Source organism: Xenorhabdus lircayensis (assembly GCF_016306625.1).
In the GTDB taxonomy this organism is placed as follows: domain Bacteria; phylum Pseudomonadota; class Gammaproteobacteria; order Enterobacterales; family Enterobacteriaceae; genus Xenorhabdus; species Xenorhabdus lircayensis.
Genome location: NZ_JACOII010000028.1, coordinates 1 through 57,671, shown reverse-complemented (window position 1 = coordinate 57,671; position 57,671 = coordinate 1). Strand labels below are relative to the sequence as shown.

Sequence of the window (57,671 nt, the reverse complement as noted above, 5' to 3'; positions counted from 1 at the left end):
TAATTAATAAAAGCATGGTTATGCGATGACTGTTTTGCCAAGGCATGGGCAATAAGTTTATCTAAGTTACGTATCACAATGCGAAAACTGTTACCCACTAGCTGACCAATCTTTATATTTTCTTCAAAGCAGCCAACTTCATGCAATGCGAGCCATTTGCCTGATGTCATATCCAAGCGAGCATTGATGGCACTGATATCTACATCCTGTGATAAGGATCGAATAGATATTCTCTGACTTGTTACGCCATCTTCATCTTTTAATCCGGCATACCCAATATGGCTTTCTGGTATTGCCAATATATTGGCAATATTTGTAATTGCTTCAGAGGTTGTCATCCCTTCTTTGCGTAATTGGAAATGCCAAATCTGTTTTTCTATCGAGGGCTTATAGAATTTTGGAACTTCCTCAACGAGAAAATCTGTAGGCACTTTTTTGAGACAATATTGAACATCCTTGTTGATAAAGGTATCGGGCGAGTATTTGAAAGAAGAAGTGCTGAGTTCTATATTATTCATTGAAATATTTCCAATTCGCAGGGCATGGTTTTCAATGGTCAAGATAAGACTCATTGCTTTTGTATGATCAATATGCCAAAACGTTATGCGTAAATATGATTAACTTTCTTTAGGAAAGTAATCATCAAGGCTTCCTTCTCGCCAAATATCCGTTGTGGCACAGTGCAAACCGCCTCCAAAAGGATAGGCATTTCGGAAAGGCACAGGAATGACTTCAAATCCCAATTTATCCAACTGTTCCATTTGATGAATTTCACTTTCTTCTACACATACTGTTTTCTCATCAAGTGACAGCATATTCATTGAGAGCCATACACTCGAATAACATAATGGGGGTGATTGATGATGTGCGGGAGATGCTGCTTCGATAATTTGCCAGTCATTACGAATAAATAGTTGCCTGAATTCAGGTAGTAAGGGTCTGACAGGATTATTTAAAACTAAACCGGGACGCAAAGGTAACAGGGTACAGTCAATATGGCTTGGGAAGGGATCTCCGGGAAAATTGATAGGATGAATGCGATAATCAGGAAAATGACGCTGCAACCAATCAATACCTTTCATGTTTGTCGTAAAACCATGTTGTACCAAAAGATCTTTCCCACATCGGACAATATCCGCAGCCTCAAAAATTGGCTCTTCTTCTGTCGTGACAAATTCTTTTTTCGTTACCCATTCTTTTCGGGTTTCCATACTGATTTCTTCAGATAAATAACCATGCCGGTAACTGGCATCTGATAGCCGGGGACGGGGGGCTGATTCATGTCGCATGGCTGTATCTTCTTTCATATAAGCAGAAATCAAAGGTCGGTAGCACAAATACTCAAAGAAGCGAGATCTGAAACTCATTGTTGCTTCGAGGATTTCTCGGCCAACAGTAATGAGTACATCCCTTGGCGGTTGGCAACCGAACATGGTGCCTTGAGTAAAATCTGGAGTTTGTACAGAAGAGTTGAAATTCAGTGGTGTTGGACGATCAACACGAATTCCACGCGAAATCAGTATGGAAGATAATCCATCCAATTGTTCATTGGCTGCATCAATTGATCCTTGGCTTCTTGGGCCATAACGACCACGCATATCTGAATTTTCTGGAATACGGGCCATAAATGCGGGTTCTGGAGGGGGAATACATGCATTATCTGCACGACCAACAATAACATGTCGTAATTTTCCCCATTCTGTATGGCATTCAACATGGGTAGGGAAATTGTTTGATTTTTGGTTATTGTTGGCATTAATAGAGTCAGTCACAATATTCTCCTTTAATATACTTTTTCATATTTCGAATTGCTGCTTTGTTGGTGGCGTTGACTACATTTATGTCACATTGTTATTTATGTGACTTAGAGCCTATCCCATTCGGTTATTTTATTTGTTATTTTGAACCTGTGCTGTGCTCAAAATCCTCACGTACTAATCCTCAATGAACTAATCCTCAATGAACTACTCCTCAATGAACTACGTGTACGCTCCAGTTTCTGTGCTCAGTCTGTGTTCAAACTGCTTGCAACAATAAACGCTTGCTGGGATAGGCTTTTAGGATTCGTTTACTGCTGTAACGCTTAAATTGAAATCTATTGGATATAGTTATTATAAAAAATAACAATGTAATATTATTAGTCTGATATATGTAGGTAATTTCGTGAAATAATATTTCTATTCAACTAAAAGTAAAACCTTATTGCGATCAAAAATGGTATCTCTCAGCATTAAAATCAATTCGAATTTTATTTTGCATGATTAATTAAAAGTTAAATCGATAGATAATTTTTATTGGTTTTATGTAAATTAGAATAACTTTAATTTAACAATAGGTCGATTTTGTATGAAATCATATGCTTGACACCTCAGTATGGATTATATAACCTCACATTTCATGATTGTTAAATCTTTGATGTTTAGAGGTGGAATTATTATGATTTTATCAAAAAAAATAAATCATTTTTTGAGTGTTGCGGAATGCGGATCTTTTAAAAATGCCTCTAAAAATATTCATATAAGTCCGCCTGCTCTCTGTAAAAGTATTGCTGATATAGAAGATAAATTGGGGTTTAAGCTATTTAATCGTTCTAATACAGGGGTAACTCTGACGGAAGAAGGGATAATTTTATATAAATATTTATTACCGATCCGTGATGACGTCGAGAATATTAAATCAAGTTTTCCAACCACATTAATAAAAAAAGAAATTAAAGTAGGAACGGATGGTTATAATCAATCGTTTAAAAAATTAATAAGTAAAATAATTGAAAATGGCCAAATTGATCTATTCAGCGAAAGGTATCATTTCGATGAGCATCGTAGTAAACTCCTTTCAGGAGAACTGGATCTTTTTATTTCCACTCATCCTCCAGTAGAAGATGAATTAGAACGAATTTCCTGTAAAGTACATGATCGTGAAACTGAAGTATTTATTGTTTCAAAAAAATTATTTGATAAAAATAACTCATTGGTTGATATGATTCGTAATGAAAAAATGATACTCCACTCTGGAATAACAAAACATCCATTTTTTGATGAGTTATTAAAATATAGAAAAGAACATGAAATTAACACTCAATTGCTGGTTTTTCCTGATATTAGCCATATTATAGATTTTGTCTGTTTTGGTATCGGCTATTCAGTAATTAATAATGCGATATTAGATTCAAGTTACCTAAAGAACACTGGCGTGAAGGTTATTCCTAATACATTGTTTTCATCTGTATCATCCAGTTATATTTATTATTTAAAGAGAAAAGAATTAGAATTGAGTAATTATATTAATTGCTTTAATTAATGTTTCTATGATATGTGAGCTGTTTAAATTGTATTTAGTGAGAAAAATATAAAGAAAACCTTTTTACAATGATAATATTGAACAATTGTGTAGTGCGTCCCACTTTAAAGTGATAATAAAGTTTATTATCACTTAATGTTATGAACAGTGTGGAAAAGGAATAACAATGCGTAAAGTCATTTTAGGATTCAGTGCGATTGTGCTCGCTTTTGGCCTAAACGGTGTGGTGCAGGCAAAAGTATTTATGCCTGAGCAAGTTGGCTCAGGGGTAACTTCAGCAGATTTAGCCCAGCGTCAGGCTGTACATTGGGTTTCGGTGGAACAGATTGAAAAAAGTCTGAAAGGACAACCGCCAATGGCGGTTGGATTTGATATTGATGATACGGTAATGTTTTCTAGCCCGGGGTTTTATCGAGGAAAATTGGAATATTCATCTAACGATGAAAGCTATCTGAAAAATCCCAAGTTCTGGGAAAAAATGAATAATGAATGGGATAAATTCAGTATGCCGAAAAAAATCGGTATTGAATTAGTTCAGATGCATTTGAAGCGGGGTGATGATATTTATTTTATTACAGGGCGTACAGAAACCAAAACAGAAGCTGTTACTCAGTATGTACAAGAAGGTTTGCATATTCCGGCGGATAAAATGCATGCTGTCATTTTTGCAGGTGATGAGCCAAATAAAAATGACAAAGTTAGCTGGATGAAAAATCATAAATTGAAGATCTACTATGGTGATGCAGATGCTGATATTGCCGCAGCCCGCGAGTTGAGTATCCGTGGCATCCGCATTCTGAGAGCATCCAATTCTTCTTATCAGCCTCTACCTAAAGCGGGTAGATTTGGAGAAGAAGTAGTCATTAAATCTGAGTATTAATCTGAAATTTCAATAAAATTTACTCTGATTAAGGCACTAAAGGTGCCTTTTTCTTTTTTGAAGACGGTGTTATCTAATTTATTATAGTGAACATTTTATTTTGGTTAGTGTGATTGAGTATGATTGGATAGTCCTTCTATCTTAAGAGGTAATTATGTATATAATTACTACTATTCTTTTCTGATAAAATAGGCCTGCTGATAATTAGAATAAGTCATTGGACAGCTGCATACATAATAAGGTGAGGTGAACTCTTATGGCGAAGAACACGGCCAGACTACTGAAAATTTCTTTTATCTGTAGCGCATTAGCGGTATCAGAGGGAACCTTTGCAAATCAACAAAATGGATTAACTGAAAGTGATGTACAACAATTGTCAGAAGGGCAAAAAAAAGAAGACTCAGTTGTCTCATCCGATAAGACTATTCCTATATCTCCAGTGATCTCTATTGATGAAAATAGAAAACAGTTACAAAATTGGTTACCACAACAAGTAAAACTGATATTTATTGATCGTTTAGTAACGTTATATACTGCCAATAAAATGAAACCGCTATGGCCGGATAAAAAAGCTATTCAACAGTTTGAGAATCAATTAATTGAAATGTCATTGGCTGGGTTTCAACCCCAATTTGAAAAATGGCTGATACAACTTCATTCTCCTGAGTTAAGTGATATGGGGCGTGATGTTATTTTATCTGATGCTATGTTAGGTTATCTCCATTTTATCAATGATGTTAAGAAAAAAGGGGATTCATGGTTATATAATAAGGCCCCCTATAAGATTGACTTACCTTCATCTCATTTAATTGATAAATGGCAACAGCATATCAATAATCATAATTCTCTCGCTTATATTACAACCTTGTCACCCAATCATCTTATGTATGAAAATATGCGTAAGGAAATGTTGAGTCAATTGGCTGATAAGCAGCCATGGGTTGATTTTTCGTTGAAAGGTACGCTAAAACCCGGGCAAAGTAGTGAAAGTGTGATTGCATTAAGAAAAATATTGGCGCGTTCAGGTACGTTGGATTACTCAGCTGTCAAATCTGATAATAAGATTTACGGTAAAGAATTAGTGGCTGCTATAAAACGTTTTCAAGCTTTGCATGGACTATCCGCTGATGGCGTTATCGGCCAATCCACGAAAGCATGGTTAAATACGACACCGCAAACTCGTGCTCGCATAATGGCATTAAATATACAGCGATTACGGATTATTCCCGGAGGTATTTCTACGGGTATTTTGGTTAATATTCCTAATTACTCACTTTTTTATTATTTGGATGGGAAAGAAGTATTAAGCTCAAAAGTCGTCGTTGGACGGCCCAGCCGCAAAACGCCTATTATGAGCAGTGAATTGAATAATGTAGTCATCAATCCACCGTGGAATGTGCCCACTAGTATGACTAGAAAGGATATTGCACCAAGAGCAATGCGTGATCCAAGTTATTTTCGTACTCGTGGTTATACGGTTTTTTCCAGTTGGAGCAATGATGCCAAAGTTATCGATCCTTCATCGATTAATTGGGGGGCAGTAATACCGAGTAGTTTCCCTTATCGTATACGCCAGGCACCAGGTCCAACTAATTCATTGGGGCGTTTCAAATTTAATATGCCAAACTCAGAAGCGATTTATTTACATGATACGCCAAATCAGGCTTCCTTTAGCCAGGAAATGAGGGCGGTCAGTTCAGGTTGTGTGCGTGTCAATAAGGCGTCTGAATTGGCAGATATGTTACTGGGAGATGCTGGCTGGAATAAAAATAAAGTTAGCAATTCATTGAAAACATGGACAACAAAATATGTAAATATCCCCCAAAAAATTCCTGTCTTCCTCTATTATCAAACAGCTTGGGTTGATGAAGGAGGAGTACCACAGTATCGTGCCGATATTTATGGTTATGATATGAATGCCAGACAACAATCGGATCTCTTATCCAAAATTTTGATAGCTAGAAATGATTTATAATTTTCGTAATTACGATAATTCATGAAGGAATAAATTTGCTATCAATATCCATGTTATGAACGGTGAAGGAAATAATGTTTTCTTAAAGAGCTTATTTTTTCCTGCAATTGATAGATTTTTTATGATTTAGATGAAAAATAACTGTTAGTAACATATCATTATTAAAATTTCATCTATATTTAATATGACTTGCATTATGTTAGGTTGATCACAATTATGGACTGGCTAAGTTTACAGTAATATACAAAAATAATTGAAACTACTTTTTGTTTGTTGATGTCTTATTAGTCGATTAAACTCGATTATTAATGTAGTTTATCAATTATTAATACATCATAGAATAGCAGGGCATATATCCATGAATGATATTGACCACGATCGCCGAAAGTGGCTTGGCGTAAGTGTGGCCACGTTGGGGTTAAGTTTATTGCCTCAACATGCGTTGGCCACATTGACAACTCCACGTCCCCGAATTTTGCGTTTTGATAATTTGCATACGGGAGAAACACTCAAAGCTGAGTTTTTTGATGGTCGCCGTTATAACAAATCAGAATTAGCTCGCCTGAATCATTTATTTCGCGATTTTCGCCAAAATAAGATCAAAACTATTGACCCAAAGTTGTTTGATCAAATTTATTTATTACAGATGATGATGGGAATAAATAAGTCTGTTCAATTAGTTTCTGGCTATCGTTCATTGACGACAAATAATATGTTGCGTCAAGCCAGTGGCGGGGTAGCAAAACACAGTTATCATACTCGTGGGCAAGCGATGGATTTCCATATAGATGGTACTCAACTTGCACATATCCGTAAGGCTGCGCTGAAAATGCGAACCGGAGGGGTAGGGTTTTATCCAAAAAGTAATTTTATTCATATTGATACAGGCCCGGTCAGGACGTGGTAATCTTATACCCTTTATCTTTCAAGTTGCTGCTTTGTTGGTTGTACTCACTCACTTCGGTCACATAGTTATCTATGCTCCCGGGGATTCGTTCCCTTACCGCCTCGCTGCAACTTGAGATCTATTGGGTATAACTTAATAGTTAGTTTTGATTGTGGAGTTAAACAATATAATGAAATACCACATTATCCCCGTCACGATGGCGATGCAAAATTGTACATTGATTTGGTGTGAAGATACTCAGGAAACCGCGGTTGTTGATCCTGGAGGTAATGCCGAACAACTTATTGCTGAAATAGAACGTCGTGAGCTGAAAGTAACACAAATTTTGCTGACACATGGTCACTACGATCATGTTGGTGCTACCGTTGAAGTTTCCAAGCATTTTGACGTTCCTGTTTATGGGCCACATAAAGCAGATGCTTTTTGGGTCGAAGGACTGGAAATTCAATGCCAAATGTTTGGTGTTGAACCATGCCCATCTTTCACCCCGGATCGTTGGTTAGATGAAGGAGATACGCTGCAAATTGGCAATATTGAGTTATCCGTTCTGCATTGTCCGGGGCACACACCAGGGCATATTGTTCTTGCTAACCACGCCGATAAATTAATCTCAATGGGAGATGTGCTGTTTAAGGGCAGTATTGGCCGCACTGATTTCCCCGGTGGAAATTATGATGAACTGATTCAATCCATTAAGGAAAAAGTACTGCCTTTGGGTGATGAGTATCAATTCATTCCTGGTCATGGGCCGATGTCAACATTGGGACACGAACGGAAAACCAATCCATTCCTGCAAGATTGATTGGAAACGTTTTTCTTGTGCAATGAGTTTTGTTTGTGCAATGAATTGTATGAGAAAGATAAAAGCCGCTAAAATGCGGCTTTTTGGGGAATAAATATCAAGTACTCAGATAAAACTAGAGTATTGCAACGATAGCTTCACACAGAGGAACCATATTCTCCAGTGTTAAGCCCGCTACGTTGATGCGCCCAGAGCTGACCGCGTAAATACCATATTCATCACGCAGACGATCAACTTGTTCTTTAGTCAAGCCGCTGAATGAGAACATGCCATTCTGAGAGATAATAAAGCTGAAATCTTGCTTCGCACCTTTTTCTTGTAAGGTGTTAACAAACAGTTGGCGCATACGTTGGATACGTTCACGCATTGTTGCCAATTCCTGAACCCATTCCGCTTTCAGATCGTCGTTAGACAGAATTGTCGTAACAACAGAAGCCCCGTGTGCTGGTGGGTTAGAGTAGTTGGTACGAACAATGGATTTAGCTTGGCTGAATGCTTTTTCTGCGGTATTGCTGTCTGTCGCAACGATGGTGCAAGCACCAACACGTTCATTGTATAGACCAAAGTTTTTGGAATAAGAGCTAGCAACGATCAGTTCATTGTGGTTTTTGGCAAAAATACGCAGACCTTCTGCGTCTTCATCCAATCCTTTGGCAAACCCTTGGTATGCGAAATCAAACACAGGCAGCCAGCCGTTTGCAGCGGATAAATCTGCCAGTTTCTGCCACTGTTCAGCCGTTGGATCAATACCAGTCGGGTTATGGCAGCAACCGTGCAACAGAACAACGTCACCCGCTTGTGCTTCAGACAGGCTTGCTAACATGCCCTCAAAATCCAACGCATGTTTTTCTGCATTATAATATTTGTATTCGCAGATCTCTAAACCAGCACTGGCGAAAACACCTTTATGGTTTGGCCATGTTGGATTGCTGATCCAAACACGTTTGGCATTGGTTTGTTTAGCAATAAAGTCAGCGGCAGTGCGCAGTGCGCCGGTTCCGCCTGGGCTTTGTACAGTACGGGCGCGCTTGTCAGTTACAATGGGACTGGTTTTGCCGAAAAGCAGTTCTTGAGTGACGTAGCCAAATTCAGGTAGCCCACTAATTGCCAGATAATTTTTGGTGGTTTCATTTTCCAGCAGGAATTTTTCTGCTTTTTTAACGGTGGTCAGAACAGGGGTTTTACCAGTTTCGTCTTTGTAGACTCCGATACCCAAATTGATTTTATTTTCACGAGGATCAGCTTTAAAGCTATCGGCTAAACCAAGAATGGGGTCGGCAGGCGCTGCTGTGATTTTTTCAAACATTTTTTTGATTCCAAGACTCGGAGAGTTAAGCCCAAAATAAGTTATACACCGCTCAGGGTAACGCTAAGGAACTCATTTGCCAACCACTTGTAGCAAAAAGAATAAAATCTTGTGAAGTAGTTTACGGAGTGAAGAAAAGAGCCTGAAAAAACAGTGAGGTAAAACGTAAAAAGCAGCACCGAAGTGCTGCTTTTCTGAGATAAATTTGTTAGCTTTTTGCTAAACAGTTTATCAGCAGTGATTAGAACTGATAAGTCAGACCAACGCCGAATACGTTGCGAGCGTTGACGCCCAGATCGTTGTCTTTCTTCAGCAGGTTGATTTTGTAATCAACATAAGTAGACAGGTTTTTGTTGAAGTAGTAGTAAGTACCTACAGAAACATATTTAACCAGATCTGCATTGATTCTATTTTCGCCTAAAGTTTTATCACCAAGGTTTTTACCTTTAGATTGGACGTAAGCCAGAGATGGTTTCAGGCCTAAATCAGAGAACAGGTATTGTGCAGTCAGTTCGATGTTCTGAGTTTTGTTTGCGATATCAGTCACTTTGACGTTGTTAATCACCCCTGAAGCAGGGGTCATATTACGGGTTTCGCCGTACATTGCTGCCAGGTATACGTTGTTAGCATCGTATTTAGCACCCAGGTTCCATGCTTCTGCACGTTTGCCGTAAGCTTCAGAAGTCCACTGATCTTTTGTACGATTAGAGTTAGCGTAAGAACCACCAACAGTGATACCGTAACCTACGTTATAAGTAGTGGACAAGCCGTAGCCATCGCCATTCGCTGTAGCGCCTTTACGTTCATTTTTGGTGCGCTCGCTGTTTTGACCTTGATATTGCAGGGCAAAGTTCAGGCCGTCAACCAGACCGAAGAAGTCGGTGTTACGGTAAGTCAGCAGGCCAGTAGAGCGACCAGTCATAAAGTTATCAGTATGAGCCATGGAGTCGCCACCAAAGATTGGCAGTACATCAGTCCATGCGTTGACATCATAGTTTACGCCATAGTTACGGCCGTAATCCAGTGAACCGTAGTTAGCGAATTTCAAGCCAGCGAAAGCCAGACGAGTTGCGGTATCTTGTTTACCTTCTTCTTTATGGGCTTTCATGTTGTATTCCCAACGACCGAAACCAGTCAGTTGGTCAGTGATCTGAGTTTCACCTTTGATGCCCAGACGTGCGTAAGAGTCATCACCATCTTCGCCACTTCTTTTGTCTGCGATCTGATGACGAACATCTACTTTACCGTACAGATCCAGTTTGTTGCCGTCTTTGTTAAAGATTTCAGCTGCGTTTGCTGTACCAGCAACCAGCAGAGCTGGGATTACCACTGCAAGAATATTACGCTTCATTATTATTACCCTCATTGGTGTTATCTAGACACCTGCCACTGCCAGAAATAGAACACTAAAAATTTTGGAACTATTTGTGAGTATCGAGTGTCTTATTAGTCGGCGACCAGTGTTCCATTGGCAATGAATTTTATCTACCCTCAAAATGCTACAAAAGTGCAAAATCAGTAACAAAGTGAAAATAGATGTTTCAAAATGTAAATATCAGGGAACTTTTTTCGTGCGGTTTTCGCTATAAAATAAAAAAAGCCAACTTTCGCTGGCTTTTCGGAGGATTGATTTTTGCTCGTTTATTGAGCTGACTCATTAGAAACTTGCGTTTCTTGGTGTCCGTGGGAATGGGATAACGTCACGAACGTTTGATACGCCAGTAACATATGCCACCAGACGTTCAAAGCCCAAACCGAAACCAGAATGAGGAACGGTGCCGTAACGGCGCAGATCACGATACCACCAGTAATCCTCTTTATTCAGGCCCATCTCTTCTAGACGCTTATCCAGCATATCCAGACGTTCTTCACGCTGAGAGCCGCCGATGATTTCACCGATACCCGGAGCCAGTACATCCATCGCAGCAACAGTTTTGCCATCTTCGTTCATGCGCATATAGAAAGATTTGATGTCTTTTGGATAGTTCTTCATGATCACTGGCGCTTCGAAATGTTTTTCTGCCAGATAACGCTCATGCTCTGATGCCAAATCAACTCCCCAGAAAACGGGATTCTCAAATTTCTGCCCACAATTTTCCAGAATTTCTATCGCATCGGTGTAATCCAACTGAATGAAATCTGAATCGACAAATTTTTCCAGACGAGTGATAACTTCGCTATCGACGCGTTCTGCAAAGAATGCCAGATCATCAGCACGCTCTTCCAATGCGGCCTTGAAGACATATTTCAGCATTTCTTCGGAAAGTTTGGCGATATCATTCAGGTCGGCAAAAGCCACTTCGGGTTCCACCATCCAAAACTCTGCCAAGTGGCGGCTGGTATTGGAATTCTCTGCACGGAAAGTTGGCCCGAAGGTGTAAATTTTGCTCAATGCACAAGCATAGGCTTCACCGTTCAACTGACCCGATACTGTCAAGAAAGCTTCACGACCGAAGAAATCTTCGCTGAAATCCACTTCGCCTTTATCTGTACGTGGCAAGTTTTGCAGATCCAAAGTGGAAACGCGGAACATTTCGCCAGCACCTTCAGTATCCGATGCGGTGATCAGTGGCGTTGATACCCAGAAGTAGCCTTTTTCATGGAAGAAACGATGCAGAGCTTGTGACAGTGTATGACGAACACGGGCAACTGCGCCGATCAAATTGGTGCGTGGGCGAAGATGCGCCACTTCACGCAGATATTCGATACTGTGGCGTTTAGCAGCCATTGGGTAAGTATCTGGATCATCAACCATGCCAACTACAACGACTTTGGTGGCTTGCAGTTCAAAACTCTGGCCTTTACCTTGGGATTTCACCACCGTACCGGTGATTTCCACAGAACAACCCGTGGTTAAATTCAGTACTTCGTCCTGATAATTAGGTAAATTACTATTAACGACGGCCTGTAATGGATTAAAGCAGGAACCGTCATGGACGGCGAGGAACGAGATACCAGCTTTAGAATCTCTCCTTGTACGTATCCAACCGCGAACGGTGACTTCGCTGTCAACCGGAACACGGCCTTGCAGTACATCGACTACAGGCGCTACGCTCATAAATTTCTCTCTTCTTTATATATAGTGAATTAGATAACTAGATAGATTTACCATAAATACCCCTCATTGGGGGCAGATCTTCTATCTTACTTGTCATCTCTCAGGAAACAAGAAGAAATTGCGGGTCTTAGCGAGGAAATAAAGGGAAAAGTGGCTTTTTATTTGCGTAACCAGCATAAAGCTGGTTACGCAAGGAACAATCAGTAATATTATACTGCTTTTTCGATATAGGGAATGTCAAACGCCCGACGTAACCTATCGACAAACTCATCATCTTCACAGATGGTTTTTCCGGGGCTGTCAGAGAGTTTCGCTACCGGTTTGCCGTTACATTCGACGAGTTTGATAACGATATTTAGTGGTTTTACCCCCGGAATATTGCAAGTCAGCCGTGTACCAATACCGAAAATTACATTGATTCTCTGATGGAAATGACGATACAGCGCCAATGCTTTTTGCAAATCCAGACTGTCAGAAAACACCAGTGTTTTCGTCATTGGGTCGATACCCAGTGATTGGTAGTGGGCTATGGCTTTTTCACCCCATTCAATAGGATCACCAGAATCATGGCGCAGGCCTTGGTACGCTGTGGCAAATGGCTTATCAAAATCTCGCAGGAAAGCATCCATGGTGATGCAGTCTGTTAAGGCGATGCCTAACTGATTTGGATACTCATTCAGCCACGTTTGCAGAGCTGCCCGCTGACTATTGGCGAGTTCTGGGCTAATTTGCTGATGTGCTTGAAACCATTCATGAGCTTGTGTGCCGAGAGGAGGAAGATCAAGCTGCTCTGCCAGTTGATAATTACTGGTTCCGATCAAATAAGGGAAGTTATTTTTCAGTTCATTGATAATGGCGTATTGCACTTCGTGTGAAAAACGGCGGCGAGTACCAAAATCCATTAACTTAAAACCGGATAGATCGATATTTTCTTCCGCAGCGTCTTTATGAAACAGCTCAATGAGTTTTCTAAGCTGAGTAACGGCGGCTTCTGGAGTTATTTCAGGTGAGTGATGGCGATGAACCAATTCGCTAATTAGGGCAAGCAAAGGCACTTCCCACAGGATAACCTCATGCCATAAACCGGAAATGCGGATGGTTAATTGCCCTTCATGGGTAACAGAAACTTCTACTTGTTTAGGATTAAAGCGGAATGTTTTGCACCAGTTCAGGTAATCCTCTTTAAAGAACGGGAGACGAGAGAGATAAACGGCTTCGCGTTCTGTTAATGCTAAATCAGCCATCATGTCAATTTGATGGCGTAACGTCTCGGCGTATTCTCCGAGCAGCTCATCACCACGGCAACGAAATTCTGCAACGACAGGAATATTGTTGTAATGGTGGTACACTGCTTGCTGCATATGAAATTTATAAGCATCAGTATCCAGCAGTGATTTGATAATCGGGGTAGCGTCTAAAGTCATGGCGCGTCAGGCATCCTCGCGGAGCGTATTCGTGTCTGCTAAATCGATAAAGTCGGGAGAGTATACCGTGATTCTTGGGTTATTGAAGCCACATAGCTGCATATATTTTCCCGAATCTAAAGATTAAGGTTAATCCATTTATAGATAATATCATGTTAAATGAGATATGAGATGACAATTAGCACGAAAGTACTAATATGCTGACTACATCATTTATACCTTTATTTAATAAGTTATTAACATCCAAAAAAGAGACTTAATGATTGAAAGGGGAGTCTCTCTGTGGAAGCGTCAGCGATTGGAATGTTTCTATGGAAACACAGTATGCTAGGCGCCTTATAGCTAAGGTTATACAGATGTTATTAACTATACCGATTAAAACATGCCTGCTAAAAGTAATGGAAAAGGTTCCCTATGACACAACAGCGACTCGTTAAACACCGTTTGGATTATAAAGCACCAGATTACACAATTACCGACATTGATCTCGATTTTGAGCTGGATGCTAATAAAACGACGGTGACAGCAATCAGTCAGGTAAAACGTCTGGCTAATGACGTTACTCCACTGGTTCTGGATGGAGAAAATCTCACTTTAATAAGCATCTATATAGATGATAAATCGTGGGAACATTATCAGGAACAAGATGGAAAGTTACTGATTGAACAATTGCCAGCCCAGTTTACTTTGAAGATTGTGAATGAAATTAACCCATCGGCAAATACAGCGCTTGAGGGGCTGTATTTGTCTGGAGACGCCTTATGCACCCAGTGTGAGGCTGAAGGATTCCGTCACATCACTTATTACTTGGATCGTCCAGATGTCTTGGCTTGCTTTACTACTCGCATTACAGCGGATAAATCCAAATACCCATTCTTGCTCTCTAATGGTAACCGCATTGATCAGGGCGAATTAGAGGATGGTCGCCATTGGGTGAAATGGCAGGATCCATTCCCAAAACCCGCTTATTTATTCGCATTGGTTGCAGGTGATTTCGATGTTCTGCGTGACATTTTTGTGACTCGCAGTGGTCGTGAGGTTGCACTGGAACTGTTTGTTGACCGGGGTAACTTGGATCGTTCTGACTGGGCCATGACATCGCTGAAAAATTCGATGAAATGGGATGAAACTCGCTTTGGTTTGGAGTATGACCTTGATATCTATATGATCGTTGCCGTTGATTTCTTCAATATGGGGGCGATGGAGAACAAGGGACTGAACGTCTTCAACTCCAAATATGTACTGGCAAAAACGGAAACAGCGACTGACAAAGACTATCTTGCCATTGAAGCCGTGATTGGTCATGAATATTTCCATAACTGGACAGGAAACCGTATTACATGTCGTGATTGGTTCCAGTTAAGCCTGAAAGAAGGGTTGACCGTATTCCGTGATCATGAATTCAGTTCTGACTTGGGTTCACGCTCCGTTAACCGTATCAATAATGTGCGTGTCATGCGTGCTGCACAGTTCGCCGAAGATGCCAGCCCTATGGCTCATCCTATCCGTCCCGATCAAGTGATGGAAATGAATAACTTCTATACGGTGACCGTCTATGAAAAAGGTGCTGAAGTGATTCGGATGATCCACACCTTATTGGGAGAAGAACAATTTCAGGCGGGTATGCAGCTTTATATCCACCGTCATGATGGTAGCGCGGCAACATGTGATGATTTTGTTCAGGCGATGGAAGATGCTTCAAACGTCGATTTGACACTCTTCCGCCGCTGGTATAGCCAATCCGGGACACCAGTGCTGACTGCTCGTGACGAATACGATGCAGAAAAACAGCAATATATTTTGCACGTCAGTCAAATGACGCCACCAACGGCAGAGCAAAAAGAGAAACAACCGCTGCACATTCCTCTGGATATTGAGCTTTATGATGGGCATGGACGTGTAATTCCGCTGCGTCGTGATGGTCAGCCTGTGCATCATGTCTTGAATATCATCAACGCAGAACAAACATTTGTATTTGATGGTGTGCCATCACAGCCTGTTCCTTCTTTACTGCGTGAATTTTCTGCACCAGTGAAATTGGATTATCCATACCGTGATGAGCAGCTTTCATTCTTGATGAAGCATGCACGTAATGAGTTCTCTCGTTGGGATGCGTCGCAGGCATTGCTAACCAATTATGTGAAGCTGAATGTTGCCCGTTACCAAAAATCCCAGCCACTGGAATTGCCAATGCATGTCATTGATGCCTTCCGTGCTGTGCTACTGGATAAAGACATCGATCCGGCATTGGCTGCATTGATCCTGACTCTGCCATCTGAAAATGAAATGGTAGAGCTGTTTACGGTTGTTGATCCTAAAGCTATCCATGATGTACTTGGTGCAATGACGCAGACGCTGGCCAATGAAATGGTTGATGAGTTTGCTGCGGTTTATCACAGTATTCATACAGGTGCGTACCGTGTGGATCATCAGGATATTGCGAAGCGTGATTTGCGTAATACCTGCCTCTACTATCTGGCCTTTATTGATGACAAAGAGCAGGCAGATAAATTAGTGGCGGCGCAGTATTATCAAGCTGATAACATGACTGACACCATCGCTGCACTGTCTGCGGCTGTATCTGCTGAGTTGCCTTGCAGCTATCAACTACTGGATGAGTTTGATCAACGCTGGCATCAGAATGGTTTGGTTATGGATAAATGGTTACGGATCCAGGCGACCAACCCCGCCTTCGACGTGCTCGATAAAGTGCGTAGCTTAATGAATCATCGCTCTTTCAGTTTGAACAATCCAAACCGCGTTTATTCGCTGTTGAGAACGTTTTTTGCCAACAATCCTGTGGCTTTCCATGCTGAAGATGGCAGCGGTTACCAGTTCTTGCGAGAAGTTCTGACTGAATTGAACAGCCGTAATCCGCAAGTGGCATCACGTTTAATCGAACCGTTGATTCGTCTGAAACCTTACGATAAGAAACGTCAGGCTTTGATGCGTACGGCATTGGAACAGTTGAAAGAATTGGAGAACTTGTCTGGTGATTTGTTTGAGAAAATTACCAAGGCACTTGAAAGTTAATATGTGATATATCCTCCGGCTATCACCGGAGGATATTTGCCTGAATTTCATCAAGATTCGTCATGCCAGTCTTCAGGGAGGTCTGAAATATTTTGAGAATGGTTATGTTGAGAGAGAAAATGTCTTGGTGTATTTACCATTTATTGTTGGGATTTTTTATTATATTGTGTGTTTTCTAATTTGTAGCAGTAAAATCAGTATATTATTTTTCTCTATTCCGACTCATGTTGAGTGTGTGGAAGGTTTAAACTCAATTAGCCCCCAAACAACCTCACCAAAATAATCAACTCAGATGAAAGAGATTGAATGATAGGCTTTTTGCCTATAAGAGAGAGGGCTTTTTTGTTTACTCATATAATGGTAAATTAGCGGCCTTTTCCAGTCACGATAAAGCAGCAATTGATATGTATGGGATTGTACATAATTTAAAATGTATAACTAACAATTCTTACATAAAAACAATAGGTTAATATATATGTATTATTCTCTAGTACGGAAGGCATTGTTCCAGCTTGACCCTGAACAGGCCCACGAGCTGACTTTCCGCCAGCTCAAACGCGTCACCGGTACTCCTTTCGAATTTCTCATCCGCCAATCAGTTGCCACTAAGCCCGTTACTTGCATGGGATTGTCCTTCAAAAATCCGCTTGGTTTAGCTGCTGGTCTTGATAAAAATGGTGATTGCATTGATGCGTTTGGTGCGATGGGTTTTGGTTTTGTTGAAGTTGGTACGGTAACACCGCGCCCACAAGAAGGAAATGACAAGCCAAGGTTATTTCGTGTAGTTGAAGCGGAAGGGGTCATCAATCGGATGGGGTTTAATAACCTTGGTGTGGATAATCTGGTTGAGAATGTCAAACGAGCAAAGTATGACGGAATTATTGGGATCAATATTGGTAAAAATAAAGATACTCCGGTTGAGAGTGGAAAAGACGATTATTTAATTTGTATGGATAAAGTTTATCCTCATGCGGGTTATATCACTATCAATATTTCTTCACCTAATACCCCAGGTTTGAGGACATTACAGTACGGTGACGCACTGGATGATCTCTTATCTGCGATTAAAAATAAGCAAAGTGAACTTCAACAGAAGTTCCAAAAGTATGTTCCTGTGACAGTAAAGATCTCTCCTGATCTTTCAGAAGAAGAATTAATAAAAATTGCTGATAGTCTGATGCGTCATCATATTGATGGCGTTATTGCAACCAATACTACGTTGGATAGAAAGATTATCGAGGGATTGAGCCACTGCCAGCAGGCAGGTGGATTAAGCGGCCGCCCTGTTCAATTACGTAGCACAGAAATTATTCGTCGTCTTTCTCAAGAATTAAAAGGTGAAATACCGATTATTGGTGTTGGTGGAATTGATTCACTTGTTGCTGCCAGAGAAAAAATAGAAACAGGTGCTTCATTGATTCAGATATATTCTGGTTTTATCTATAAAGGGCCAAAACTAATCAAAGATATTGTTAATCATATCTGAATATTTGCCGCAATTTAGGGTTGGGGGTTTATTTCTACCCTCAACTCGTCTATATTTTATCTGATAGATTAAATTTTTATTATTTCTTTTGATTTTTCATTTCGGTGATGATGTTTATTTTTAACCAAAAAAGCTATTTTGAGCATAAAAGGGTAATCAATGAAAATTAGGCCTGATGATCAGTGGCGCTGGTATTTTGATCCTGAGCATAGCCGTGTCATGCTCGATCTCGCTAATGGCATGGTTTTTCGTTCCCGTTTCCCTGCCAAAATGTTGACTGATTATGCAATGACAATGAAGGGAATTTCTTTCTCTGTCGATGATGCTGCACTTTATTATGCCTTCGAAGAACATGCCCGGCGTATTAATATTGCACCAGCACTCAAGGCTGAGTTAGCCCTCAATGGGGTGGTCGCATTCCGTTTTATGAAACCACAAATGCCTAAAAGTTGGTATTTTTCCCATTTTTCTTTAGTGGGAAAACCAGAACATGGGGAAATTGTTCAACTTCGCTTACAGGATAGTGGCACTGAAATCATGTTTATGGTGGCAGAGGTTGGTGACAATGCTAGCTTGTGTTTATTGGCACAACAAAAATTAGAGCTGAATGATCGCGTGATGAGTTTCTGTGACCCCATTAAAATAATGAACGATCGCTTGATGCCTTATACTGAACCAACTCAGACATCAGTATATGACAGGGCGATTTAATGTCACTAGGCTATTATTGCGTTCATAACTCAATTTATCACACACCATCAGGTATATTTATAACATCAGTCGCTTGAATGATTTTTTCTTCCAAATTATATTGTCTACCTAATAATTAAAAAACAAAAATCCACTTAAAATTAATAAGATAGATATGGATGCAACAATCAGACAGATGATTTTATCCATACTGCCTGATTTAAATGCAAATCTTATCGTGATGTATTATTAATGGTTAGTTTAATTCAATCACTAAATCACTTTTTGGGATGCAGCTACACGCCAGAATTTTTCCACTGGTTTTGATGGCTGTCGATTTTAATGGCAATACATCACCTTCAATCAGAGATATATTACAGGAACCACAAATGCCGGCACGACATGAATAGGGGACTTTAATACCTTGATTTTCGAGCTGCTCTAAAATTATTTGCTGATTGTTCCCAATAAAACGCTGTCCATTGAATTCAATAGAAATAGCTTGCTCAACAACTTCCTGTATATTTAAATTCTTCGTTCGTTCACTACTGCCATATTCGCGCGGCGTTTTATTTTCCAAAATAGTGACACAATCTCCAACATGAATAATGCCACTATTACGGGCAATCGCATTTTGTCCAAAATCGACAGCATCATTCTCTTTAGCCGTTCTGAAGGACTGTAATGTTGCCAGTGGTTCCCCTTTCGGATTTTTACGACCTTTTTCCGGACTGACCGTTGTCAAAATACAGCGACTGCATGGTTTTGGCAGATCGAAAACAATATCGCCGATCTGAATAACCTGCCAGCTATCTTCCTCAAAAGGCGTCGCACCTGTGACAATCATATTGGCCCGAAATTGCTCTATTTTAATACTGGCGGGACAGCGTTGCTGTAAAGCATGAAAAGAGGCTTCATTGATAATTAAATAGGGGAAGCCATCTGCGAATGATAAAGATATATCGGGAAATTTTTTTACCCGTCGGGTTAATTCTTCACTAAGCCAGCGAAGTTGTACAGGCGTATCAAAAAAAACACTTAACCAAGCATTTATCGGCTCAGGGGCGACTAAGGCGGTAAAATGATTACCCCAAACTTCGGTAGGAGAACGCTCTTCTTCAAAATCAGCGTAAAGCACAGTTGCACTTTCTCCGTTTGGAGCCTGTAGGTATAGACCGTTATGGAGCATAGTCGGCGTAAATAGCAACATTTGTGGATATTGGCGAGCGGTAATAAAAGTCCCCTCTGTCGTGGTGATCATAAAGTTGCGATCAAACATGAGGCCACTTTCATGGACGAGGGAGTACGAGAGTTGCAATCCACGCATGGATTTGATGGGATAGGTATAGAGACGCGACAGGGCTATCATCCATATCTCCAGAATATTTTTATTTTTGATCGTGTCAGCAACTTTAGGATATGTCGCGAGTATTAGCTATAATGTGCAGCAATTTTTTTAGTGGTGAACTTTCTGTGGTGATTAATAAAATGAACTCTCTCTTTGCCAGCACGGCACGTGGACTGGAAGAACTGTTAAAGAACGAACTGGAAATGCTAGGGGCGCAATCCTGCAAGATTGCCCAAGGTGGAGTTTATTTTCAGGGCGATGAGCGGGTAATGTATAAAAGTCTGCTGTGGAGCAGATTGGCATCCCGTATCATGATGCCGCTTAATGAATTCAAAGTTTACAGCGATTTAGACCTGTATCTTGGTGTCCAATCCATTGATTGGAGCGAAATTTTCTCAGTCGATAGCACGTTTTCTGTGCATTTCAGCGGTATGAATGAGGAGATCAGAAATACGCAATATGGTGCACTGAAAGTCAAAGATGCCATTGTTGACAGTTTTATACGCAAAATAAAGCAACGTCCTGATGTTGCTAAACAACAACCCGATATCCGTGTTCATGTCTTCCTGAATAAAGATAAAGCAATTGTTTCACTCGACTTGAGTGGAGATAGTTTGCATATCCGTGGCTACCGTGATTTGGCTGGACAAGCCCCATTAAAAGAGAATCTTGCGGCAGCGATTATTTTGCGCTCTGGTTGGAGTGTAGAAACGCCGATGGTTGATCCAATGTGTGGTTCAGGGACATTGTTAATCGAAGCGGCCATGATGGCGGCAGATTGTGCTCCCGGTTTGCATCGTACGCATTGGGGATTCACATCATGGTTGAAATTCAATGCAGCAATCTGGCGTGAAACTACCACAGAAGCACAGGTACGTTTCCGTAAGGGATTACAGGAAACCACTTCTCGCTTTTTCGGAACGGATATTGATCGCCGTGTAATGGATATGGCGCGTTCAAATGCGCGCAGAGCGGGAGTGGCTCAACTGATCCAGTTTCAGCAGGGAGATGCAAGCAAACTGGAAAATCTCCTGCCAGAAGGGGTTACGGGAACGATATTAAGCAATCCTCCTTATGGTGAACGCCTTGAAAGTGAACCCGCATTGATTGCACTGCATAGTGTATTTGGTCGCGTGGTGAAAAGCCGCTTCCCCGGCTGGCGCTTATCGCTGTTCAGTGCTTCGCCAGAACTGTTGAGTTGTTTGCAATTACGCGCTGAGCGTGAGTTTAAGGCCAAGAATGGCCCGCTGGATTGTATCCAGAAGAACTATTCTATTCAGAAAAACGAGCAGTTGTCGGGTAAACCTCAGTCTTTGGATGTTGGTATCGCAGAGGATTACGCAAACCGCTTGCGTAAAAATGAGAAAAAACTCAGTAAATGGGCCAAGCAGCAGAGCATTGATTGTTATCGGTTATATGATGCGGATTTACCGGAATACAATGTTGCTGTTGATCGTTATGCGGATAAAGTCATTGTTCAGGAATACGCACCACCGAAATCCGTGGATGCGAATAAAGCTCGCCAACGTCTGTTTGATGTCATCAGTGCGACAATGAATGTGCTTGGTTTGTCATCCAGCCAACTGATCTTGAAAACTCGTCAACGTCAGAAAGGCAATAGCCAATATGAAAAGATGGCCGAGAAGAAAGAATTCTTTTTGGTCAATGAGTATGGGGCGAAATTTTGGGTTAACCTGACCGATTATTTGGATACCGGATTATTCCTTGATCACCGTATTGCCCGCAAAAAATTGGGCGAAATGAGCCAAGGTAAGGACTTTCTCAACTTGTTTGCCTATACTGGTTCAGCGACGGTTCATGCCGGATTGGGTGGTGCGCGTTCGACAACCACAGTAGATATGTCCAGAACTTATCTTGAATGGGCAGAGAAAAATTTACAGGCGAATGGCTTAACTGGACGTCAGCACCGTTTAATTCAGGCTGATTGTTTGGGATGGTTAGCTCAGAGCCGCGAACAATTCGATTTGATCTTTATTGATCCTCCAACCTTCTCCAATTCCAAGCGAATGGAAGACACTTTTGATGTTCAGCGTGATCACATTGCATTAATGAAACAATTAAAATGTCTGTTACGTCGTGGCGGAACTCTGATGTTCTCCAATAATAAGCGGGGATTCAAAATGGATTTTGCTGAATTGGAGAAATTAGGGTTGGTTGCAAACGAAATAACAGAAAAAACCTTATCTCAGGATTTTACTCGTAACCGTCAGATTCATAACTGCTGGTTGCTGCGTCACGCTGGCGAGGAAAAGTAATATATGTCATTAATTAGTTTATCTGGTGCTTGGTTATCCTTCAGTGATGCACCGCTATTACATGACACTGAACTTCATATAGAAGAAAACGAAAGAGTGTGTTTAGTTGGACGCAATGGTGCGGGAAAATCTACACTATTGCGCGTACTGGCGAAAGAGCAAACATTGGATGACGGGCTGGTTATTTATGAGCAAGATCTGATTGTTGCGCGCTTACAGCAAGATCCTCCCCGCGATGTAGAAGGTACGGTATTTGATTTTGTCGCGGAAGGGGTAAAAGAGCAGGCTGAATACATTAAAGCCTTCCATCATGTTTCACGTTTAGTGGAAACGGATCCTAGCGAAAAGAATCTCAACCAGCTTGCAGAATTGCAGGAAATACTGGATATCCGTGGCCTTTGGACACTGGATAGCCGGATTAATGACGTATTGAAACAACTGTCTTTACCAGCAGAAGCGAAATTATCCTCACTGTCTGGTGGTTGGCTGCGTAAGGCTGCATTGGGTAGGGCGCTGGTTTGTGCGCCAAGAGTGCTGTTTCTTGATGAACCGACCAACCACCTTGATATCGATACTATCGAGTGGTTGGAAAATTTCCTGAAAGCTTTCAATGGCAGTCTTGTTTTCATTTCCCATGACCGCTCATTCATCCGCAATATGGCGACACGTATCATCGATCTGGATCGGGGAAAACTGGCGTCATGGCCGGGAAATTACGATAAGTATCTTGAAGGCAAAGAAGAGGCATTACGGGTTGAAGACATGCAAAATGCCGAATTTGACAAAAAACTGGCACAGGAAGAAGTTTGGATCCGTCAGGGCATTAAAGCCCGACGTACCCGTAATGAAGGCCGGGTAAGAGCATTGAAAGCGCTGCGAGTGGAACGCACTGAACGCCGCAATGTCATGGGTACGGCGAAAATGCAGGTCGAAGAAGCGACACGTTCCGGTAAGATCGTGTTTGAAATGGAAAATGTAAATTACCAGATTGGTGATAAAACATTAGTCAAAAATTTCTCGGCTCAAATTCAGCGTGGCGACAAAATTGCTTTGGTGGGGCCAAACGGCTGCGGAAAAACGACATTATTGAAGCTGATGCTTGGTGATTTGTTGGCAGATAGTGGTCGTATTCATTGCGGCACAAAACTTGAAGTTGCTTACTTTGATCAGCATCGGGTGGCACTGGATCCTGATAGAACCGTTATGGATAACCTTGCTGAAGGTAGACAGGAAGTGATGGTGAACGGACGTTCCCGCCACGTACTGGGCTATTTGCAGGATTTCCTTTTTCATCCCAAACGCGCGATGACTCCTGTGCGAGCGCTTTCCGGTGGTGAACGCAACCGCCTGTTGCTGGCGCGTTTATTTCTGAAACCAAGCAACTTGCTTATTCTTGATGAACCGACCAATGATCTTGATGTTGAAACATTGGAATTACTCGAAGAAATGGTTGATGGTTATACCGGAACGGTGATTCTGGTGAGCCATGATCGTCAATTTGTTGATAATTCAGTTACCGAATGCTGGATTTTTGAAGGTCATGGTGAAATCAACAATTATGTGGGGGGCTATTATGATGCTCAACAGCAACGAGCGCAGACTGTTTCCTTGCGTCAAGCTTCAGAGAAAAAGGCCAGTGTTGAAACCAAAGCAGTAAAATCGAAAGAAACGCCCAAACGGGCGAACAATAAGATAAGTTACCATTTACTGCGTGAGTTAGAACAACTACCATCATTATTGGAAAAGTTAGAAGACGAGATAGAGAAATTACAATCTCAGGTCAGTGACGCTGAATTCTTCAACCAATCACACGAAATCACACAAAATATTCTGAATGAGTTGGCAACTAAAGAGCAAGAATTGGAAAAGGCTTTTGATCGTTGGCAGGAATTGGAAATGTTGAAAAATGAATGATAGCTGCCATATAAAAGAACCTTGTGGGTTTTGCTAAAGGAGAAACACTTTGTGTTCCAATAATCATCAGCATGACAAGCTGGTTCTTTGTCCCCAGTGTGACATGCTGGTGGCTGTACCTGATTTGGAACAAGGGAAAAAGGCGGTTTGCCCACGGTGTAATACTTTATTGACAGCAAAGTGGAAAGAGCCCCGTAACCAGCCAACAGGTTATGCAGTGAGTGCATTAATGATGCTCTTTCTTGCTTGCCTGTTCCCTTTTGTTAGCATGAGTGTTGCGGGGATTGTCAGTGAAATTACGTTGACTCAGATCCCCAAGGTGATGTTCAGTGAAGACTATTCCAGCATGGCGGTGTTTTTTCTGATCTTTGTTCAGCTTGTGCCGACATTTTGCATGGTTGCCATTATCCTCTTATGTCAGAACGTCAAGATGGCGCGTCGCTTGAAAATAGAGTTGGCGCGTATTCTGTTTAAGATGAAAACGTGGTGCATGGCAGAAATCTTCTTGGCGGGAGTGTTGGTGAGCTTTGTGAAGCTCATGGCGTATGGCGAAATCAGCATTGGTTTAAGCTTTCTGCCTTATTGCTTATTTTGTTTATTTCAGGTCAGGGCATTTCAATGCCTTGACAGACATTGGTTTTGGAATGAAATAGAACCCGCCCCTGAAGTTTGCCATACGTTACTGTTGGGAAAATTACAGGCTGGAAAACCTGGCTTGGTGCAAGGTATCAGGTTGTGCCATTGTTGTACTGCCATTTTGCCTGCCGAGCAATCCCAGTGCCCCCGTTGCTATACAAAAGGACATGCCCGCCGCCGTCATAGTCTCCAGTACACAATGGCACTTCTGATAACATCAGTCATACTTTATATTCCGGCAAATGTTTTGCCGATCATGGTAACTCAGGCATTGGGAAGCCACATTAATTCTACCATTCTGGAAGGCATTATTTTACTTTGGAGCTCAGGTTCTTACCCTGTCGCGATAGTCATTTTTATCGCCAGTATTATGGTGCCCTTACTGAAAATGTTGGCGATTAGTTGGTTGTGCTGGGATGCAAAAAGTCAAAGTAGTCATGATTCCGAAACGATGCATTTCATTTACGAAATGGTGGAGTTTGTTGGTCGCTGGTCAATGATTGATGTGTTCGTTATTGCCGTACTATCGGCACTGGTTCGCATGGGACAGCTGATGAGTATCTATCCGGCTACGGGAGCCATACTGTTTGCTCTGGTTGTTATTTTGACGATGTTTGCGTCAATGACATTCGATCCACGTTTAACTTGGGACAAAGCCAATAGTAAATTTGCGTTACATCACAATGAGGAGTCGTAAGGTGACGGATAAAGAAGAAGATCTGACTCAAGCCAGAATTGGTAAACTCAAGAGTTGGTCACCTGTATGGATCGTACCAATTATCACTGTGCTTATCGGAGGTTGGATACTGTTTTATCATTTCAGTCATCAGGGGCCAGGAGTGACACTGATAACGTCTAATGCCGAAGGCATTGAGGCAGGAAAAACTAAAATTAAAAGCCGTAGTGTTGACGTTGGTGTCGTCGAAACCGTGTCACTGAGTGATAATTTGGGGCAGGTCATCATCAAAGCTCGCCTGAATGATGGAATGGAGCGGTTGCTGCACGAAGATACCGCATTTTGGGTTGTAAAACCTCAGATTGGTCGTGAGGGCGTTTCTGGTCTGAGTACATTACTGTCAGGTGTGTTTATAGAATTACAGCCTGGCACACAAGGTGGAGAAGAAAAAAATTTTTCATTGCTTGATTCACCACCACTTGCTTCTCCTGATGCAAAAGGTCTTCGACTTATCCTGACCAGTGAAAAAGCAGGGCGATTGACTCCCGGTGATCCGGTGTTATTTCGGGGGTATCGTGTGGGATCCGTTGAAGCTGGTACCTTTGATCCCAAATCTCGACTAGTTCGCTACCAAATTTTCGTCAATGCACCTTACGACGGTTTACTGACAACGAATGTCAGATTTTGGAAAGACAGTGGTGTCGCTTTCGATATGTCATCACAAGGCCTACGGGTCGAAGTCTCTTCATTATCAACCTTGTTTGGCGGTGGCGTTAGTTTTGATATACCGAAAGGTTGGGAGCTGGGCAATCCAGTCAATGAAAAAGAGATATTCAAACTTTATGATAGTGAGAAGAATATCCAAAACTCGCTTTATACAGAGCATAAAGACTTTTTATTATTTTTTTCCGATTCAGTGCGTGGCTTACAGCCAGGAGCACCCGTCGAATTCCGTGGTATCCGGATGGGAACCGTAGCGAAAGTACCTTTTTATACTGAAGGTGTCAGTCAGCGTCTCGACAAAGAATTTCGTATTCCCGTCTTGATTCATGTGGAGCCTGAGCGCTTTGAGAAAGAATTAGGAAATGGATTCTATACAGATAAGGAAATGAACGAAATTATTGCACGAGGCCTGAGAGCTTCCTTGAAATCAGGCAATTTACTGACAGGAGCGTTGTTTATTGATCTGGATTTTTACCCTAATGAGAAACCATGGGAAGGCCCACGTGAAATCGCAGGTTATGAAATTTTGCCAACAGTAAGCGGTGGTTTGGCGCAAATTCAACAAAAAATCATCACAGCGTTGGATAAACTCAATAATATGCCAATTGAGCCGGTATTTGTTCAGGCAACGAAGACGCTTGAAGAAAGCCAGAAAACGATCAAGGCAGCGCAGAAAACAATGGATGAATTAAATCGTATTCTTGCGAGCAAAGAAGCTCAGGGGCTTCCAAAAGATATACAAAATACATTACATGAGTTAAATCGCAGCATGCAGGGCATTCAACCAGGATCACCGGCTTATAATAAGTTGGTTGATAATATGCAGCGGCTGGATCAGGTATTGCGTGAATTACAGCCTGTCTTGAAGACCCTCAATAATAAGAGCAACGCATTGGTATTTGAAGCGGAAGCGGTAAAAGATCCTGAACCCAAAAAGGCGCCTAAGTAATGAGAAAGTTGATTTCAAGATTGGCATTTTTTATTTCCGTCAGTGTTTTTGTTGTTGGAAGTGTGTTTATTTCGGGATGCAGCAGCAGTCAGCCACAAAAAACGTATTATCAACTGCCTGTTTTAGCAGATTTTTCACTGGAAAAACCTGCATCACCAGAAAACTCAGCATCACCGGAGAGCAAACTGGGTGCTAAACATGAACGACAACTATGGATTAAAGGGGTTAACCTTTCTGACTACCTTGCCGCACCCGGAATTGTGTATCAGACAGGAGATGTGAGCTATATCAATGCATCAAATCATTTGTGGGCTAGCCCATTGCAGCAACAGTTGCAGCAAGCTTTGATCTCTGAACTAAGCGCGGCATTTCCACATCGTTTGGTTTCTGGACAGGAGCTGGAAAAAGACGCAGATGCGTTGGATATCACAATAACTGCTTTTCACGGGCGATATGATGGGCGGGTGCTGGTTGAGGGATACTGGATATTATCCAATTCAGACAATGTGATTAAGCGGCCATTCCATCTTGAGTTGAAACAGAAAAAAGATGGCTATGCTGAATTAGTGCTTACTCTAGCAAAGGGTTACAGTCAGTTGGCTAAATCTATTGCCAAGCAGATATCTTCTCAACGTTAACAAAATACAGTAAATGCTTATCATGACAATTTTATGAATATCTTTGCTTGATATTCAGTTCATATAAAGGTATCACTAGAACCAATCGAATAAAAAATGATCATCGTTTCATCTTCATGGTAACAGATGAGGAAGTAAGGCATGAAAAGACAGAAAAGAGACCGTTTAGCAAGAGCACTTTCCAGAGGCTATCAAGCAGGCGTTTTGGGACGGCCACGGGAGAATTGCCCTTATCATACCCTAGATGCTCGTTCGTATTGGTTGGGAGGATGGCGTCAGGCGAAGGAAGATCGAGTTTGACGGCAAGTGAGTTATTAAGTGGGAGAAGCACCTCCGCCATTGCGGAGGTGTTCAGCATCGGAGACAGAGGTTGATAAGTTTGTTAGCCACTAATGTGAGATCATCAAAAAGTACTGGTATCTTTGAACAAGCCTACCTTCAAATCAGTCGCAGTATAAATCAGTTTGCCATCTACCAAGACTTCGCCATCAGCCAGCCCCATAATTAATTTACGGTTAATGACCCGCTTGAAATTAATACGATAAGTCACTTTTTTTGCTGTTGGTAATATCTGACCTGTGAATTTCACCTCTCCAACGCCAAGTGCTCGGCCCCTGCCTTCTCCACCGACCCAGCCTAGGAAGAAGCCAACAAGCTGCCACATTGCATCAAGGCCAAGGCAGCCGGGCATAACGGGATCATTGACAAAATGACAATCGAAAAACCACAACTCAGGGGTGATATCGAACTCAGCCTCGACATACCCTTTATCGTAGATACCACCAGTTTCTGTCATTTTTATGATGCGATCCATCATCAGCATATTACCAGAAGGTAGCGGTGGTCCATTCTCTCCAAACAATTTACCTTGTCCAGAGGCTTGAAGTTCTTCTTTCGTGTAGGACTCTTGTTTTTTAAACATATTCTCAAACGGCCTTATAATTGTGTAGGGCTAGAGAATAGCGTACACTTGTACGCTGAACAACTCCGATCAGATGATGACTTAACTAACCTAACCAGCGGAGAAACCAAGGAAGTCTAGGTCGTTCTTGATTATTAACCTGTGTAATACGGTCATATATAATAGATAACAAGTGTTCTTTTTGTGGATCATAATAAGGAATACCTGTCAGCAGTGATGCAGCCTCAGAGACGTGTTCGACAGCCCAGATATGAAATTGTCCATTTTTTACTGCATTAACAATATCTTGATTTAGGCACAAGTGTTGAATATTAGTTGTTGGAATAATGACACCTTGATGACCAGTGAATTCCCGATAGTGACATATGCGGAAGAACCCCTCAATTTTCTCATTGACTCCGCCAATGGGTTGCACGTAACCAAATTGGTCTACAGCGCCTGTAACGGCAATTTGCTGGTCGATAGGCTGTTGTGACAACGCACTGATAAGGGCACATAATTCAGCCAGTGAAGCGCTGTCACCATCTACTTCGCCATAGGATTGCTCAAATACAATGGAAGCAGAGAATGGCTGTGGCTGATCCAATTTCAATTCAGAAATTAAATAAGCCTGCATGATCATCATGCCTTTCGCATGAATATTACCGCCTAACTCTACCTTACGTTCCACATCAATAAATTCCCCATCCCCTAAATGTGCAACACAACTGATGCGGGCCGGTTCTCCCATCGGATCAGGATGCCCAGGATACTCAAGTACGGAGAGGCCATTAATTTGACCAATAACTGAGCCTTGCGTACGAATCAATACCTGGCCTTTCAGAATTTCGTCCATACTGCGCTCAGCTAAATAGCTATGACGCCAGATACGATTATCTTCTGCTTGTTGCAAGGAATGCTCAGTGATCTGATTTTCCTGTTGGTAATTGGCCGCAGTTTCCAGTTTCTGTTGCAACCACTGAGTATCCAGAGGCAAACGGCATTGATCTTCTGTATAACGAATAACTTGCTTGAGTAGCTCTGGCCAAGCATCGGCATTCAGTGCAGGCAAGTTTTGTTGTTGAATGATTCCATTAACGTAGCGGCACCATACTGCTAGATCATCTTCTTCGTGAAAGGGCATATCTAGCTCAAATTCACCGTACAATGCACTGTTTGCTAATTCGGGTTCAATGGCTTGTAGTTCTTCAAGACTTAACCTATCTCCGACTAAGAGCAGACGCAGATCCAATTCCATTGAAGGTACAGGCAGGGGGAGGGAGCGATTTTCATCATGTGACAGCCAGTCAAAACGGCGCTGGATAATCATCTGCTTGAGACGCACCCACATTAATGGCTGGGAGAGTAGAGTGCGCAGAGGCAAAATCAAGATACCACCATTTACTTGATGGATAAGTCCTGGTTGCAATTGAAGCACGCCTTGATGCGTATAAATATTGCCAAATAATTGCTCTGGTTCAATCCATTCACGGTAAGCGACTCGTTCAGTTGGTGCAAAAAAACCTTCCCCTGAAGAATGCCAAGTGATGATTTGGTGCTCTATCTGATAGTAGCCACCAATATTTGGACGATTTTTCGACAATAACGAAGAAGTCGTATCAGATAAAAGAGACAGATAAGCATCACTCTCTTCTGCTTTTAGTAGCATAAAAGGTTGACGCAGATCGGCCTGACAAAAAAGGGATAATCCACTGTGCAGCCTGGGTTGAACCTCATCCATTGTGATGGGAGACAATTCAGCGACAGAATTAAAGAGTGCTTGATAAGGCGCATTGTTTGGCTGTAATGCCTGCCAGTCTAATTTTATATTCGTCAAAGTGATAGCTACATATAGTAAAAAGGGAAACATTTATTATACAAGATTAGACCATGAACCAACATGCCAGAATCTTGAAAGAGACGACATTTGAGCTTAAGGCGTTCATTGCCTGTAAAATATGCCAATATTCTGTGTTGCTATGAGCAATTCTGAGAAATAATTGCTATGCTTAATTTAAGTTACGCTGTCACTGAGAGATGAAATGAAATATCAACAATTGGAAAATCTGGAATGTGGCTGGAAATGGGTATATTTAGCAAAAAAACACCGTGAAGGTGAGCCGATTACTAAATATATTGAGAAAAGTGCAGCGCAGGACGCGGTCAATGAACTGATGAAGTTAGAGCGCGAACCTATCAAGGTACTGAAATGGATTTCACTGCATATGAATCCGGATTTATCCAACCGAATGAAACAAACGATTCGGGCACGGCGTAAACGTCATTTTAATGCTGAACATCAACATTCGCGTAAAAAATCCATCGATTTGGATTTCCATGTTTGGCAGCGACTTTCAGCTCTCTCCCAACGTCGCGGCAATACCTTATCAGAAACGATTATACAGTTATTAGAAGATGCTGAATATAGAGAAAAATATACTCACCAGATGTCGAGCTTGAAGCAGGATTTGGAAGCAATACTGGGGAAATAACTCCCCCCACCTATGGATGGGTAAGTGAGCAGAGAAAATAAAACCCCATTTAAAATGGGGTTTTTGATAAATCTATCAGAGCGATATTACTGTGCTACTTTTGGCTGAGTAACAACTTCTTTAGTGCCCTGAATATTGATAATTACACGACGGTCTGGTGCCAAGCAGTCAATAAGTTTAGCGCGAACTTTGATGTTGTCACAGGAAGAGCCAGTGACAGGACTTTCTTTACCACGGCCTTCTGCTTGGATGCTATTTGCTGGGATGCCTTTAGCAACCAGATAATCTACAACAGATTGAGCGCGTTTCTGAGACAGTGGCAGATTGTAATTCTGGCTACCGATGCGATCAGTGTAACCCATTACCAGTACCTTACCCTGATTTGGATCGATTTTGGCCAATTGGTTGTAGAGGTTATCCAGCTCTTGTTTACCTTCTGTTTTCAGCGTTGATTTGTTGAAATTGAACAGAACGTCAGAGCGTAAGGTGAAGCTCTTGTTTTCAACAATAGGAGCTGGAGCAGGGGCTGGAACAACTGGCGCTGCTGGTGTAACGATTGGAGCAGCGTCATCTTGACCGAAACGGTAAGAAACACCAACGCTCAACAGACCGTTATCTGGACGGGCACCAACACTGGCTGCATCACCGATGTTGTTAACCCATTGGTAATCCAGACGGGTTGCCAGATTTTTGGTCAGTGCGTATTCAACACCAATCGCGGCCAGAGGAGAAACGCCAGTGTCGTTATCTCTCTTTCTTACTTGTGTAGGAGATGCGGCATTGGCATTGTAAGTCGCGGAAGAGTCTGCACGCCATACCATACCACCCAGACGAGTATAGATATCCAGATTGTCCAATACTGGATAGCTTAGTTTAGTTGTCAGTTGAACGCCTTGGGCACGGAAAGCTCCATTATTAACGCTGCCCTTATAAGCCATGCGACCTAACCAGTCATAACCCAGTTCGAAGCCCAGATATGGGTTTGCCTGATAACCGACATAGGCACCTGCACCTAGCTGGCTTTTGCGGGTAGGGCCGCTGCCAATCTGGTCATTATAACCATTACCGTAGAAGTTTACGTCATGGTATTGAGACCAACCTAGTTTAGCGCCGGTATACCAAGTGTTGTCCTTTGGAGCTGCTTGAGCAGCAGTTGCGAAAGCTGCCACTGCCACTGCTACTGCGATAGCTGTCTTCTTCATTTTACGCCTCGTTATCATCCAAATAGGCAATTGGCCTTGAAAGCCTTATTATTAGCCATTGGTTAAAATGTTTGGTTAGGTAACTATGCTCCTATCAGGAGATATGTCCTGAAATATAAGGGCGGTAAGCACAAGTTCCTAAACTTTGTAAAGTCTACAACGAACTTAAAAAGTTACAAGTACACTGTGATGGGTGGCACAAAATATTTAATTGGAGCCTGACAAAACCTAAATATTTTTGACGAACATTTACAATATTTACTGTATTAATATATTGATTTTTATTGCAAACAATAATGAACATCACTGGTAGCTTATTTTTTATAAAAAAAATTGGGATAAATCCTAATTTTTATCAATGATAGTAATGAGAGTGAATTTGTAACCTATTTGATTGTGACATAAATTGATGTACCAGATTTTGTGGGCGCATAATAAAGCCGAGAGCCGTACCTTTTTGTGCAGCTAACTGTAATCTATCCACTTCATATTCAGACAATTCAGGCAACCAACCTAATACAACACTGTAATTGCCGCTTGCTAAAGCTTTTTCCATAGCACTAATAGAAGCAACGGGACGGATTTGATTTAGTTGGACGACCTTATTTAAAGGAAGCCCTGAACTCATCAACCATTGACGGCTTAACCTCTTATTAGGTGTTACCCAAAGTAACCATCGGTCTTCATTTCCAGACTGACGTAATAAAGGAAGCAGAATGTGGTTAATGACAGGTTGGTGCTCATTGTAGACCAGTTCACTAACCATACCTTTTATAGTTTGTGAAGTGCGTTGGGGTTGCTTTGCAAAAGACGGTCTTTTCACGGTTATCCCAACCATTGTTTTGTCTGTTTTATGTTCGTTCACTGTTGTGTTAGCAGTTGCCGTTTCTTTCTTAGTGAGATATCCCCACGATGATTGAATGCTCATAATGTTCCTCGCCATGATAGGCTGTATATTTATACAGTATAACGCTATTTGATTAAAAGCAAGTCTCTTTTTTTCAAAGCGCTTCGCAAAAATTCACAGAAATTCGGATTTTTCCGACTTAACGATTGGCAGTTGGAAATAGATTGCGTATGGTTTTAATTAATTGTTCTTGTTATCTATTTTATTGATAGCAGGCATGATTAAACATTATGTTGGAATGTGATTCATGGAGCGATAAAAATGTTTTTATCTGGAGCGCGTTTTGCTCAATTGCAACACAGTGTATCTTCATTGGGAAAACTTAAGAAAAAATCTCAATTTGGTGGCATTGGGTTACTAATTGATGGTGTTTTATTTGCTATCAGTTCTGATGGGGAACTTTATTTACGAGGAAGCAGTAACGCTGAGGTACTATTTAAATCCAGAGGCATGGAAAAGTTTATTTATTCAAAAAGGGGCATACCCGTGACCTTGCGGTATTACCGTGTTAATGAGTCAATATGGCGAGATCAAAAACAGTTGTTTGAATATATGCAGTTAGCCTATCAATACACCATGGAAGAAATTATTGATAGACAAAAACTGCCCCTTAGACTTAAAGATCTTCCTAATTTGGGAATCGCTTTAGAAAGACAATTATGGAAAGTGGGTATCTCCAAAGTAGAAGAATTGAGAATGTTAGGAGCAAAAGCAACTTATCTCAAACTACAGCAGCACAGGAAAAAAACAAATGTTAGTTTGTTGCTTGCGTTGGCAGGTGCGATAGAAGGATGTCATGTCGCAGTGTTACCTGAGCAATTACGTGATGAATTAATTATCTGGCACAGCGAATTGGTTCACCAGAATTCGGATTATCATTCGTAATGAGTGAAATTTGTTGAATAGGGGTGTTGACCCCTATTGCCTGAGCTTACGCGATGGCTGAAAACTTCTGGGTAACTTTTTCTGCTATAGATGGAATAGTGATTGGGAGACGTTCATTACATTCATGCTCGATGAAAGTCCCTATCACTAAAAAGGCGGAGGTGTATTACAACAACGCACCGCTTAATATATGGTCATATTTGACAATGGCGATTGTCTTTGCCATTTTATTTTTCGCGGATTTATTAGTCTGAAAGTGATAGGTTTTACTATTAATAAAAAATGAAACCAATGAATGTGATGAATTTTTATTTTTATAGATTTTAGCTCTACAGAAGTTCTGCATGTAATCAATATCAAAAATGAATATTTATGATGTTAAATTGTTGGGTGGAAAATAAATCCATTATATGGTCAGGGGCGAATTGCCCCTGTGAAATTCATTGAGTATAGATATTTAGTGTGGCTCCTGCTCACTGATTTGCTTCGTCAAACCAACAATTTCAGGCAATAGTTCAATGAGTAACCCTATTTGCTGTAACACAAGTTGGACTTTACCATTACTCTCAGAAGGCACCAGATTAATTCTTTCTAGCAGATAGTTTGCAATGGTTTGTAGTGTGCCATCATCAATTGGGCTTTGTTTTAATACGGATTCAACATAGCAGATTGCATCATTAAGAATATCCAAAATAGCAGGGGCATTGAGTTTGTCACGATGAGCGCCTAACGCAGAAATATAGCTCAACATTGTATGGTTAAGACACAGTAAGCGAAAGGCTGCTTCCTGAGAAATGCGGTAACTTTTGGGCTCCGATGTCATGTTTGAGATCACCGATGCCAGTTCAGCATCACAATTATGGGCATCACGGCGTGCGATTCGATAATCCAGACTGTTACTCTTTCCTTGGTGATATTGCACTAAAATTGCATTGAGATAGCGGCAATTAGCACCCATTGTTCGGTTAATCACCTGAGGCAATTGACGGAACTTCCAATCTGGTCAGATAAAACTGACAGCAAGTAAGGCAATACCACAGCCTATCGAGGTATCTATAATTCTTGGTAATGCGACTTCAAAGCCTTCACCTAATAAATTGAAACTTAGTAATACTAGTAGTGTGATAAATAGTGTTGCATGTGCATATTGGCTATTACGAAAGGCAAAGAACAACACACCCGAAATGACAATCAACACCAATTGCCCTTCGGTGGAAGGCACAAAATAGAGGATTGGCAGGCCAATTAAAATGCCTGCCAATGTGCCAATGACACGTAGAGCCAGACGTCGACGAGTAGCGCTATAGTTGGGTTGGCAGACAAACAGGCTTGTTAGCAAAATCCAATAACCGCGTTGCAAGTCAAAGAGTTGAATAATGGCATAACCCGTACACAGTAGGGCGGACATCCGAATAGCATGACGAAATAGGGCAGACCTGGGGGTCAAATTACTGCTGAGTCTAAACCACACATCACGCCAGCCAGTTAAAGCTTCATCGGATAATTGCGTTTCTTCTGGTTTGTCGTTTTGGGAGGTGTTCTGGGAAGGTACGTATTGATCAGAATTAAGCCCTGCTAATTGCGTATCAATCGCACGTAAGTTTTTCAACAGATTATCGAATGCCATCATTTTAGCATCAGTACCTTGCTGGTTTTTAAAACGTTCAAAGGAGCTTTCAAGGTAGCTGAACGCGCGCTCAAAACGTGGATTATGCTGATATAGCTTACGCAGAATCATAGATTGTGAAACTTGCTCACATGCCCGCGCTTGCATAGAAAGCAATCTCTGAACACGGAACAGAATGTCGCTGTGACGAAAAACTTCTCTTAGTTTTTGATATTGAACATGGGATGAACTGGCACGTTCATGGATATCTTGTGCAACGAAATAATAATGCAGTGTATGGCGGGTTCCCCGTTGCCCTCTATCACCTTTTAAACGACTTAATAAAGAGATCTTAGCTTGATTGAGCGTAGTAACTAACGCACTGTTCGCCATGGCAACATCAAACACAGATTGCTTATATTCTTCGGCTTCTGAGTCGAGGTCAAACAGACTCGTTTTGGCATAGAGATAGGCCGAAAGCTGTTGGTAACAGCGCGCCAAATTTTCTTGTAAGGGGCGAATCGGAAAGAGCAAATGGCCTGTTAATGTCAGTAAGTTATACCAGATTGCACCAATAAGCAGTAATACAGGCTGTTGATACCAGATAGGAAATATTGACGAACCGAGCATAGTATAAATGGCGATTAGCAAAGCACCAAAGGCGATAGTGGCGTAACGCTGTCCTAATGCACCAAGTAAGATAAAACCACAGGTGGATACTGCCAGCCCAAGCATGAAAAGCCCCGGGTAAGGAAACAGCAGCGTGATAGAAGCGGAAGCGATAAAGAAAGAGATTAAGGTAATGATGAGGTTGCGCAGGCGGCCAACTAAACGATCATCCAAGTCTGTTAATGCTGCTGCAACGACGCCCAGCAGTAGTGGAATTGTTATTTTCAATTCCTCCCCTAATAACCAGGGAATGAGGGTGGTTCCTGTCAGTGCAATGAATATACGGATATAATAGAGGATGTGACTGTTATATAGAAAATGGCGGGGGCTGGATAAAACCGTTAGCACACAATACTCCTAACAACATTTACGCGATGAAGTAGTTCAACAATTTTCAGGTACGGTGCCACGACAATGGAACTAAAATCAACGCAAATCGGCCAACGCCTCGCTCAACATCCTTATAATCGGGTGCGTTTACTTAATGCTGGCATTGAAGTCAGCGGTGACAAACACCAGTACCTTATTCCATTTAATCAATTAATTGGTATTCAGTGTAAGCGAGGGATTGTCTGGGGGGAATTGGAATTTGAATTGCCTGAAGGAAAAGTAGCTCGTCTGCATGGCACTGAATGGCAGCAAACACAGCGTTTTTACCATTACTTGTTAAAGGAATGGCAAAAGTGGAGCCTCGATATGAGTGATGTCAGCGCTGATGTGTTGGCCGCTCAAGTGAATGAAATTGGTAAGATCGAGCAACAAGATCGTTGGTTGAAAGCCGCAGATTTAGCGTCGTTGCAGCAACAAATCCAAGAAACATTTCAGGCATTACCTTTGCCATTACAAAGAATTGCGCAATTTGAGAACTGTCGTGACAATTATCAGATTTGTCTGGATTGGTTGGATGATGGTAAGAAAATAATTCAAACCATGAACCAGAAATGGATTGATCGTATTTTGGCGCAATATGGGGAGTTTTTTCAAACTATAGAAACTTCGCCACTTAATCGTTCTCAGTGTCAGGCAGTTATTAACGGTGAAAAAAATATTCTGGTTCTGGCAGGGGCAGGAAGCGGGAAAACCTCAGTTTTAGTTGCTCGCACCGGATGGTTATTATTACGTCAGCAATCGCTTCCTGAGCAGATTTTGCTGTTGGCTTTTGGTCGTCAGGCAGCTGATGAAATGAATGAACGTATTCAGGCACGTTTGGGAACAAAAGAGATACAAGCACAAACATTTCACGCTCTGGCGTTGTATATCATTCAACAAGGTAGCAATAAAAATCCCAAAATTAGTGAATTGGATATTGATTCCCAAAAGCGTCGTGATTTTCTCATTCAGGAATGGCAAAAACAGTGCGGAGAAAAAAAAGCACAGGCTAAAGGTTGGCGTGAATGGTTAGACGAAGAGTTGGATTGGCAATTACCAGAAGGTGAATATTGGCATGATCAACAATTGATAGCCCGCTTATCTGTTCGTCTGGAACGTTGGTTGGGGTTGATGCGTATGCACGGTGGCAGTCAGAAAGAGATGATTGAGCAGGCACCTGCCGCTTATACCGACGAGTTTCAGAAACGTATACGCCTTATGGCTCCTCTGCTGAAGGCTTGGAAATCGGCATTGAAATCTGAGAGCGCGGTCGATTTTTCTGGTTTAATCCATCAGGCTGTGAATATTCTACAAAAAGGGCGATTTATCAGTCCGTGGAAACATATTCTGGTGGATGAATTTCAGGATATTTCACCATTGAGAGCCAAATTGTTGACCGCATTGAAAGCGCAAAATAAACAAAGCCATCTGTTTGCAGTGGGAGATGACTGGCAGGCAATTTATCGCTTTAGCGGGGCTGAATTAACTTTGACGACGGCATTCCTTACCTATTTTGGGGAGGGCACAGAATGTGCGTTGGATACAACTTATCGTTTCAATGATCGTATTGGTCAAATAGCCAATCGATTTGTACAACAAAACCCCCATCAATTGACTAAGCCACTCAATAGCCTGACAAAAGGTAATAAAAAATCGATTGTGATTTTACCGGAAGGTCAGTTGGAAGCATTGCTTAATAAAATGAGTGGCTATGTTACCAAGCAAGAAACCATCTTATTGTTGGCACGTTATCACCATCTCAAGCCCGAATTATTGAAAAAAGCACCTACTCGCTGGCCAAATTTGAAGATTGAATTTATGACAATTCATGCGTCTAAAGGGCAGCAAGCGGATTATGTCATTATTCTGGGATTGCAGCAGGAAAAAGACGGTTTTCCAGCACCAGCTAGGGAATCTGTGATGGAACAGGTTTTATTGCCTCAACCCGAAGATTTCCCCGATGCGGAAGAACGCCGTCTTCTATATGTTGCATTGACCCGGGCGAAAAAACAGGTTTGGTTGATTCAGGAGCCGAAAAAGCCATCAATATTCATTCATCAATTGGTTCAATTGGGAGTACCGACTCAGCGTAAGCCTTAGAGCAATATCAACATCAGAAAAAATAAGATTAAAAAATAGGGAGAGTTTGGTTCTCCCGTTTGTTGTCCAGATTACTTTAATCTTTCATTGAGGTAGCGTTGATAATCTGGCACACAAATATCGACCTTTTCTGAAAAAAGCGCGGAATTAATAAGAAAATCGGCAGTTGAACGGTTTGTTGCAACAGGAATATTCCAGACCGTTGCCAAACGCAGCAGTGCCTTGACATCGGGATCATGAGGAACCGCATTCAGAGGATCCCAAAAGAAGATTAAAACATCGATTTTTCCTTCAGAAATCAGGGCACCAATTTGTTGATCACCTCCCATTGGCCCACTCAGCATGCTAATAACAGACAACCCTGTCTTCTGCTGAATTAAATGCCCCGTAGTTCCTGTTGCATATAGTGTATGCTTTCCTAATAAAGCTTCATGGGTATTGGCCCAAGCCATCAGGGATTTTTTACAGTGATCATGTGCGACAAGAGCGATCTTTTTTGATTCGGTCAAGGTGCGAACCATTGATTCCATGGTGATACCTTTTATATGAATAAATTATTTACCATTTTCTAAAATGGCAAGATAATAAAAAAACAACCGTGATTATCATAAATACTGTAGCAGATAAACCAAATGAAAATCGCTGTTACATCATGGGGTAATGGTCAAGGGTAATATGGGAGGCTAAATGAGCGATCAATTTATAGAGGCTATACTGAGAAAAAGCAAAATCATCGCGCTAGTAGGTAGGAGCGAGTGAGAAAACAGATCGCCCGAGCTATAAGGTAATGGAATACTTACTGAATCAGGGGTATACAGTCATTCCTGTTAGTCCTAAATTGGCAGGACAAACTTTATTGGGGCAATTTGTTGTAAGTCAATTAGCAGATATTAATCAACCCGTTGATATAGTTGATGTATTCCGCAATACGACGGCTGCCTGTGGTATTGCTGAGGAAGCAATAGCTATTGGTGCAAAAGTGCTTTGGTTACAAAAAGGCATCATCAATGAAGAAGTAAAATCACTGGCAGAAAATAAAGGATTGGATGTTGTAATGGATCGCTGTCCAAAAATTGAAATTCCGCGTTTGGGCATGGAAAAATGAATAAGGCAGCGATTTTTTATTATCCACTACCTTACTATTATGACTTGAATAAAGATAATAAAAGCGTTTAATTTCGTAGGCGTGGAGCTTGTAATTGGCTGCGGATGGATTCGGCCAACTCATCTAGGGAAGGTTGTTCTGGATGATCATCTGATATTTCATAAGTCAGTTGAGCTTCTGCCAGATAAGTATGGACTGGTTGCCCATCATCACCTTCCATCACAACGTGGTACCACGGAGCTGAACGCAAGGTAGCATTAGATGCGATATCATTTTCCTGCGGTTGTTCTAAAGAATATTCAGCATCAATATCTACAACAACACCTAAATAACCCAGCAAACTATGTCGAACTTGCTGGCCGATACCGAATTTGCTGGCGATCATCATAGTCACCTCCAAAGAAACCTTGCAATGACTCTTATATAAGGACAGTAAGGTAAATTTCAAGTGCACACCCGGTAGCCGGAATTTTTGCATGATTTTTGAAACAAAGATGGCATGTGACCGCCACCCCATAATTTCAGGTTAGCTGTTGCGTATATAAAATACAATACCAAAAGTGGGTTTAACGATTCAAAGTTCTTACTACTTTACCTGAGAGGGACGCAACGATGACTAAATACAGTATTACTATTTATGTTTATGGTCGGGTTCAGGGAGTTGGATTCCGTTATCAAACGTACCGTTGGGCAAAGAAAAATAAGCTAGTGGGATATGTTCGCAATATGAATGATGGAAGCGTTAAAATTGTCGCTTGTGGTAATGATGGACAAATAAAAATGTTAATACATTGGCTGGAGCAGGGAGGGCCGCTGAGCGCTAAGATTGAACATTTCCAATCTCAGTTTTGTGAAGTAGAAGAGATGAATAATTTTAGCATCCGCCATTAGCGACGGATGAATAAATCAAATGCATTTGACTGGTTTTGGGAGGCCTGCAATTTTTGTTGCTTGTTTTGCAGGTCCCTTGGGAAACAGGCGATAGAGATAACGGCTATTTCCTTTCTCCTCACCATATTTTTGTGAGATAGCTTTAACTAACATTCGAATAGCTGGCGAAGTATTAAATTCTTCGTAGAATTCGCGCACAAAACGTATAACTTCCCAATGCTGTTCGGTTAGAGTGATTGTCTCCTGCTCGGCAAGCATAGGAGCCATGGCTTCTTGCCAGTCCTTGCTATTTTTCAGATAACCTTGTGCATCAGTTTCGATCTCACGACCTTCAAATACCAACATAACTTTTTAACCATCCAATAACGATGGCAGCAATTTAGCAAAAATCACCACTATTCCCAAGAAAGTTTGCCTAATGTGATGACTAAATAGACCAATAGGTAGCAATGTGAGTAATTTAACGGCAGTTGAACAGATAAATGCTTTACATTGGGAACCGTGATGTTTATAGTGCTCGACATCGCGGAGGGGTGGCCGAGCGGCTGAAGGCAGCGGTCTTGAAAACCGCCGATGGGAAACTATCCGAGAGTTCGAATCTCTCCTCCTCCGCCAGTCATACTTCTCCTAACGTCTCTTCAAGTCTCTTTTTCTTAGTAAAATCAAAGAAAACCTCAAAATTACACATCTATTGATGTCTACTAGCATCTATTGCAATGTCCCCCTATCAGGGGGTATATATAGGGGTATATTTTTGTACCCCCTAAAAAAATACCCCCACAGTTGCGAGGATGCTAGACACATGAAACTAACAGCCCGGTAAGTTGAAACAATAAAACCCCAAGATAAAGATTTTAAGCTATCCGATAGTGGCGGCTTGTATTTGTTGGTTAAGGCAAATAGCTCTAAATATTGGAGATTGAAATACCGCATTGCAGGAAAAGAAAAACTACTTGCTATTGGCACTTTTCCACTTATTTCTTTGGCAGAAGCCAGAAAGAAACGTGATGAAGCGAAAAAGTTGATAGCTGAATGTGTTGCATGAAACTCGAATCAGCCCTGAAACACTTTCACCCGAAGTCGCCGGCGTTTAGTGATGCCTCTACCAGTACCGCACCGGGCAGAATGAAAGGGATGGATACCGCGGCGGCTCTGGGGATGGCAGCGTCACAGGCTAAGTTTGGGATGACGGCATTCTTTGCCAGGAACGATGTCAGTGAACAAGACAAGTTCAGCACGATAGAAGAATTGACCAAATATGCAAGGCAAACAGTCCCCAGACTGATATCGAAAGCCGCAGGAAATAAACTGGGGCCATGTCTGGTGATCTTATCCAAGATGGCGTTTGAAAACTACGCCCGTTCAGCGGCTTCGACTTGTCAGTGTTCGGAGTGCCGGGGGAAAGGACTTATCTACGGGATGAAAGACGTTGAAAAACATCCCGGCATTATTCGTGCCGATGGTGTGGTAATTATTGAACCGTGGATTGAAGTCGAACGAGTGGGGGAACTTTGCCAGCAATGCAACGGGAAAGGTGTGCTGTCAAACCGCTGTCGCTGTAAGGGGCGGGGCCTCATTCTTGATGAGGAAGAGACAACTTTACGGGGTACGCCCGTTCATAAGGTTTGCCCCCGATGCTCGGGACGGGGATACAGCCGCGTGCCGTCGTCAGTGGCGTATACGGCAATTAAAGCACTTGTTCCGGGCTTAACTCAGTCGTCATGGTCTCGCAACTGGAAGCCTTTTTACGAGAAGCTGACGGGTAAGTGTTACACGGAAGAAAAACATGCTAAAACGGTATTCGATGAGGTGACAAAATAAACCGTTTATATCGTCACCAATATTTGCATTTTGCATTTTGCATAAAGCTGGCGTAATATCTCCAAATAGTGGGATATTGTATCTACACACACTACGAATATTGAAACCTCGCTTCGGCGGGGTTTTTTGCTTTCAGGTATGCATTAGAACACCAGAATATCACTTCACCAGACTGGAATCTTTCTTCATTTGAGCGTACTACTGTAGATGCGCGTGATTTGAATAAGAGGTGAGTTATGGATAGATTTGATATTTTACGGAGTTCTATGGATGAAAATACATCACCCAGTGATAGCGTGATATTATATCCTCATGTTGCTGGTGGATTTCTTTTTTGTATTAGCCCTCCCAATAGTACTACGTCGCTCAACACTCTTTGTATTTTCGGTGACGGGATGGATTACCAAGGAACCTTGTTATTCCGAGGTATTCTTTCAAATTCACCGGTCATTAATATCAATATATTATATGATTATATAGAGGAATTAATGTTATTACCTAGCATGCCTCGTATTAATGCCATTCGGCTTGTAGGAGACTATTCTGATTTTGCTTATGAAGAATTCGTTCAGAGTTTAGCTGACCTAACACGGCTGAGGGTCTCTGCATCAAGGGGAAGATTGAGTGTTCTTCCTATAGGGCATTACATACCTAATATAGCTCATGCAGGAATTCGTTATCAGGTGATTCATGAGGAAGATGTCATTCTGGGGCATCGGTTCTATTATTGTGATCCTACTCCATTGACACCTTGAATCCCATAGCCTCACTAACCCAGTGGGGCTTTTTCGTATCTGCCAGCAGTCAACTTTGAGCTGACAACTCCAACTACCGAGGATTCTTAGGTAGTTCAAAATCCCGCAAGAGTCCGGGATGTTCAGAGGAATATTTTAATTCCCCCGAATTCGAGGGTTTTACAACTCAACTCAGGCAGCACTGATCAATACTTAATTTCATTTAAAATCAATATATTAATTGTGTTTTTAACCATTTCGAGCAACACCTCGGATTGGTTTATAAATACCCTTTATTCAACATAGGGTATTCCTAATTTACCACCGCAATCACTCCTATCACATCCGTATCCACACATTGCGGCTGGCATCCCTAACTATTTGAATTAATTCCGGTATCGGTATCTCCCATTAACTTAACTCACAGGGGCGACTATCTCACCCCACGGACGCCCATTGCTCAATGGGGTGGAATATGAAGATGAAAGAAAATCCTGATTTGTGGGCCTACCTGCTGGAAGGCCTGAAAAACTCGTGGCCGCAGGTATCCGGCACACTATTAGCTGCGGCAATTTGTTACGGCCGTCTGATTTACGATGGCGTGGAACGTAAAAACCGATGGATAGAGGCACTGCTATGCGGTGCATTCTCGTGGAGCATCACCAGTGGTCTGGAAACGTTCGGCATTCCTATCAACTTTGCCCCGGCTATCGGTGGCGCCATTGGATTTATCGGTGTGGAAAAAATCCGCGAGTTTGCGATTCGGGCCATCAATAAGCGTTTGGGAGATAAGTAATGACCAGAGGCATACGCAATAACAATCCGGGCAACATTGACCGCAACTCAGCCAATAAGTGGCTCGGTCTATTACCTCACGATGAAAAGCTTGAAAAGCGGTTCTGTCGGTTTGAGTCTGCCGAATATGGTATTCGGGCACTCATGAAGTTGCTGTGCAATTACCACAAGAAAGGCTATCAAACAGTAGCCAAGATGATAGACCGTTGGGCGCCCACCAATGAAAACAATACCTCGGCTTATATCAACGGTGTTGCTAAGTCTCTGGGTGTCGATCCTCACCAGGTTATCGAGGTGAACAAACCAACGCTGATTGCGCTGGCTAAATCTATTATCCGCCACGAGAACGGCTCTCAACCTTATTCTGATGAAGTATTCGAAAAAGCCTTCAACTTACTCTGAATGATGAGCCTCTGAACTCGGAGGCTCCCCCACATCTGCGTACTGACGTGCGCAAAACCCCATCATGAGCTTATAGAAATAGAGCCTGAGAATTATCGCTGGGTGGCGACCTCTCATGGGCGATATTTCTACGTCAGCAGGCTCTTATTTCTATAGGAATAAGCGAGATGTACACAATCACAGTCCCTTTTTATAACGATGAACTTTATGTTGTGGAATACAACTACGAGCCTTATGTCCCGATGAGACCGATTGTTGAAGGTATGGGAATGGGTTGGGCTGGATAATATACAAAACTAAAACAACGATTTAAGTCAACTGTTGAGGAAATCCCAATGGTTGCCACAGATGGGGAGATACGAGATATGGTTTCCCTCCCACTGCGCAAATTAGCCGGATGGCTACAAACTATTTACCCCAACAAGGTTAAACCTGAAATTAAGGACAAGGTAATCCACTATCAGGATGAGTGCGATGACGTGCTTTACGAGTACTGGACAAAGGGCGTAGCGGTCAATCCCCGCAAGCGCAGTGTCATGGAAGAGCTGAATCAGGCCTGTGCTGAATTTAAAAGAGACAAACAGATAGTCAGTGTGTTTGGTTCTGGCCTTAACGCATGGAAGCATGTCAGCGTTGAACATAAAAGCAAGATAAATGGTCTGGCCGGACAGGCTGCCGAGTTGATACTGGAGCTCGTATTAGCCGAAACAGGTAAAGGCAAAACAACACGAACCGAATAAGGCAAATGAGATGAAATTCAACAGCCGGTACTTCACCCTCGGTGCGCTTGCTGTCGTCGCGGGTCTGCTTTGGTTCTATTACGGTGAGTATCGGGACAAGGCCGAGGCTTACGCGGAACTGGACACGAAGTATAAGCATCAGCAGGCCGCCACAGATAACGCCTTTCACTCCATCAGGATAATCAATGACCTCTCACGAATTAATAGCGAAAACCGGAATCGGTCAGCCGTGGATTCTGAGCAAACCCAGACGGTTATCAAAACGGTGGTTGCCAGTCATGATTGCGCCAATCGCCTTTTGCCTGACGGGGCTGTTATCCGGTTGCAGCAACACGCGAACCGAATACGTTCAGGTGCCACCGATACCCATTCCGGCACATCTGCTCGCTGACTGTCTGCCTCCGGTCATCCCCGACAAAATGACATGGAGTGACAGTCTCATGTTGAATGTGCAGCTACTGACAGTCATTGAGCAGTGCAATCTGGATAAGCAAGCGATACGGGAAATAGAAAAGAACACATTGCCACCTCAGAGCAAATGATGCTGGGGTGGCAGGGGTATATCAGGACGCATTGTCAGTCAGACTCTGAGTAATCAGATTTGTTATCCTATACCTGTTTGCATGGAAATCAATACGGGGGATTCGCAGCCCACGCTTGTTTTATTGCGGGTAAAACGTTTCTTTCATAATCGGGTAAGCTCCGAACATTTGGGTAACGTGTCTGTATATATTTAACACCGCTGGTTGCGAGAGAGCGAGTAAATCCAAGCAGGTATAGATATTTTTCTACATTTGGCAAATTAATATAAGGTCCATAAGCCAAGTCGATAAACCTCGCCTTAATGGTTAAAACTCCGGTTCTATCTGCACTTAAGAACCTACATTCAATTAAGTAATCTAAATATACGTCAAAAATACCAGCACCGAGAGAATGAGTCTGTGAATGCGTAATGCTCGTTTGAGCAGGGTAAGCTTGTCTGTTTTTCACAAGGGGATAACTAGTTCTAAATGGATCTCGCGGGTTTATCGGCATAACCACCTCCAACAAAAACGTACATATTCGCAACAACCTATACCCCCATCTCCACCCAACAACAAGCGAATAATTCTTAACAGTTAGTTACCCACTGAAACTAAACACAATATTCCTTTACCCATTCCCTTGAGTGGTTAAAGCAATAACTCATGCCATCATCCCATTCTCACCGCGTACCCAACGCACACGGTCTGGTGGCATTTTTATATTCAACTGTAGAGATATCTCTATGGTTGATTTATGTACTGGATAAAAGAAATAAAGCCATTGCGTTTCAATGTGTTACTTGGACATAAGGGGCTGGACAAAACGACTTAACCCCTTGTTTTCAAGTCTCTCTTTTGAGCACACCGCTTTAACTGCGTCGGGTTATCGCTGTCTGCCTGTATTAGCCATGGCATGATTCCTTTACCATCGAGCGTACAGACAGAATCAAAAATAACCCCTGCCACCGTGTAGGACGGGTCATTATCAGCAACATCCGCTGTAGGCAGAAAAGCTGAATTCAATTACACTGACGTCTATTTAAGTCTATTTATTTAATATAAATCAAATATAAACATGGAATTTATTTCTATAGAGGTCTAGTGAATAATTTCTAAAACCATGCAATTTGTTGTATAGTTTTTTGTATATAAATTTTCCACTCAATTTTTCTATACAATATGGGTGAATTATGAAACTGACAGATCTGGCTATCAAGCGAGCCAAGCCAAAAGAGAAACCCTACACGCTGGCAGATGGTAACGGGCTATCTTTATTAGTTGATACCAACGGTTCTAAGGGGTGGCGGTATCGTTATCAATTCGCGGGTAAGACTAAAATGATCTCAATGGGTGTTTATCCGGTAGTCACGCTCACGGAGGCCAGAGCTAAACGTGACGAAGCAAGAAAGCTGGTTGCCAATGGAGTTAATCCCAGTGAAGCCAGAAAGTCAGAAAAAGCAGCAGCTATTATTCAGATGGAAAACACATTTAAGAATATTGCGCTTGAATGGTATAACGGCCGTAAGGATAGATGGTCGGTTAGTTACCGTGAAGATATCATGTCCGAGTTTGAAAATGATGTATTCCCTTATATAGGTAATCGTCCTATTGCTGAAATAAAACCTTTAGAATTATTGGACGTTCTTTCTATTATGGAGAGGAGGGGAGTTACCGGAAAATTAAAGAGCGTTCGGCAACATTGTGGTGAGGTTTGGAAATATGCAGTCATTACGGGCAGAGCCGAATATAACCCAGCGCCAGATTTAGCGAGCGCTTTTGTTCCCCACAAAAGTGAGAGTTATGCTCATCTTACAGCAGATGAATTGCCCGAATTTCTACGCCTTATCGATAAATATACAGGAAGACTGATTGTCAGAATCGCCTTACGTATTCTTATATTAACGGGCGTTCGACCGGGTGAACTCCGTAAAGCTGAATGGTCGGAAATTGATCTAGATAAGGCTATTTGGGAAATATCGGCTGAAAAAATGAAAATGCGCCGTGCTCATATTGTGCCATTATCAGAACAAGTTATTAATTTATTGAAGCAGATACAGTCTATCAGTGGAAATTATCAACATGTTTTCCCAAGTCGCATAAATTATAATACAAATCATATATCTGAAAGGGCGATTAAGGAAATAATTCTCCATATGGGGTATGCAGGAAGAGCTACAGGGCACGGATTCCGTCACACAATGAGTACTATTTTGCACGAACAAAATTACCCCTCTGAGTGGATTGAAACGCAGCTTGCACACGTTGATAAGAACTCTATTCGTGGGACGTATAACCATGCCCAATATTTGGATGGTCGCCGGGAGATGCTTCAATGGTATGCCGACTATATGGACGCACTCGAACAAGGCGGAAATGTGGTGCATGACACATTTAATAAACTTGCTTAGCTGGATGAATAATCATCAATAATTGAACTTTTATAGAATACCCAACACAGTAGGGAACGGCATACAACACTGATGATTACTAGATTGTTGTGAAAATAATCATAAGTTATCCACAAATTAGAGAAAAATCGTACACTTGCGCCTCCATGATTACGTTGTAGAATTGCCGTTAATAGAGCTAAAAAGAATAACATGGAAATTCATGGAGGCGGCTGTTGGATATACTGGGAAAGAGGAAATGGTTAAATTTGAATGAGTGTGCCAAATATTTACGGAAAACACTTAATGATGATATAGGTGTTTCTGATGTAGCTCGCCTAATTGCTGATGGTGAATTGAAGCCATCAATTGTTCTTCACTCTTGTTGTTTTGTGCGTGAGGTACAAATCACAAGCAAACCGTTGTCGTATGTACTTAGTGAGCCAGAAACAGCCATTACATCGAATATTCATCTCATTAGCCAAGAAGCACTAATGCTTGATACATCTATAGTTCACGCAACTCCGATAGGTGAGAAAATAATTTTTACCGAGGGTATCTGGTCTGCTTTGCATATTGGAATTATTAAATACGAGGCAGAAAAAACATATAGTGAAGAGCAGGGATTACCTAAGCCAAAAAGGTCTTTATATGAGGCTAAAGGGATAATATTGGCAGATGGTGATAAAAGGTTTCAGGTTGTTCAAAAAATTGACTTCGAAAGTGAGTTGACCGCATTGGTGAAATTATCTCAATCTCAAAGAGAAGAAGAAAATGGATTTTTTAAGGCTCATATAGAGCGATTTGAGCAAATAAAGAAAGCTGAGATTGAAGGTGATGTCTATGGCAGTTTTGTACCATGTTCAGGCATGCCGGAAAATTCATATTTTGCAATTAAAAAAGAAGATATAGATGCATTCGTATCTATGTGTATACCAGCAAGTAAAAAAACATCAACCAAAACAGCTAATAAACAAGCAGATTTTATATATGCATTATTAGCGGTTCATTATGGGAGTGATATAGCAAACAATCCTCGCTCTCATATTGATAATATAAATGGTGAGATAAGGGTTGATTTTGAGAGCAGTGGCTTTGCTATGCCATCGGGAAACACTGTATCAGGATGGTTAAAAAGCATCGACATGTAATATTACATTTGAATTTGTAATATTACGAAAAGCATCAAATAAGTTTTGTATATTCCTCCTGTAATCAACAAACGTCCACTAAGGCGAATCAAGGACTAGATAACAGGAGGGCTATATGCCAACAGTCAACACTCAGAAAGAAAACCTTATCCGCTTACCCGAAGTTCAGCGCAGAACTGGCTACGGTAAAGCGTGGATTTACAAACTCATTGCAGATAATAGATTTCCAAAGCAAGTCAAAATTGGCACTCGTTCAATCGCTTTTATTGAGTCAGAAATTGATGACTGGATAGATCAGCGTATCGCTGAATCTCGCGGCGAGGTAATGTAATGAAAAACTTGATATTCCTGCCAGTAGTAGACAATGTGAATAACCCGTATAGCCGTAAACCTGTCAATTAAGGAATAACATCATGGAAAAAATTACTGCCTTGATTGGCAACGGTCAAACTCACCCTAAATTTAGCCAGAGCGATATTCCAATTATCCGTAAGGCGGTTATTTCAGGTAACTGGTCATCGATTAACAAGGGTATTTGTACACTCACCGATTTGGGATTACGTCATAATGGCCAGGGGTTAGTTTGGCTTAATTCTGGTGTATCGGTTCACGACGCAGAAAGTGATACAGGGCTGACAGGAAAGGATAAGCAATCTTATGAATATCATTCAGAGGTGCGCACAGTCAACCAATTGAAAAGCAATGATTATTATGGTTTTGTCCAGCTAAAAGATATTGATAGCTATGCCCTGAATATCATCGCTTCAATCAGTTCTGAATATCATACCCGTAAAAATGGTGCGCCTTTAGCTACGTTCGCGTTACTGATTGACCAGAAGCAACGGAAACAGGCCATGGATAACTGGATTTTATACCGCAATCCAAACCAGCCAGATAAGTACACCATTCTCAATAAGCAGCACCATAACGAACTGACGAAATGTTATCAGGCTAAAGGCTGGAAATGTGAGCCGTTGGAATATCTGAGCAGGTTAATTCGTAATGATGCTGAGTTCAGCAGGCTTATGCGTCGATTGGGTTATATCAAGGTTCGTACCCGCCAAATTACAGGGAAAATAAATGATGTCTGGGTTTATAGGAATAATGAAAAAGGCATCAGAGGGGTGCGCACAAAAGAAGTAAATAAAATCAATAGGTTTACTCCTTTTGTCCAGTATGCAAAACGACCAGTGAGAGCCTTCGAGCATATTGCTGTAGATGGTCAGTGGCTTTATGTCTATGCCGATCACATCCGTTTTCTGACCAAGAAGCGCCACCGTGTCGAGGGCGTTCGGGTTCAAGGTTACACAGCGAAAGGAATAGAACTGCGAGAGGTGGTGTTGTGATGGTAGTTATTAGCTATAGGGGTAGCCCTATTACCGAAGTCCTCAGTTTAGGCTCCCCGATAATATCGGGGTGGTTATCAGCGAAATTTTTTACCAAGGGGTATACGGAATATTTCTCACACCTACGGCAACTTATTGATTCTTTCGAAGTCCTCACTTTGGCTGCTTCGATGATTTCGGATCAGTTACCTAACCCATTGATATATATTCAAACGCCAGATTTGGCGTTTGGTCATACTTTAGGGTACCCGATAACATCGGGTTGGTTACCTAACTCATTGATATCTAATCAGACGGCAAATATGCAGTCTGGTCATAATATGCGTGTATCATTTAGCGACGCGGTTAATTTGCGATCCTCATTAAGTGGAGTGCAAAAAGAAAAGGATAGCACGGCGAATGCTACCCTTTGGCGTAAAGCAAAAATGCTTTACGGTATAAATCAGCAAGTTAACCGTGACTCAGATTTGAGTTACGAGGAATTACAGTCACTTAAAAGCTGCCCCTCTTTAAGAGGTTCAGTTAGGCTCACCTCTTTAAGAGGTTTGGTTAGGCTACCATCTTTAAGAGGGTTGGTTAGTTATTGCTCAGGTAATGCTTTGGTTTTGCGTTGCTGGAGTTCTTCCTGCGCAACACTGATAAGCAGTCTTATTTCTTCATTAGCTTTTGTGCCGATTTCTTCGACACGGGCAAGGGCATCAAGGGAGGAGAGTAGTGGATTTTTACTATTACCCTCACTTTGGCGGCGGGCTATTTCTCCACGCATTGCAGTGATAATAAATCCGGCGTTGCTTTCATTGTCTTGTTTTACTTCTTCCATTCCCTCCATTACATCATGGGGTACGCGAACAGTAGTTAATTGTGACTTTGCATTTTTGTTTGGTGTTGGCATTAATGAAACTCCTTACAATTGGTGTGTTTCATTATACACAAAAAAGAAATACAAAAAAGTCTTGACGTGTGTTCCATATAAAAATAACATGAAACACACCTTGAGTATTCAAGGTATACAAACAACGAAGCCCAGTAGTGCGCGAACACTAACCGGGCCTCTAACCACAATGTAAAGGAGTCTTACATCATGGCTGACATACAGCATACCCAAACTCACCTTAAATTTACATTCCTAATTGCATCAGGCAACCAACGACTGGTGGATATTCACCCTGTACGCCTCATTACTGTGCTGGCGGACTGTGAAGGTGAAGCCCGTTTACTGGCGGGTAAGTCTAATCTGGTGTTTGTTTCCCGTCAGGAGGTGAACCGTGCGTAACCCAGCACCTCATGACTATTACACCCATAAGAACGGGGAAACCGTGCAAGTGCTGTTGACAGCCTTTAACCGCGTGACCTTTGTCCGTGAGGGTTATAACACCCCGTGCATCATGCCATTAAGCCGTTTCACCAAAGAACACACCTACGCAGGGAGAGCCTGATTATGTCTGATATCTATAACCACTTGGTACGCAACAACTTTAGCGCTATGGACACTGAGGAACTGAAAGATTTGCGTAAGCATTCAGATGGCGCACACAGTGCAGTGATGGCGGCCATGTCAGCAATGGGGGAACTGGCTTTCTGGTCTGCCGATAATGAAAACTATGCAGATTGTCAGGCAAGGGAGGATTTACGCCGCGTGGGTGAAGCCCTGATGTATTTGCCGAGGATCGCCGAAGCGCTGAACGACACAGCCCAGCATGCGGATTTTGAAATCCATCACCGCGAGGGCTTCCCCAAATGGTAAATCATATTGATGTCCGGTCAGTGAAGGCAGTGGCTAAAGATCAGTGGCAAGGGTTGCTGTCGGCTTGTGGTGTGGATGTACCAGCAAAGGGTAAGCATGGCGCTTGCCCCATTTGTGGGGGCACTGACCGCTTTCACTTCATCGACGACCACGGTAACGGGGACTGGCATTGTCGCCAGTGTGATCACCCCAATCATGGGGATGGGTTTGATTTGTTGATGAAGGTTAAAGGGATAACGATCACTGAGGCAGTAAAGGCGGTGTCTGATGTTTTAGCGCTGCCCTTGCCGGAACCTGCCAGAAAGGAGGCTCCCAAATCAGAGTCTCCTAATATGCAGTCAGCCATTGAGGAAGCCACAAGGCTGATACAAGGCTCTGTTTTAGGCGAGTCGGACTACCTGAAACGCAAAGGACTTCCTCACCCCGTCAGGCTGTTATCTGATGGCACTATCATTCTGCCCGTGCAGCGCGGGGATGAATTGACGGGAGGCCAGAAGATTAAGCCGGACGGTAAAAAACGGTTTATTACGGGCACGAAGAAAAAGGGGAGCTTTACCCCCTTATCAGCACTGGGTGGCTCGCCGGAGACGGTGCTGATTGCTGAGGGTTACGCGACGGCCTTAACGGTCAGTCAATTGCATGATGGGCTGACTTTGGCCGCGTTCGATGCAGGTAATTTATTGCCTGTCTCACAATGGGTCAGGGGGCATTATCCAAACGCGAAAATTATCATCGCGGCGGATAACGACATTGAGCCGGGTGAACCCAATAAGGGCAAGGTTTCAGCCGAAAAAGCGGCTAAGGCTGTCAATGGCTGGGTTGCGTTACCGCCTACGGAGCATAAAGCCGACTGGGATGATTACCGTCAGCAGCACGGTGTTGAGGCAGCCAAACAGGCATTTAGCCACGGATTATATCAGGCAGGAGAGCAAGGAACCGTGTCAGAAACCGTGGTGATCCCGTTGGACGCCCCCCGCGAGAAAGAGTGTGATCCGCTGATACCGTTTATTGATGCGCGGGATAACGGTGTTTTTTATGTGACCCCCAAACTGGACAAAGAAACCGGGGAAATCATTAAACCCGAACAATGGTTGTGCTCCCCCGTGGCCGTCATCGGGACGGGCATTGATGAAAACGAAGAACAGTATCTGATTGTCCGCTGGCAGGCCAAGGGTAACAAAGATCCGGTGATTAAAGGGATTGCCGCGGCCGATATCGGCGAGCGCGAGGGCTGGCGAATGCTCAAGGCGGGCGGTGTGCAGGTCACCACGAAAAGCAATCTCAGGGCGATTCTGGCGGACTGGCTGATCCGTAGCTACACAAAGGAAATCTGGAGCATGACCGCAAAATCAGGCTGGCATAAAGGGGCCTATATCATGCCGGACGGCTCCGTGATAGGTGTTCCAGAGCAGCCGGTGTTGTTTAACGGGGGCAGTGCCGCTGCCAATGCGTACACGGTGTCAGGCACGACGGCAGGCTGGCGTCAGCATGTGGCCCGGCTGGCAGGCAATAACCCGTTTATGATGCTGGGGGTAGCAACAGCATTAGCGGCACCAATGACAGGGATTGTCGGGGCGGATGGGTTCGGGGTGCATCTGTATGCCCAGTCCACGGCGGGTAAAACCACCACGGCAGATATTGCCACCAGTCTGTACGGTAAACCGGATGAACAGCGGCTGACGTGGTACGGCACCGCACTGGGGATCGCCAACGAGGCACTGGCACACAATGACGGGCTGTTGTCACTCGATGAGGTGGGACAGGGGGCAAACCCGAAACATGTTCATACTTCCGCCTATACCCTGTTCAATGGCAAGGGGAAGATACAGGGGGCGAAAGAAGGCGGCAACCGACCTTTAGCCAGTTGGCGGACGGTGGCCATCAGTACCGGGGAAAAAGATATCCCCACGTTCCTGATGGAAGCGGGGATCAAGACTAATGCCGGGCAATTGGTCAGGCTGCTGAATATTCCGATGGAAAGGGCAAAAAACTTACATGGGCTGGACAGCGGCAAGGCCCATGCAGACGCCTTGAAGCGGGGCTGCCGTGAACATCATGGGGCGGCCGGGCGTGAGTGGATCAGTTACTTATCATCACACCAGAGGGAAGCGAAAAAAGCCTATCTCGACGCCCAGTCACGCTGGAGCAAGCTGATACCGGAAAGCTATGGCGAACAGGTGCATCGGGTCAGTGATCGCTTTGCCGTGCTGGAAGCGGCCTTAATGCTGGGGCGGGTTATCACGGGCTGGGATAAGCAGCACTGCCGGGATGTGCTGCAATATATCTTCAATGTGTGGGTGGCTGAGTTCGGCACAGGCAACAAAGAACTGGAGCAGATTGTCGAGCAGGCCGCCGATTTCCTGAACGCCCACGGCATGAGCCGTTATGCGCCGCTGCCTTACGACGAACGGGACTTACCCATCCGGGACTTAGCCGGATACCGGGAAAGGAAAGGGCTGCATGAGGATGATCCGGTGGTGTTCTATACCTTGCCGGCCACCTTTAAGCAGGAGATCGCCCGCGGCTTTAACGTGGACATGTTCGCCGATACGTTGGTGAAGCACGGGATACTCCGAAAGCCGGCCAGTGGGCGCAGTTATCAGGGTAAGACGCCGCGTCTTAAGCATCTGGGGGGTATTCAGCAACGGGCTTACATCATGGTGTTAGTGCCGGAGTCCGAAGAAGAAGCCTGATCTTTCATGTGAGAGAAAAAAGGTGTTGTCTCGGTTGTCTCAGTTGTCTCATTTTTATTAATACAATGAATTATAAGGTTTTTTATTTCTATATTGAGACAACACGAGGCAACTCAGCGGGGTTTTGAGACAACATCAAATTGGGGGCAGGCTTCTTTCTGGCCGGCATTGGGTAACACGTTGCCGGGGTATTCCGCCAAACAGGCATAAGCCGCCTGTCTCTCAGCCGACATAGCAGAGGCATTATGGGAAAGTTACCGCGATTACACCGCCGGAAAATAAATGATTTCATCGGTATGTTGAATACAGACAGCCAATTAGAAGAAAGATCCCGTGATCGGGAATTCAGCGACAAGATTATTTTTAGTTTAGCGGGGGAGACAAAATAATGACGGACAACACAGTACACAAAACACTTTTCACTCTTCCTGAGCCGGGCCACAGTACAGCAATTGCCACGGTGAAGCCTTTGCCTGTTCAGCGCAAGATCACCGGCAATAAGCAGGTGGATGCTTACCTGTGGGTACTGGAGGTCATCAAGACTAACGAACCGGCTCACCTTGATGCGGCAGAAGAAGCCTTAAAGAAACTGAAAATCACCCCCAAGGCAGCCCAGCAGAAATACGCCGATTACCTGATGAAGTCGGGAGCGCATCCGTTCCAGATTGCCTTTGGCACCCTGAGCATGGACAACCCACAAGGCTATATTGATCGTGCGAAAGAACAGATTCAGGATGCGGCGAAAGTCAGGGGTATTTTTGCCCGCTATGAGGCGGCACTGGAGCTAACCGAACCCGAAAAATTAATGTTGTCGGGGGAACTGGCTGAAATTTATGAACCTTTCCACTACTGGAACGAAGAAGAGCACGCCGAAGGGTGTATGCGTGGTGATCGCATTAATGAAGTCGATGAACTCCGTAAAGCAGCCGCAAAAGGGTTTGCTGAACACCTTCCCGAACCGCACACCCTGTCTGATGTGGTGCGTGAGTTCCTTTATTGGGACTGGTTATATCAGATGCGCAGAGTGGCCACCAAAGAACTTGATCCGGGCGGATTTGGTGATGACGAAAGATATCATATCTATGACCGGGAAGAGTATCTTGAAGAGAAACTGGCGACCATCCCAGCCGTTAACCGTCAGGAAGCGACAGACGTCTGCAAGTGGGTACTGGAAGAAGAGCGGTTCCATGATCGGGCAGTGACGGACAGGATAATCCTCAATCTGGTGGGGGAATGTGTTGCATGAAACTCGAATCAGCCCTGAAACATTTTCACCCCAAGTCGCCGACGTTTAGTGACGCCTCCACCAGTACCGCACCGGGCAGAATGAAAGGGATGGATACTGCGGCGGCTCTGGGGATGGCAGCGTCACAGGCTAAGTTTGGGATGACAGCATTTTTTGCCAGGAACGATGTCAGTGAAGAAGACAAGTTCAGCACGGTAGAAGCCTTGACCAAATATGCAAGACGAACAGTCCCCAGACTGATATCGAAAGCCGCAGGAAATAAACTGGGGCCATGTCTGGTGATCTTAGCCAAGATGGCGTTTGAAAACTACGCCCGTTCAGCGGCTTCGACTTGTCAGTGTTCGGAGTGCCGGGGGAAAGGGCTTATCTACGGGATGAAAGACGTTGAAAAACATCCCGGCATTATTCGTGCCGATGGTGTGGTAATTATTGAGCCGTGGATTGAAGTCGAACGAGTGGGGGAACTTTGCCAGCAATGCAACGGGAAAGGTGTGCTGTCAAACCGCTGTCGCTGTAAGGGGCGGGGCCTCATTCTTGATGAGGAAGAGACAACTTTACGGGGTACGCCCGTTCATAAGGTTTGCCCCCGATGCTCGGGACGGGGATACAGCCGGGTACCGTCGTCAGTGGCGTATACGGCAGTCAAGGCTTACATCCCCGACTTGAATGAAAGGACATGGCGGCGGAACTGGAAGCCCTTTTATGAAAAGCTGACGGGTAAGTGTTACACGGAAGAAAAACGTGCCGAAGCCGCATTCAATGAGGTGACAAAATAAACCGTTGCTTTTTGTCCGGCATTGGCCTAACATCTCCAAATAGTGGGGAATTTTAGCTATACTCACTACGAATATTTAAGCCTCACTAATCAAGTGGGGCTTTTTCATTTCTAACTCCCCCGAATTGAGGGAATCCAGTAGACTACTTTTTATTTTCGCCTTTT

51 protein-coding genes, 1 tRNA gene and 4 pseudogenes (1 of these 56 running past the window's edge) are annotated in these 57,671 nt (G+C 42.7%); 39 read left to right on the top strand and 17 right to left on the bottom strand.

What is annotated here, in order from left to right; all coding sequences use genetic code 11:
• Positions 1-560, bottom strand: the 5' portion of a protein-coding gene (gene truD, locus H8A87_RS07090) for a tRNA pseudouridine(13) synthase TruD (RefSeq protein WP_198689278.1). The gene continues 580 nt to the left of window position 1, outside the view; 560 of the gene's 1,140 nt are visible here — the first part of the coding sequence; it begins with the start codon at positions 558-560; its stop codon lies beyond the left edge, outside the window.
• Between the two features lie 57 nt (positions 561-617).
• Positions 618-1,772, bottom strand: coding sequence for a serine/threonine protein kinase (locus H8A87_RS07085; RefSeq protein ID WP_232370125.1), 1,155 nt, complete (start codon positions 1,770-1,772; stop codon positions 618-620).
• Positions 1,773-2,436: 664 nt separating this feature from the next.
• Here H8A87_RS07085 and H8A87_RS07080 point away from each other — a divergent pair.
• From H8A87_RS07080 to H8A87_RS07060, 5 genes are all read left to right on the top strand, one after another.
• Positions 2,437-3,300, top strand: a complete 864-nt coding sequence (locus tag H8A87_RS07080; RefSeq protein WP_198689277.1) for a LysR family transcriptional regulator — start codon at positions 2,437-2,439, stop codon at positions 3,298-3,300.
• 166 nt (positions 3,301-3,466) lie between these two features.
• Positions 3,467-4,180 carry an acid phosphatase AphA gene (gene aphA, locus H8A87_RS07075; protein ID WP_198689276.1) on the top strand — a complete coding sequence of 238 codons (714 nt, stop codon included), beginning with the start codon at positions 3,467-3,469 and terminating at the stop codon, positions 4,178-4,180.
• A gap of 256 nt (positions 4,181-4,436) precedes the next feature.
• Positions 4,437-6,155, top strand: a complete 1,719-nt coding sequence (gene ldtD, locus H8A87_RS07070; RefSeq protein ID WP_198689275.1) for a L,D-transpeptidase — start codon at positions 4,437-4,439, stop codon at positions 6,153-6,155.
• Positions 6,156-6,513: 358 nt separating this feature from the next.
• Positions 6,514-7,062, top strand: a complete 549-nt coding sequence (locus H8A87_RS07065; protein ID WP_198689274.1) for a YcbK family protein — start codon at positions 6,514-6,516, stop codon at positions 7,060-7,062.
• A gap of 169 nt (positions 7,063-7,231) precedes the next feature.
• The gene (locus tag H8A87_RS07060; RefSeq protein WP_198689273.1) at positions 7,232-7,864 is read left to right on the top strand and encodes an MBL fold metallo-hydrolase; all 633 of its coding nucleotides are present in this window, start codon (positions 7,232-7,234) and stop codon (positions 7,862-7,864) included.
• Between the two features lie 115 nt (positions 7,865-7,979).
• Here H8A87_RS07060 and H8A87_RS07055 read toward each other — a convergent pair whose 3' ends face one another.
• The 4 genes from H8A87_RS07055 to pncB form a co-directional block, all read right to left on the bottom strand.
• Complete coding sequence (locus H8A87_RS07055; RefSeq protein ID WP_198689272.1) at positions 7,980-9,170, bottom strand: amino acid aminotransferase; 1,191 nt, start codon at positions 9,168-9,170, stop codon at positions 7,980-7,982.
• 241 nt (positions 9,171-9,411) lie between these two features.
• Positions 9,412-10,521, bottom strand: a complete 1,110-nt coding sequence (locus H8A87_RS07050; protein ID WP_198689271.1) for a porin — start codon at positions 10,519-10,521, stop codon at positions 9,412-9,414.
• Between the two features lie 306 nt (positions 10,522-10,827).
• Positions 10,828-12,228, bottom strand: a complete 1,401-nt coding sequence (gene asnS / locus H8A87_RS07045; RefSeq protein WP_198689270.1) for an asparagine--tRNA ligase — start codon at positions 12,226-12,228, stop codon at positions 10,828-10,830.
• Between the two features lie 209 nt (positions 12,229-12,437).
• Entirely contained in the window at positions 12,438-13,652 is a 1,215-nt protein-coding gene (gene pncB, locus H8A87_RS07040) for a nicotinate phosphoribosyltransferase (RefSeq protein ID WP_198689269.1), read from the bottom strand.
• 414 nt (positions 13,653-14,066) lie between these two features.
• Between pncB and pepN the strand changes: the two genes are divergently transcribed.
• The 3 genes from pepN to H8A87_RS07025 all read left to right on the top strand — a co-directional run bounded on the left by pepN (position 14,067) and on the right by H8A87_RS07025 (position 18,882).
• Positions 14,067-16,685, top strand: a complete 2,619-nt coding sequence (gene pepN, locus H8A87_RS07035) for an aminopeptidase N (RefSeq protein WP_198689268.1) — start codon at positions 14,067-14,069, stop codon at positions 16,683-16,685.
• Positions 16,686-17,160: 475 nt separating this feature from the next.
• Entirely contained in the window at positions 17,161-18,171 is a 1,011-nt protein-coding gene (gene pyrD, locus H8A87_RS07030) for a quinone-dependent dihydroorotate dehydrogenase (RefSeq protein ID WP_198689267.1), read from the top strand.
• A gap of 159 nt (positions 18,172-18,330) precedes the next feature.
• Entirely contained in the window at positions 18,331-18,882 is a 552-nt protein-coding gene (locus tag H8A87_RS07025; protein WP_198689266.1) for a cell division protein ZapC, read from the top strand.
• 235 nt (positions 18,883-19,117) lie between these two features.
• Here the strand turns inward: H8A87_RS07025 and H8A87_RS07020 are convergent, their stop codons facing one another.
• Entirely contained in the window at positions 19,118-20,230 is a 1,113-nt protein-coding gene (locus tag H8A87_RS07020; RefSeq protein ID WP_198689265.1) for a YcbX family protein, read from the bottom strand.
• Positions 20,231-20,349: 119 nt separating this feature from the next.
• Here H8A87_RS07020 and rlmKL point away from each other — a divergent pair, with 119 nt between their 5' ends.
• The 6 genes from rlmKL to rmf all read left to right on the top strand — a co-directional run bounded on the left by rlmKL (position 20,350) and on the right by rmf (position 28,321).
• A complete protein-coding gene (rlmKL, locus tag H8A87_RS07015) occupies positions 20,350-22,485 on the top strand; it encodes a bifunctional 23S rRNA (guanine(2069)-N(7))-methyltransferase RlmK/23S rRNA (guanine(2445)-N(2))-methyltransferase RlmL (protein WP_198689264.1) in 2,136 nt (711 codons plus the stop codon).
• A gap of 3 nt (positions 22,486-22,488) precedes the next feature.
• Positions 22,489-24,399: an ABC transporter ATP-binding protein gene (locus tag H8A87_RS07010; RefSeq protein ID WP_198689263.1), complete on the top strand. Its 1,911-nt coding sequence runs from the start codon at positions 22,489-22,491 to the stop codon at positions 24,397-24,399.
• 49 nt (positions 24,400-24,448) lie between these two features.
• Positions 24,449-25,732 (top strand): membrane integrity-associated transporter subunit PqiA, encoded by a 1,284-nt coding sequence (gene pqiA, locus H8A87_RS07005; RefSeq protein ID WP_198689262.1) that lies wholly within the window; start codon positions 24,449-24,451, stop codon positions 25,730-25,732.
• On the top strand, positions 25,719-27,383 hold the full coding sequence (gene pqiB, locus H8A87_RS07000; RefSeq protein WP_198689261.1) for an intermembrane transport protein PqiB: 1,665 nt from the start codon (positions 25,719-25,721) through the stop codon (positions 27,381-27,383). Before pqiA ends, pqiB begins: the two co-directional genes overlap by 14 nt.
• Positions 27,383-28,021 (top strand): membrane integrity-associated transporter subunit PqiC, encoded by a 639-nt coding sequence (gene pqiC, locus H8A87_RS06995; RefSeq protein ID WP_198689260.1) that lies wholly within the window; start codon positions 27,383-27,385, stop codon positions 28,019-28,021. Before pqiB ends, pqiC begins: the two co-directional genes overlap by 1 nt.
• Before the next feature lie 141 nt (positions 28,022-28,162).
• Positions 28,163-28,321 carry a ribosome modulation factor gene (gene rmf / locus H8A87_RS06990; protein WP_198689259.1) on the top strand — a complete coding sequence of 53 codons (159 nt, stop codon included), beginning with the start codon at positions 28,163-28,165 and terminating at the stop codon, positions 28,319-28,321.
• Positions 28,322-28,424: 103 nt separating this feature from the next.
• Here rmf and fabA read toward each other — a convergent pair whose 3' ends face one another.
• The gene (gene fabA / locus H8A87_RS06985) at positions 28,425-28,943 is read right to left on the bottom strand and encodes a bifunctional 3-hydroxydecanoyl-ACP dehydratase/trans-2-decenoyl-ACP isomerase (RefSeq protein WP_198689258.1); all 519 of its coding nucleotides are present in this window, start codon (positions 28,941-28,943) and stop codon (positions 28,425-28,427) included.
• Positions 28,944-29,028: 85 nt separating this feature from the next.
• Positions 29,029-30,759 carry an AAA family ATPase gene (locus tag H8A87_RS06980; protein WP_198689257.1) on the bottom strand — a complete coding sequence of 577 codons (1,731 nt, stop codon included), beginning with the start codon at positions 30,757-30,759 and terminating at the stop codon, positions 29,029-29,031.
• Positions 30,760-30,964: 205 nt separating this feature from the next.
• On the opposite strand from H8A87_RS06980, the gene matP reads away from it, so the two are divergent.
• Positions 30,965-31,414, top strand: a complete 450-nt coding sequence (matP, locus tag H8A87_RS06975; RefSeq protein WP_198689256.1) for a macrodomain Ter protein MatP — start codon at positions 30,965-30,967, stop codon at positions 31,412-31,414.
• A gap of 86 nt (positions 31,415-31,500) precedes the next feature.
• On the opposite strand, the gene ompA is transcribed toward matP, so the two are convergent.
• Together ompA and sulA are read right to left on the bottom strand one after the other, a co-directional pair.
• Positions 31,501-32,616, bottom strand: a complete 1,116-nt coding sequence (gene ompA / locus H8A87_RS06970) for a porin OmpA (RefSeq protein WP_198689255.1) — start codon at positions 32,614-32,616, stop codon at positions 31,501-31,503.
• Between the two features lie 355 nt (positions 32,617-32,971).
• On the bottom strand, positions 32,972-33,544 hold the full coding sequence (gene sulA / locus H8A87_RS06965; RefSeq protein WP_198689254.1) for an SOS-induced cell division inhibitor SulA: 573 nt from the start codon (positions 33,542-33,544) through the stop codon (positions 32,972-32,974).
• Positions 33,545-33,784: 240 nt separating this feature from the next.
• On the opposite strand from sulA, the gene H8A87_RS06960 reads away from it, so the two are divergent.
• Entirely contained in the window at positions 33,785-34,408 is a 624-nt protein-coding gene (locus H8A87_RS06960; protein ID WP_198689253.1) for a TfoX/Sxy family DNA transformation protein, read from the top strand.
• A gap of 457 nt (positions 34,409-34,865) precedes the next feature.
• On the opposite strand, the pseudogene yccS reads toward H8A87_RS06960, so the two are convergent.
• A pseudogene (gene yccS / locus H8A87_RS06955) lies at positions 34,866-37,031 on the bottom strand (YccS family putative transporter).
• A 66-nt stretch (positions 37,032-37,097) separates the two neighbouring features.
• Between yccS and helD the strand changes: the two are divergent.
• Complete coding sequence (helD, locus tag H8A87_RS06950; RefSeq protein ID WP_198689252.1) at positions 37,098-39,152, top strand: DNA helicase IV; 2,055 nt, start codon at positions 37,098-37,100, stop codon at positions 39,150-39,152.
• Between the two features lie 71 nt (positions 39,153-39,223).
• Here helD and mgsA read toward each other — a convergent pair whose 3' ends face one another.
• Entirely contained in the window at positions 39,224-39,682 is a 459-nt protein-coding gene (mgsA, locus tag H8A87_RS06945) for a methylglyoxal synthase (protein WP_198689251.1), read from the bottom strand.
• Between the two features lie 157 nt (positions 39,683-39,839).
• Here mgsA and H8A87_RS06940 point away from each other — a divergent pair.
• Positions 39,840-40,257, top strand: a pseudogene (locus H8A87_RS06940) (CoA-binding protein).
• Between the two features lie 67 nt (positions 40,258-40,324).
• Here H8A87_RS06940 and hspQ read toward each other — a convergent pair.
• Positions 40,325-40,645: a heat shock protein HspQ gene (gene hspQ / locus H8A87_RS06935; protein WP_198689250.1), complete on the bottom strand. Its 321-nt coding sequence runs from the start codon at positions 40,643-40,645 to the stop codon at positions 40,325-40,327.
• A gap of 224 nt (positions 40,646-40,869) precedes the next feature.
• On the opposite strand from hspQ, the gene yccX reads away from it, so the two are divergent.
• Positions 40,870-41,148 carry an acylphosphatase gene (yccX, locus tag H8A87_RS06930; protein WP_198689249.1) on the top strand — a complete coding sequence of 93 codons (279 nt, stop codon included), beginning with the start codon at positions 40,870-40,872 and terminating at the stop codon, positions 41,146-41,148.
• A gap of 15 nt (positions 41,149-41,163) precedes the next feature.
• On the opposite strand, the gene tusE is transcribed toward yccX, so the two are convergent.
• Positions 41,164-41,493, bottom strand: a complete 330-nt coding sequence (gene tusE / locus H8A87_RS06925) for a sulfurtransferase TusE (protein WP_198689248.1) — start codon at positions 41,491-41,493, stop codon at positions 41,164-41,166.
• A 182-nt stretch (positions 41,494-41,675) separates the two neighbouring features.
• Between tusE and H8A87_RS06920 the strand changes: the two genes are divergently transcribed.
• From H8A87_RS06920 to lysC, 9 genes and pseudogenes are all read left to right on the top strand, one after another.
• Positions 41,676-41,763 (top strand) — tRNA-Ser (locus H8A87_RS06920).
• Positions 41,764-41,980: 217 nt separating this feature from the next.
• A pseudogene (locus tag H8A87_RS06915) lies at positions 41,981-42,178 on the top strand (Arm DNA-binding domain-containing protein); the annotation flags it as partial.
• A gap of 11 nt (positions 42,179-42,189) precedes the next feature.
• Entirely contained in the window at positions 42,190-42,969 is a 780-nt protein-coding gene (locus tag H8A87_RS06910; protein ID WP_198689247.1) for an antitermination protein Q, read from the top strand.
• A gap of 236 nt (positions 42,970-43,205) precedes the next feature.
• Positions 43,206-43,724, top strand: a complete 519-nt coding sequence (locus H8A87_RS06905; RefSeq protein ID WP_198689246.1) for a hypothetical protein — start codon at positions 43,206-43,208, stop codon at positions 43,722-43,724.
• Between the two features lie 454 nt (positions 43,725-44,178).
• Positions 44,179-44,499 carry a phage holin, lambda family gene (locus H8A87_RS06900; RefSeq protein WP_232370124.1) on the top strand — a complete coding sequence of 107 codons (321 nt, stop codon included), beginning with the start codon at positions 44,179-44,181 and terminating at the stop codon, positions 44,497-44,499.
• A complete protein-coding gene (locus H8A87_RS06895) occupies positions 44,499-44,900 on the top strand; it encodes a structural protein (RefSeq protein ID WP_198689245.1) in 402 nt (133 codons plus the stop codon). Before H8A87_RS06900 ends, H8A87_RS06895 begins: the two co-directional genes overlap by 1 nt.
• Positions 44,901-45,067: 167 nt before the next feature.
• Positions 45,068-45,640, top strand: a pseudogene (locus H8A87_RS06890) (phage antirepressor N-terminal domain-containing protein).
• 10 nt (positions 45,641-45,650) lie between these two features.
• The gene (locus H8A87_RS06885; protein ID WP_198689244.1) at positions 45,651-46,031 is read left to right on the top strand and encodes a hypothetical protein; all 381 of its coding nucleotides are present in this window, start codon (positions 45,651-45,653) and stop codon (positions 46,029-46,031) included.
• Positions 45,994-46,182, top strand: coding sequence for an Rz1-like lysis system protein LysC (gene lysC / locus H8A87_RS06880; protein WP_332460343.1), 189 nt, complete (start codon positions 45,994-45,996; stop codon positions 46,180-46,182). The genes H8A87_RS06885 and lysC overlap by 38 nt, the downstream gene beginning before the upstream one ends.
• An 88-nt stretch (positions 46,183-46,270) precedes the next feature.
• Here the strand turns inward: lysC and H8A87_RS06875 are convergent, their stop codons facing one another.
• Positions 46,271-46,675 carry a hypothetical protein gene (locus tag H8A87_RS06875; protein ID WP_198689242.1) on the bottom strand — a complete coding sequence of 135 codons (405 nt, stop codon included), beginning with the start codon at positions 46,673-46,675 and terminating at the stop codon, positions 46,271-46,273.
• A 679-nt stretch (positions 46,676-47,354) separates the two neighbouring features.
• Here H8A87_RS06875 and H8A87_RS06870 point away from each other — a divergent pair.
• The 4 genes from H8A87_RS06870 (at position 47,355) to H8A87_RS06855 (ending at position 51,048) form a co-directional block, all read left to right on the top strand.
• The gene (locus tag H8A87_RS06870; protein ID WP_198689241.1) at positions 47,355-48,572 is read left to right on the top strand and encodes a tyrosine-type recombinase/integrase; all 1,218 of its coding nucleotides are present in this window, start codon (positions 47,355-47,357) and stop codon (positions 48,570-48,572) included.
• 215 nt (positions 48,573-48,787) lie between these two features.
• The gene (locus tag H8A87_RS06865; RefSeq protein WP_198689240.1) at positions 48,788-49,702 is read left to right on the top strand and encodes a hypothetical protein; all 915 of its coding nucleotides are present in this window, start codon (positions 48,788-48,790) and stop codon (positions 49,700-49,702) included.
• Between the two features lie 115 nt (positions 49,703-49,817).
• Positions 49,818-50,033, top strand: coding sequence for a helix-turn-helix transcriptional regulator (locus H8A87_RS06860; RefSeq protein WP_198689239.1), 216 nt, complete (start codon positions 49,818-49,820; stop codon positions 50,031-50,033).
• A gap of 82 nt (positions 50,034-50,115) precedes the next feature.
• A complete protein-coding gene (locus H8A87_RS06855) occupies positions 50,116-51,048 on the top strand; it encodes a hypothetical protein (RefSeq protein WP_198689238.1) in 933 nt (310 codons plus the stop codon).
• A gap of 580 nt (positions 51,049-51,628) precedes the next feature.
• Here the strand turns inward: H8A87_RS06855 and H8A87_RS06850 are convergent.
• A complete protein-coding gene (locus tag H8A87_RS06850) occupies positions 51,629-51,940 on the bottom strand; it encodes a YlcI/YnfO family protein (RefSeq protein WP_198689237.1) in 312 nt (103 codons plus the stop codon).
• A 189-nt stretch (positions 51,941-52,129) separates the two neighbouring features.
• Between H8A87_RS06850 and H8A87_RS06845 the strand changes: the two genes are divergently transcribed.
• From H8A87_RS06845 to H8A87_RS06815, 7 genes are all read left to right on the top strand, one after another.
• On the top strand, positions 52,130-52,321 hold the full coding sequence (locus tag H8A87_RS06845) for a hypothetical protein (protein ID WP_198689236.1): 192 nt from the start codon (positions 52,130-52,132) through the stop codon (positions 52,319-52,321).
• Positions 52,314-52,484: a DUF4222 domain-containing protein gene (locus tag H8A87_RS06840; RefSeq protein WP_198689235.1), complete on the top strand. Its 171-nt coding sequence runs from the start codon at positions 52,314-52,316 to the stop codon at positions 52,482-52,484. The genes H8A87_RS06845 and H8A87_RS06840 overlap by 8 nt, the downstream gene beginning before the upstream one ends.
• A 2-nt stretch (positions 52,485-52,486) precedes the next feature.
• A complete protein-coding gene (locus H8A87_RS06835; protein WP_198689234.1) occupies positions 52,487-52,792 on the top strand; it encodes a hypothetical protein in 306 nt (101 codons plus the stop codon).
• The gene (locus tag H8A87_RS06830) at positions 52,786-55,485 is read left to right on the top strand and encodes a TOPRIM and DUF927 domain-containing protein (RefSeq protein ID WP_198689233.1); all 2,700 of its coding nucleotides are present in this window, start codon (positions 52,786-52,788) and stop codon (positions 55,483-55,485) included. The genes H8A87_RS06835 and H8A87_RS06830 overlap by 7 nt, the downstream gene beginning before the upstream one ends.
• A 245-nt stretch (positions 55,486-55,730) precedes the next feature.
• On the top strand, positions 55,731-55,874 hold the full coding sequence (locus tag H8A87_RS06825; RefSeq protein ID WP_198689232.1) for a hypothetical protein: 144 nt from the start codon (positions 55,731-55,733) through the stop codon (positions 55,872-55,874).
• Positions 55,874-56,731: a helix-turn-helix domain-containing protein gene (locus H8A87_RS06820; protein WP_198689231.1), complete on the top strand. Its 858-nt coding sequence runs from the start codon at positions 55,874-55,876 to the stop codon at positions 56,729-56,731. Before H8A87_RS06825 ends, H8A87_RS06820 begins: the two co-directional genes overlap by 1 nt.
• Positions 56,728-57,507 (top strand): antitermination protein Q, encoded by a 780-nt coding sequence (locus H8A87_RS06815; RefSeq protein ID WP_198689230.1) that lies wholly within the window; start codon positions 56,728-56,730, stop codon positions 57,505-57,507. Before H8A87_RS06820 ends, H8A87_RS06815 begins: the two co-directional genes overlap by 4 nt.
• Positions 57,508-57,671: the final 164 nt, after the last annotated feature.

Excerpts from the sequence above, each read along its gene's own strand:
- H8A87_RS06830 (WP_198689233.1), top strand. The coding sequence starts at position 52,786 with ATGGTAAATCATATTGATGTCCGGTCAGTGAAGGCAGTGGCTAAAGAT.
- H8A87_RS06895 (WP_198689245.1), top strand. The coding sequence starts at position 44,499 with ATGACCAGAGGCATACGCAATAACAATCCGGGCAACATTGACCGCAAC.
- pepN (WP_198689268.1), top strand. The coding sequence starts at position 14,067 with ATGACACAACAGCGACTCGTTAAACACCGTTTGGATTATAAAGCACCA.
- H8A87_RS06815 (WP_198689230.1), top strand. The coding sequence starts at position 56,728 with ATGAAACTCGAATCAGCCCTGAAACATTTTCACCCCAAGTCGCCGACG.
- helD (WP_198689252.1), top strand. The coding sequence starts at position 37,098 with ATGGAACTAAAATCAACGCAAATCGGCCAACGCCTCGCTCAACATCCT.
- fabA (WP_198689258.1), bottom strand. The coding sequence starts at position 28,943 with ATGTTTAAAAAACAAGAGTCCTACACGAAAGAAGAACTTCAAGCCTCT.
- hspQ (WP_198689250.1), bottom strand. The coding sequence starts at position 40,645 with ATGATGATCGCCAGCAAATTCGGTATCGGCCAGCAAGTTCGACATAGT.
- asnS (WP_198689270.1), bottom strand. The coding sequence starts at position 12,228 with ATGAGCGTAGCGCCTGTAGTCGATGTACTGCAAGGCCGTGTTCCGGTT.
- rlmKL (WP_198689264.1), top strand. The coding sequence starts at position 20,350 with ATGAACTCTCTCTTTGCCAGCACGGCACGTGGACTGGAAGAACTGTTA.
- H8A87_RS06885 (WP_198689244.1), top strand. The coding sequence starts at position 45,651 with ATGAAATTCAACAGCCGGTACTTCACCCTCGGTGCGCTTGCTGTCGTC.
- H8A87_RS07080 (WP_198689277.1), top strand. The coding sequence starts at position 2,437 with ATGATTTTATCAAAAAAAATAAATCATTTTTTGAGTGTTGCGGAATGC.
- H8A87_RS06855 (WP_198689238.1), top strand. The coding sequence starts at position 50,116 with ATGGAAAAAATTACTGCCTTGATTGGCAACGGTCAAACTCACCCTAAA.
- yccX (WP_198689249.1), top strand. The coding sequence starts at position 40,870 with ATGACTAAATACAGTATTACTATTTATGTTTATGGTCGGGTTCAGGGA.
- rmf (WP_198689259.1), top strand. The coding sequence starts at position 28,163 with ATGAAAAGACAGAAAAGAGACCGTTTAGCAAGAGCACTTTCCAGAGGC.
- ompA (WP_198689255.1), bottom strand. The coding sequence starts at position 32,616 with ATGAAGAAGACAGCTATCGCAGTAGCAGTGGCAGTGGCAGCTTTCGCA.
- H8A87_RS06850 (WP_198689237.1), bottom strand. The coding sequence starts at position 51,940 with ATGCCAACACCAAACAAAAATGCAAAGTCACAATTAACTACTGTTCGC.
- H8A87_RS06845 (WP_198689236.1), top strand. The coding sequence starts at position 52,130 with ATGGCTGACATACAGCATACCCAAACTCACCTTAAATTTACATTCCTA.
- matP (WP_198689256.1), top strand. The coding sequence starts at position 30,965 with ATGAAATATCAACAATTGGAAAATCTGGAATGTGGCTGGAAATGGGTA.
- H8A87_RS07065 (WP_198689274.1), top strand. The coding sequence starts at position 6,514 with ATGAATGATATTGACCACGATCGCCGAAAGTGGCTTGGCGTAAGTGTG.
- aphA (WP_198689276.1), top strand. The coding sequence starts at position 3,467 with ATGCGTAAAGTCATTTTAGGATTCAGTGCGATTGTGCTCGCTTTTGGC.
- H8A87_RS06900 (WP_232370124.1), top strand. The coding sequence starts at position 44,179 with ATGAAGATGAAAGAAAATCCTGATTTGTGGGCCTACCTGCTGGAAGGC.
- tusE (WP_198689248.1), bottom strand. The coding sequence starts at position 41,493 with ATGTTGGTATTTGAAGGTCGTGAGATCGAAACTGATGCACAAGGTTAT.
- sulA (WP_198689254.1), bottom strand. The coding sequence starts at position 33,544 with ATGAGCATTCAATCATCGTGGGGATATCTCACTAAGAAAGAAACGGCA.
- H8A87_RS07060 (WP_198689273.1), top strand. The coding sequence starts at position 7,232 with ATGAAATACCACATTATCCCCGTCACGATGGCGATGCAAAATTGTACA.
- H8A87_RS07020 (WP_198689265.1), bottom strand. The coding sequence starts at position 20,230 with ATGATAGCCCTGTCGCGTCTCTATACCTATCCCATCAAATCCATGCGT.
- mgsA (WP_198689251.1), bottom strand. The coding sequence starts at position 39,682 with ATGGAATCAATGGTTCGCACCTTGACCGAATCAAAAAAGATCGCTCTT.
- H8A87_RS07050 (WP_198689271.1), bottom strand. The coding sequence starts at position 10,521 with ATGAAGCGTAATATTCTTGCAGTGGTAATCCCAGCTCTGCTGGTTGCT.
- ldtD (WP_198689275.1), top strand. The coding sequence starts at position 4,437 with ATGGCGAAGAACACGGCCAGACTACTGAAAATTTCTTTTATCTGTAGC.
- H8A87_RS07055 (WP_198689272.1), bottom strand. The coding sequence starts at position 9,170 with ATGTTTGAAAAAATCACAGCAGCGCCTGCCGACCCCATTCTTGGTTTA.
- H8A87_RS07025 (WP_198689266.1), top strand. The coding sequence starts at position 18,331 with ATGAAAATTAGGCCTGATGATCAGTGGCGCTGGTATTTTGATCCTGAG.
- H8A87_RS07010 (WP_198689263.1), top strand. The coding sequence starts at position 22,489 with ATGTCATTAATTAGTTTATCTGGTGCTTGGTTATCCTTCAGTGATGCA.
- H8A87_RS06825 (WP_198689232.1), top strand. The coding sequence starts at position 55,731 with ATGGGAAAGTTACCGCGATTACACCGCCGGAAAATAAATGATTTCATC.
- pyrD (WP_198689267.1), top strand. The coding sequence starts at position 17,161 with ATGTATTATTCTCTAGTACGGAAGGCATTGTTCCAGCTTGACCCTGAA.
- pqiB (WP_198689261.1), top strand. The coding sequence starts at position 25,719 with ATGAGGAGTCGTAAGGTGACGGATAAAGAAGAAGATCTGACTCAAGCC.
- H8A87_RS06910 (WP_198689247.1), top strand. The coding sequence starts at position 42,190 with ATGAAACTCGAATCAGCCCTGAAACACTTTCACCCGAAGTCGCCGGCG.
- H8A87_RS06870 (WP_198689241.1), top strand. The coding sequence starts at position 47,355 with ATGAAACTGACAGATCTGGCTATCAAGCGAGCCAAGCCAAAAGAGAAA.
- H8A87_RS06860 (WP_198689239.1), top strand. The coding sequence starts at position 49,818 with ATGCCAACAGTCAACACTCAGAAAGAAAACCTTATCCGCTTACCCGAA.
- H8A87_RS06835 (WP_198689234.1), top strand. The coding sequence starts at position 52,487 with ATGTCTGATATCTATAACCACTTGGTACGCAACAACTTTAGCGCTATG.
- H8A87_RS06820 (WP_198689231.1), top strand. The coding sequence starts at position 55,874 with ATGACGGACAACACAGTACACAAAACACTTTTCACTCTTCCTGAGCCG.
- H8A87_RS06875 (WP_198689242.1), bottom strand. The coding sequence starts at position 46,675 with ATGCCGATAAACCCGCGAGATCCATTTAGAACTAGTTATCCCCTTGTG.
- H8A87_RS06905 (WP_198689246.1), top strand. The coding sequence starts at position 43,206 with ATGGATAGATTTGATATTTTACGGAGTTCTATGGATGAAAATACATCA.
- pncB (WP_198689269.1), bottom strand. The coding sequence starts at position 13,652 with ATGACTTTAGACGCTACCCCGATTATCAAATCACTGCTGGATACTGAT.
- pqiC (WP_198689260.1), top strand. The coding sequence starts at position 27,383 with ATGAGAAAGTTGATTTCAAGATTGGCATTTTTTATTTCCGTCAGTGTT.
- H8A87_RS06960 (WP_198689253.1), top strand. The coding sequence starts at position 33,785 with ATGTTTTTATCTGGAGCGCGTTTTGCTCAATTGCAACACAGTGTATCT.